This window comes from Fulvivirga sp. (genome assembly GCF_040218215.1).
In the GTDB taxonomy this organism is placed as follows: domain Bacteria; phylum Bacteroidota; class Bacteroidia; order Cytophagales; family Cyclobacteriaceae; genus Fulvivirga.
In genome coordinates, this window is sequence record NZ_JAVJQL010000014.1 from 403,700 (window position 1) to 461,370 (window position 57,671).

The following is a 57,671-nucleotide window of genomic DNA, read 5'->3' on the forward strand; positions in this document are numbered from 1 at the left end:
GCCAATTAGGCTGAACTTCGCAATCTGCGTCAGTAGTAATTATTACATCACCAAATGAGCGCTCAACTCCAAAAGTTATGGCTGCCTTCTTCCCTGACATATTATCGGGAAGCGAGAGTAGTTTGTAGTCAATATGAACCGATTCAAAAACCTTTTCAAAATCATCAGAAGAATGATCATTTATAAAAAGAAATTCAACGGACAAGCCTTTAAAGTTGAGGTTGTTGAAAGATTTAATTAAAGCAAGTAGATTTTGTGATTCATTTCTAAACGGAACTATTACAGCCAATTTTAAATGAGTCAAATTACCAGAGCTCACCGGTTTAATTTGATGCCAAGATATGAGCATAATAATCAACCACAGACAATAGACAGAAAGCGTAATAATTACAAAATAGGTCATGGCTCAACTTTTGAGTTTAATTGAAACACAAAAGGAATTCCTAATAGTGTTGGCATTAGAATATTCACCATCCAAATAAATAAGCTGGCACAGAGTACAGGCAGTATTTCAATCTGATAGTTTTCAAAAAAGTAAATGGCTGAATATTCTCTTATGCCTAAGTCGCTTAAAAAATTGAATGAAGGTAATATAGATTTTGCTAGAAAGACCCACGTCACACCAGCTACATTTAAGCGTAAATCAAATTTTGGGAGGAAAACGAAAAGCACAATCAAAAATTGAAGACTAAACACAAAATACCTGCATGCTGACAGAAGTATTATTTTGCCTACTTCTCCAACTGAATAATCATCAACCATTCTAAAAAACCTGCCAACATTTTTAATGTGTTTTACTCTATTAAATAAAAATACCACCAGAATTGAAGTAACCAGCACCGCCATAAAACCATATGCAACTATCTTCAATCCAAAAAGGTAAAAAACACCGGCCATTCCAAACAATAGGGTTACTACAAGTTGGCTTAACCTGCCTAGCATTATTCCTCCTATTAAAAAGAACCTCTGTCTATGCTTTACGGTCATTATACGCCCTAAATAATCCCCGATTCCATGTGGTGTTGCAAACCCAACAGTAAGGCCACTTAATATTCCTTTGAATGCCTGCCACTTTGATAGGTGTACTATTTTTCCTGCTATAATCTTCCATTTTAGCCCTTCTATAAACCAATTGACGGGCATTAATAAAATAACTAAAAGTAAAAGCCACCTATTTTCAGTGAACCCTTTTATAAAGAGTGCTTTCATTTCCTGAAGTAGATCTTGCTGATCCCTCAGCTTAAAATAAAGCATTATCAATATGATCGAGATGATCAATACTTTTAATAATACTGTTATTTGCTTCACCAGCGATTGGCTTAGTTTTGCCTTCATTTACCTAAATTGCACAAGTGGCCAAAATAGAGAAAAATAACCAAAAGGAGCAGATTATTCTTGGGCTTGATCCGGGAACCAGTGTAATGGGCTACGGTCTCATCACCATAAAGGGACAAAAAATAAGTGTGTTGCAATTTGGGGTTATTCATCTCAGTAAATATTCAGGTCACGAACTTAAGCTTAAAAAGATTTTTGAGCGAGTAATAAGTCTCATTGATGACTATCATCCTGATGAGGTAGCTCTGGAAGCTCCATTTTTTGGAAAGAACGTGCAGTCGATGCTCAAACTGGGTCGTGCCCAAGGCGTAGCCATGGCAGCGGCACTTTCAAGGGAAATTCCTATTACAGAATACGCACCTAAAAAAGTAAAGCAGTCGGTAACCAGCAATGGTAACGCCTCCAAAGAGCAGGTGGCTAACATGTTGATGACCTTATTAAAAATTAAAGAGCTTCCTAAATTACTGGATGCTACAGATGCCTTGGCAGTAGCAGTTTGTCATCATTTTCAAAAAGGAAGTTTGCAGAAGGCTGGGCCAAAAAGCTGGAAGGCTTTTGTTGGCGATAATCCTGGGAGGGTTAAATAGTGAGTTTTAAGTTACTGTACAGGTTAATTAAATCTTTGCTGGTAATATCCCAATTCCAACGTTCCTTCACTGCAGCAGCTCCATTTGCCCCTAGTTGTTTAGATAGCTCCGAATCCTCATAAAGTTTGATTATTTGATCTGCTAATTGCCTTTCATTCTCAGCTTCAAACACGAACCCGCAATTTTCACTATTGACAACATTGGCCTGTGTTGTTGAGTCGCTTACCACTACAGGTTTACCCATAGCCATGTATTGAAAAAGCTTATTGGCGAAGGTGGTATCATGATGAGGGTTCCGTTTTAAAGGAGATAAACAAACATCTGATGCCTCGACATAAGAAGAAAACAATGACACGTCCTGCCAGCCCTCAAAAGAAACATGATTGTCAACTTCTAGCTCTTTGGTCAAAGACATTAATTGATCATCTACAGAGCTATCACCAACCAGTATCAATTTAACATTTGGAATCTTATCTTTCAGTAAAGCAATAGCCTTAATGGCGGTATCTGTTCCACGTCTTAAGCTTGTATCTCCCAGATAAACCAAATTGTAAGTATCCTTAAATCTCTCTATGATGGAATTATCAATTTTATAGTTCAGATAAACTTCTGGTAAAATCGTATTAGGAACAACAGTAATTTGATCGGGTCTTTTCAATCCGCTTTCTGTAACAACTTTTTTAGCTTCTTCAGTAACTAGAATTAACCTATCACTTCTTTTTATTAGCCTATCCTGAACAGCATTCCATTTGTTAGTACTGATCAACCACTTGCCCAGCCCTTCATTCACATGTTTATAATGCCTCATGATTTCTGGCCGATTTTCATGCAGATCCAGAACAACTGGCAAGCCCTTATTTACATCCATCACAGCTTTGGCGATTACCATGTCATGAATATGAATAACATCAGGCTGTATCCCTTCTATAAATTGCCTTATCAATTTCTTTATTCTGATATGGAAAAATGGAAATGTGTATGCCAGCGCGGAAAGCTTATAAGTTAACTTATCTGCTTTATATCTATGAACCTGAATTCCATTAACGATTTCTTTGGATTGTCTGCCTTCATAATCCAAACTAAATAAATGCACTTGATGACCGGCCTTTATGAGACTAATAGCCTCATTCTCTACTCTTGAATCAGGAGGAAAAGCAGTATCCAAAAACATTCCTACTCTCATAAATAAGCGCCTTTAGTTTCTGACATTTTCCTTGATTTCAATATCGTTTTCATCGAGCCCCACATAGTAAACCAGCCAACATTGACAGCTACCATTTTATTCCACTTTCCTGTAAATAGATAATAAACTGTTTCTCGAACCCATTTATCAAAAACGGTTAATAATGCTTTTAAAATAGACAATTTGACATTCGCCATGTGCTTGTAAAAGGATACTTTTTCCTTACCCGTTAAACTCTTAAACTTTAAATTTTCAGTCTGTATGCGGTCATGAATAACTGTGGTTTTTGTGCTCACTTTTATGCCCAAACCAAAATAGTGCAGTCTGTTGACGAAGTCATTATCCTCTCCATAATGTGGAAATAAAGGATTGAATACGCCAACCGTCTCAATAGTATTTCGATTAACAAGCCAGCAAGCAGCGTTTATAAAATCTGTTTTATAAACACCTTCCTTTCTTGAGAGTATTGCCTGATAAGATTCGGTCGAAGTATACCTCTTTATATGATCTTGAAAGCCAAAATCAAGGCTTCCATTTGCGCTCAAATGCACAGGACTCACTATTCCAACATTTTCCTGATCAGTTTCAAAAACATTAACAAGTTCTTGAATCATCCTCTTCTCAACATAAGCATCCTGATTAAGCAACAAAAAGTAGTCTGCCCCCTCTTTAAGGGCTAATCTTATCCCTACATTGTTGGCCTTGCCAAATCCTAAATTCTCTTCTTGTTTTAATAGCTTGACTTTAGAAAATTCGGTCTTTATTATTTCAACAGTATTATCAGTAGAGCAGTTATCTATCACTAGGACATTGACAGGAATAGTACTTTCTAAAACAGTATGAAGGCATTTTCTAATCCACTTAGATCCATTATATGTTACTATTATGACATATACCTTCTTCTGCATGATCAAAATTGGTAGTTAAAAAGTTCGATATCCTTAGCATATACATCTGCTACTAAATCCCTTTTCTTTTGATCATAAAAATCATGGTAATCCCTTTTCGTTACAAGGCTCTTTTTTTCATGAGGTAGTGCGCTATATTCTATGCCAGCTATGCTGCATGCTTTTTTGAAATCAGCCTCCAGATTTTCGAACTTTCCAACAAAGTCAACAAGACAATTGCCTTTATCATCATAAATAAATTCATACTGAGGCATAACATGATCACCCCTGGTATGCTTACTGTCCAGATTTGTCAAATGCTTTTCAAAAACTCCCTTTTTCAAAATATAATCTTCAAAAGAACCTTCAACTTTTCTATCACCCTGCATCCACAAATAATCAGAATAAGCACGGTCCCATGGGTTTCTTACAAAGGCGAATTTGAAGTATTCATTCCACACATTTTCGACAATGAGCTTCTTACTCAAAAGATCAGAGGCCTTGGCGTGCTGCAAATGAAGCTTGTGCTCAGGATCCCACCCCTTTAGATAAAGCCTGTTGCTCCTGTCCCATTTGTGGCTAATTTTATTAATTCCAAAGAATTTCTCAATGCTTGATCCAGCGGTCTTTGGTATATGAATAAATATTATCTTATGCTTGTGGACGATCAAATCTTTGAAATTATTTCATTTGAGGAGGCAAACATATCCATTTTCCAAATAAGTTTGCCCATTAATCAAGTCAATGGGTGTAGTTAGCAAAACCAGTATTAAGTTTTCAATTATTCTATACATAGGTATAGCACTGGGATATGTGAATACTGTACTAATTTTCCCGAATGTCTTGGGCGATGAGGTTTTTGGGTTAACAAGAATATTGTTTACGGCTGCAGGACTAATCGCACAACTATCACAACTTGGCACTGGCAATATTCTGGTCAGATTTCATCCCTATTTAAAAGATGATCAAAAAAATACCACACTTACACTTGGCCTATTATTGTCTTTTGCAGGAGGGTTGATTTCAGCCATTTGTCTTTTCGTTTTCAAAGAACAAATCAATGCTGTTTACTCTGAAAAGGCTAAACTCTTTACTGACTACTATTACCTATTATTACCAGCAGTTATTTCTCTTATTGCCTTTAATCTATTCGATGCATACCTAAGAGTTCTAATAAAGAACTCATTTACTGCCTTCCTTAATTCCATCCTGTTGAGACTCATTTGGTTGGGAATAGTGCTTTTATATGCTTTTGATTTTTATGACACCAACACGTTTATTAATGTCTATGTTGGTGGGCAAATTTTCGTCAGCTCGTTGGCCTTCCTTTATACCCTAAAACAGGGGAAACTAAATTTGGGCCTTCAACTGAACAGCGAAAAAATTAAAACCTTTAAATCAATGTCCAGATTTGGCATTGTTACTATTCTTAGTGGGCTTTCCTTTTTTCTTATCAATCAGGTAGATATTTTGATGGTGGGGAGCTATATAGGCTTGACAGATGTTGCCATTTACTCTATTGCGCTTTATATGAGTTCAGTGATCTTAGTCCCTGCCCAATCAATTTCTAGAACAACTGCCGTGCTCATGGCAGATGCTTTTAAAAATGATAATCATGAAATGATTCATACACTTTATAAGAAGACCGCATTGAATCAAATGCTTTTTGGATCGTTGATTTTTATGCTCATCGCCATCAACTATGAAAGTCTGATGAGTTTTCTTCGCGAAACATATGCGGATAGTTTTATGGTTTTTTTCCTTCTGGGCCTGGCAAAAATTGTAGATACAGCCTTTGGCATCAATGGTGCCGTGCTTATCAGTTCCAAATACTACCGGGTAGATACTTATCTGTCCATCATTTTATTAATATTATCATTGATTTTAAAAGTGATTATGATTCCGAGATTTGGCATTATAGGTGCTGCCGGTTCTACAGCCTTAGCACTTGTTTTATTCAATCTGGCTAAATACAGTTTTCTTAAGGTTAAACTCAACATATCTCCTTTTACCAAAGACTATTTTCTACTTTGTATTATCCTGGTTATTTCATTCATAATTGTATTTTTTATCCCACAGATAGTCAATATTTGGATTGATATGTTTGCCAAAAGTGCTTTATTCTGCCTGATTACCATACCAGTAGTTTATGTACTCAAATTTTCTCCAGAGTTTAATGATATAATTGACAAAGCTTTGGAAATGAGCAGGCAAGTAATCAATAGATAAACCTAGCGATTCACTAATTTCGTAATTAACGAATGCAAACTGTGACAGATTCAAAAATCAAATACATAGATATCCACCATCATAAAGATGAGCGTGGTGATTTGGTTGCTATTGAAGAAAACCATCCTTTGCCATTTCATCCGTTAAGGACTTTCTATTTGATGAATGTACCAAAAGGCCAAAAGAGAGCTGGCCATGCTGTGGACTGTGAGTTGTTTGTTTTTGCACTTAAAGGAAACGCCACTTTGGTTTATACAAACAAAAAAAGAAAGCAAGAAAATTTCGAGCTCAACTGCAACAAGGGGCTACTTATCCCAGCTTATCATTTCATAGAAATCAAAGACTTTTCGAGTGATGCATTAGTGGTAGTTTATGCTTCAAAGAAATTTGATGATACTCAGTATTACCAACTAGATCAACTCTGATTTGGATGCTAATGACACCATACCCTTTTCCAGTCCCTGGTTAAGATTTAATCATTTCGGGGATAAGTTAAATGCGGCTTTTCAAAGAGTTGCTTCTTCCAACAGCTATATCTTAGGAAATGAAGTAGCGCAATTCGAAACGGCCTTTTCTCAATACATAGGCACAAAGTATTGTGTTGGAGTGAACTCAGCTACGGACGGACTTACGCTAAGCTTAATGGCACTAGGCATTAAACCAGGGGATGAAGTGATTACCGCAGGACTTACAGCACCCGCCACAGTAACAGCCATTCTGCAAGCAGGTGCAACACCTGTGGTAGTTGATGTTTTGGATGCTACACTCTGCATTAATCCTGCCGAGATCAGAAAAGCAATCACAAAAAATACAAAGGCCATCATCCCTGTTCACTTGCACGGCTTTGCCTGCGAGATGGACGAAATCATGGCGATTGCCGCTGAATATAACTTATTTGTAATTGAAGACTGCTCTCAAGCGCATGGAGCTAGTTTCAACGAAAAGAAATTAGGTTCTATTGGTGATTGTGGGGTATTTAGTTTTTATCCGACAAAGAACCTCGGATGCATGGGTGACGGTGGGGCCATTACAACTAATAATGTGTCAATAGCTACTCAGCTAAAGGCTCTGAGAAATTATGGCCTGCAAGACAATATTGTTGCTGAAGCCGGGATAAACAGTCGCCTTGATGAAGTTCAGGCTGCTATCTTAAATATGCTTTTACCAGCACTTGATGATTATAATGAGAGCAGAAGAAAATATGCGAATTTATATCACGAAGGCCTTAAAGGTCTCCTGCTTAGACTTCCTCCAATGGATTCAAATGCCGTCTATCATCAGTTTCCTGTCAGGATAGAAAACAGGGATAAGTTTAGAGACCAATTAAAAAAAGAGGGTGTATTAACAGGGATTCATTATAACAAAGCTATCAATCAACATGAAGCATTTAAACCTTACTGTCGGCCACTTCCAGTAGCTAAGAAAGCAGCAGAAGAGCTAGTTTCGTTGCCTATCCAGCCTGAAATATTAGACAGGGATTTTGAAATGATTGTTGATAAAATTAAGTTGGTACTGAGTCAATAACTCTAGATTTGATCGAGCCGATGGCGAAGCTCTTCAGTTAAAGACTTCCTGGTATATTTTCCAATCGCTTTATTATTTCTATTACTCAAATTACCTTTAACAATAGAATTTAAAGCCTTTTTAATACCCTCTTCATCTCCCCAATTTAACACCTGACCAATACCCGTTTCATTAATGATTGCAGCACTATCACCTTCTACTGGTCCGAGCGCAAGTACAAATTTTCCGCTAGCCATATACTCAAACAGTTTTCCGGGAATATGGCCTTGCGCATTATCTGTATTATTCAGCAACAAAAGCAATACATCAGTCTTCTGATATTCTTTCAAAACCTGATCATGCGAAACCGGACTTTTTATTTCAACTACAGTTTTTAAGACATCATCACTTTGCAGCATTCGTAATATTTCAGGAGCTATAGTTCCAAACAGATTGATTTTAAATTTAGTCTCGGGGTTACCAGCCACCATTTCTTTGGCTGATTCCCAGAAATTAATTGGGTTTCGAAATTCATTAATCAACCCAAAATGACTAATCACAAACTCATTATTATAATTTACATCAGTTTCCAGCTTAAAATCTTCGGCATCAAAGCCATTGGTAATTACCTTATATTTTCTCGGATACAATTGCTCAAACTCTTTCGACCACGACTGGCTAACTGTCAACACTTCATCGGCATTGGCAAGCACCTTCCTTTCCAGTCTCTTATGCATATATTTAGCAATAGGAAGCATCTTAAATTGTTTCAGCATATCCCACTTGCTCCAGGGATCGCGAAAATCTGCGAGCCATTTGACTCCCCGTTTTTTCTTCAATCCTAAGCCAATCAAATGAATGCTATGAGGAGGGCCTGTAGTTACTACTACATCAATATTATTATCATCAATAATTCTTGAAAGGAATTTAACAGAAGGCCTTACCCAAAACCTTCTTGGATCAGGTATAAAGAAATTGCCTCTTATAAATAGTGCCAAAGCATTAAAAAAAGACTTCTTTTCTCCTCCATTAATCAACCCCTGCTTAGGCTTCTTGCCTTTATTCACCTTGGCAAACAAAGAATATGGCTCCCATATTGGCAGTTTGATTACCTCAAGCCTTGGGCTAATATCTTTTAGCAGAGATTGATCCTGAATATCAAAATCCGGGTTTTCTGGAGTAAAAATTATAGGTTCCCAACCAAACTCCGGCAAGTACTTCGCGAACTTCAGCCAGCGCTGCACGCCCCCACCTCCACTGGGCGGCCAATAATATGTTATGATTAGAACCTTTTTCATTTACGGAAAAGGCAAATATGGTAAGAGTGAGATCAATACCGATAAAAGCGACTTAAAAATTGTGGGCTAACACCTAAATAATAGACCATCACCATAATAATATTGAGTAATTGCTGTCTTACTATCCCATTTTTCTGAAACCGCCTGGATGAGGTGATTATCTTGGCAGGATACTTACAAAAGTCAGCTTCCAGTTTAATTCTCCTTACCAGGTCAAGATCCTCCATTATTGGAATGTTTTTAAACCCATCGAGCTTTACAAAAAGTGATTTAGGCATGAGTAATCCCTGATCTCCATAAGTAAATACGCTCCAATTTAATTTACTAAAATTTGAATAGAGTCTATATAGCCAATGATGTTGATCAAAAGACAATGTAAATGCACCAGGCTTGCCTACCATTAACATTGAAGGCAATTCATGAATTAGGTCGTCTGATAATTTTGAATCGGCATGGAGAAATAAGAGATATTCAGAAGTGGCCATTTCAGCTCCAGAATTCATCTGCATTGCCCTGCCTCTCACAGTTTCAACCACAATTACCTTATCCTTACCAGTTGCAATTTCTATTGTACTATCAGTGCTTCCTCCATCGACTACTATGATTTCTGCGACAAGATCAATCTCACTCAATTGGTCCAGCAGTGTACCAAGACTCCTCTCTTCATTCAGCACTGGTATAATAGCAGAAATTGTCATTTTACGAATATAGTCTTCTTAAAAGAAAATAAATATCAGTGGCCATACAACCAATCCTTCATAAAAAGTGTCTAACATGTAGAGTGTTCAAAGTCGTACAGCACGATGTACATATTTGATCAATCAGAATATTAAAATCAACCTAAAAAGGCCTTAATCGAACAAATTCTATTTTGGCATTGCTATTGACTATTGGTAGAACGATGAAGTTTTTTAATAAGTCCACCCTCACAATTATCGCAGGCATTATTGTCGCTATTATCATTATTGTTAGTAATAGCCTAATGGCAGTGCCATTATTTATTCATTAACATCAGGTCAACTCCTGATCTTTATGATTTATAATTATGTCTTTTTCTTCCTTATTCAGTTTTAAAATCTTGACGTATCGAGCCGGGGTAGGCCTGTTTAACGACATGACAAATAGAACTATAACAAACGCCACGACAATTACACCTCCTGTAGTTACCCAAAGCGCGGCAGCAAGAAACAAACAGGCTACACTTACTGAAATATAAAGAGGCACGGCAGCATTGTAATATAGCTGAAGCTTTGCTTTCAAAGTGTCTAGCTCTTCTACCTGATTAATCTTCCTCTTCAAAAGGTTGAAGCCCTGAGCCACCAATAAACCACTGATTAGTGCTACTGAATAGTTTATCACATTGGCAGTCATGCCCGGTTCTATCATGCCCTGATACCCTCGGTTTTTAATCTCCAGAAACAAAAGGGCAAAAGGCAAAAGTGGCACTGCCAGGGTTCCATGAAACACCAAACCCAATTTACTTTGGTATTCTTCGAAATTTTTAAAATCTACTTTCATATACAGCGTTCAAAACTAACAAAATACTTCTTTAGGAAACATTATTGGTTATTTTTGTATGATGGTAGAAGTGGAAAATCTCAGTAGAAAAGAGCAAGTCATACGTAAGGCAGCTGCCCTTTTTCAAAAAAATGGGTATTCTGCTACATCCATGAGAGACCTTGCGCAGGCATTGGGCATTGAAGCGGCAAGTCTGTACTCTCACATTAAATCAAAGGAAGAAATTCTTCAAAGCTTATGCTTTGAGATGGCTGCCCAGTTCAGGGCATCTCTAGACAAAGTGGAAAGCTCGGATATCTCCTTCAGCGAAAAGCTTCGTCAGGGTATACTCGGGCATATTGAGGTAATGGCTAAAGACCTGACAGCATCTGCTGTATTCATGAATGAGCACAGGTACCTTAGTCAGCCTTTTTTACGAAATTTTTTATTATTAAGAATTAACTATATCAATAGGTTTAAGAAAATCATTGAGGGCGGAATTAAGTCAGGGGAGTTTAGTAAAATTGACACCAAGCTTGCCGTAATGACCCTCTTTTCTTCATTAAACTGGATGCCCAACTGGTATGATCCTTCCGGATTAATGAACCCTAAGGATACAGGTAATCAATTGGCAGACATGCTAATTGGCGGAATTAAAACCAAATAATAACAATTACTGTTATCACAATAAAACTGATAAACTATGTACGGAGGAGGTAACACTTTTGAATCGATAAAAGCCACTGGACTAGAAAATGAAGATCCTGTAAAATTGGCTGAGTTTGAAGCAAGAATTGAGCGTGGTGAAAAAATTGAGCCACACGACTGGATGCCTCAGCTGTATCGCAAGCAATTGATAAGAATGATTGAGCAACACGCTCACTCAGAAATAATAGGAGCATTACCGGAAGGCACGTGGATAACGAGAGCACCAGGTTTCAAAAGGAAATTGGCTTTAATGGCTAAGGTTCAGGATGAAGTTGGCCATGCACAATTACTATATGGCGCTGCAGAAACTCTGGGAAAACCAAGAGAGCAAATGCTTGATGATTTGGTGAGTGGAAAATCCAAGTACTCCAACATATTCAACTACCCGGCTTTCACATGGGCAGACTCATGCTTTATTTCATGGCTTGTGGATGCAGGTGCTATTGTAAACCAATTAGCAAATGCCAGAGGAAGCTATGGCCCTTACTGCAGAGCTTTGGAGAGAATTTGTGCAGAAGAGTCGTTCCATCTTAAGTATGGACATCACTGCGTGATACATTTAGCAACAGGTACTGAAAAGCAAAGAGAAATGATGCAGGCAGCCATTAACAGATGGTGGCCACCAATGATGCACTTCTTTGGCCCTTCAGATAAGGCCTCAGTTCACAGTGAAATATTGATGCGTTGGAAAGTAAAAATGTCATCTAATGATGAACAAAGAAATCAATTCCTTGATATGTATGTTCCTAAAATTTGGGAACTAGGTTTCACTATTCCTGATCCTAAATTGGGTAAAAATGAAGAAACTGGTAAGTGGGAATACACTGAACCAGATTGGGAAGAATTTAAAAGGGTAATCAACGGTGACGGGCCTTGTAATGCAGAAAGACTAGCTGTAAGAAGAACAGCTGAAGAAAGAGGCAGATGGGTAAGACAAGCGTTATTGGCACCTAAGACTCAATACGTTGCGCCATTGGCATAACGTTGATAGAACTAAGTTCAAACGATTGCAGAACAACAACAAAAATGGCATCTTTGGGATGTCATTTTTTATTAGTACTCCATGAATAAATCACTCGACCCCAGGGTTAACAGATTAAACATTCCTACAGGTGAATTAACACCGAAAGTTCCGCTCGATCAGTTTGGCACTTTTGAGGTTTTTGTGCAGATCAAAGAAGGTAAAGGGTATCGTCATGAAGGTATTGTTCATGCTCCTAACAGAGATATGGCCTTTCTTTTTGCTAAAGAGCAGTTTAGCCGCAGGCTAATGTGCGCAGGCATATTTGTGGTAGAAACAAGAAATGTCTTTGTCACGGCTTTTACTGAAGATAAAGACAATATCTACAACCACATCTCTGACACCTACCCTGAAGATGGTGAAGAGGAACAATATGAAATTTTCCATTTAGAAAAGCGCGGTAAACAGCATGATCACATAGGCTCTGTGCCAGCAAAGAACCATCAGCAGGCTTTGGCACTAGCAAAACCCAATTTTATTGATGGAGATCCAATTTTCAATGTTTGGGTGGTAAAGACTAGTGACATTCTGTTTACCAATGAGGAAGATATGATCATGTGGAATACACTTCCTGAGAAGAAATTTAGAGATGCGTCTGACTACAGGGCAGCAGATAAAATAAAGGAATTTAAAGAAAGACAAGCTTAAATTGAACAGCATCCGATGAGTGAAATAGCTATAAAAGAACTGTTATATAAAATTGCTGATGATCAGCTAATTCTTGGTCATAGAAATTCTGAATGGACTGGTTTTGGCCCATTGTTGGAAGAGGATATTGCCTTTTCTTCAATGGCGCAGGATAAAGTAGGTCAAAGTCAGGCTATGTATCAATTGCTTCATGAACTTGGTGAAGCAGAACCTGACACTGTTGCATTCATGCGCAATTCAGATCAGTTTCATAATTGCCAATTAGCTGAATTGCCCAATGGCGAATATGACTTCAGTTTGATCAGGCATTTCCTTTTTGATTTTGCTTATGCCATCAGGTTTGAAATGCTTTCCAACTCATCTTATGTGCCGCTGGCCAAGCTGTCAAAGAAGATACAGGGCGAACTCAGGTACCACACCATGCACGCCAATACATGGATCAAACAACTTGGATCCGCTACTGAGGAAAGTATCAGCAGATTACAAAACTCTTTAAATGAGGCTATGCCTTATGCTTTAGGAATTTTTGAACCATCACCTTATGAGGCTGAGTTAAAGTCTGAAGGTATTTTTGACGGTGAAGAAGCACTAAAAGAAAAATGGTTGGCGAAAATTACTGAGGTGATTAACCAAACTCAACTTCAGCTGCCTGATATAACTACTTTAGAGCCTAAAATGGGTGGCCGAGCAGGACAGCATACTGAACATCTGCAACCATTGCTAGATGAGATGGCAGAAGTATTTAGAATAGACCCAACAGCCGACTGGTAAAAATATGAACCTCCACAGACCCTAATGTGTTAATGCGATATGTATAGCGAAGCTCAAATATTAGAATGGCTGGAGGAAGTAAAAGATCCCGAAATACCTGTATTGTCACTGGTAGACCTTGGCGTAATCACCAACATTGATATCAACGAGCACCGTGTGGCGGTGACCATGACCCCAACTTTTGTAGGGTGTCCTGCTATAGATTATATGAAGCAGGATGTTATTGAAGTACTCAATAGTTATGGTATTGATAATGTAGATGTGCAGGTGAATTTTGATGAACCATGGAATTCTAATAAAATAACAGATAAAGGCCGTAAAGCATTAAAAGATTTCGGACTAGCTCCACCTCCAAAACACAACCTCATAGTTGATATTGATATTCTGGACAATATTGAATGTCCCAATTGCGGCAGGAATAATAGCGTAATGAAAACGCCTTTCGGTCCGACTGCCTGCCGCTCTATCCACTTTTGTAACAACTGCAAGGAGACTTTCGAACAGTTTAAACCGCTGTAGAAGCTGAGAGCTACAAGCCTTCTTGCAGCTTGTGGCTCATAGCTCACAACTTCTTAATGTCCTTCCTCACAGCTACCTCCAACCTTCATAACACATCCTTAAAATACGAAAATAAGGCATTGCAAACGGTGGAATAAGATTGTGAAATATGCTATTTTTATATCTATGAGTGTATTTAAGAAATTAGGATTCTTTAGTGCGTTTATTTTCCCTGCACTGGTTATCACTGGATATTATTTAGGTGGATGGTGGAATTACATGGCGGTGGCTCATGCCTTTATCATTCTGCCCATCATAGATCAATTGTTTGGCATTGACACCACCAATGTACCTAAAGATAAAGCACCTCTAATTTCTAATGAACTCTATTATCGCTTCATCACCTACATATGGGCGATATTTCAATTCGGCTTTGTAATCTGGGGTTGTTACGCTATTGCCTCTGGCACCTTTACAAGTTGGTCTGAATTAATTGGGTTTACCCTCGGCTTTGCTGTTGTGACTGGCGGTATCGGCATAACGGTGGCCCATGAGCTAGGTCATAAAAAGGACGAGCTAGAGCGGTTTTACAGTAAGCTGTTGTTAATGACTGTTTGTTACATGCACTTTTATATTGAGCATAATCGTGGACACCATGTACAAGTGGCCACTCAGGCCGACCCGGCTACCTCCAGGAAAAATGAAAATTTTTATGCTTTTTGGGTACGGTCTGTATTTATGGGCTATAAGCACTCATGGCATCTGGAAAATGAGAGATTAAGAAGAAAAGGTAAATCCGCATTTAGTTTAGGCAATGACATGATTTGGTTTACCCTGCTTCCCATACTATTTGGTGCAGCGCTTACTGCAATTTTTAGCATGATAGCTGGCACCATACTTTGGTCGGTAGCCATCTTCTTTTTCACTCAGAGTATTTTGGCATTTACACTGCTGGAATTGGTGAATTATGTAGAACACTATGGCATTCAGCGTAAAGAGATAAGTCCTGGCAGATTTGAGCGTGTTACACCAATACATTCGTGGAATTCAAGCCACGTAGTCAGTAACTTTTTCCTTTTTCAGCTGCAACGGCATTCCGATCATCATGCAAATGCCATCAAAAGATACCAGGTATTGGATCATTATGATGAAAGTCCGCAATTGCCCGCAGGTTATTCAACCATGATACTGATTGCACTAGTGCCTCCACTTTGGTTCAGCATGATGAACAGCCGGCTGGAGCAATGGCATGGGGAGAATGAAGTGGTTTTGGGTTAATCTTATGAGATCGACATGGCTAATAGAGTAAGATGGTTCCATGTTATCAATTGGAAAAACATTACTGGAATATTATTCATTCTGCTTATGTTTTTGGGGGCTGCTATCTTTTTCAAACTGCCACAAATAACTCGAAATTATGAGCTAAGCAGACTTAATGGAGAAACAAAAGGTTATTTAACTTCAGTCGAGCCAAATACAATGATGAAACAAGGGCATGAAGGAAATAAGTTAGTCATAGAATCATATGACGTGAGCTATAAATACATTGTTAATGATCAAGCTTTTTCAGGCAAAGAAAAAATTAAAAATACAGGGAAGAATGAATATTATTTAAAACAAGTAGTCAAAAGCGAGTTGAAAATATCAGTAATAATTAAATATGACACTCAAAACCCAAAGATCTCATTATTAAAGCTGGAACCATAATTCGGAAATAAACTAATGAACCCAAAAAACAGTGTATTTATCGCCACCAGCCTTGATGGTTACATAGCCGGTAAAAATGACAGCCTTGCATTCCTTGATACCATTCCTGAGATCAACAAGATTGATACAGGTTATGAAGCATTTACCGCTAACATTGATGCACTGGTTATGGGTCGGGTCACTTTTGAAATTGTAAAAGGTTTTGGCACCGAATGGCCTTATAAAAAACCAGTCTTTGTGCTGAGCAACACCATGAAAGAGGTTCCTACAGAATACAAAGACAAAGTCTTCCCTATTTCTGGTTCTCTAACAGAAGTGCTTAAACAAATTCATGAGCAAGGATACCACAGGCTCTATATTGATGGTGGCAAAACCATTCAAAGCTTTTTGAAGGAAGATTTAATTGATGAAATGATCATTACCACCATTCCTATATTAATTGGTGGAGGTACACCGCTATTTTCTGATCTTACCGAACAGCTGGAATTTGAATGCACAAAATCTATTGTCTTTTTAGATAAAATCGCTCAAAACCACTACAGAAGGGTTAGAAAATAATAAAGAAGAACCGTTGAAAAGCTCTGGGATATTTACATTAAGAAAAATCATAATCCTTCTTCTGTTTTTACAAAATGGAGCCATTGCTCAATTTGCAAAACCTGATACTATTCCGTTTCGAATTGAATCGGGTCTTATGATAGTTAATACAACCATAAATGGTTTCAATGAATGTCAGATGCTCTTCGACACCGGCTCTTCTACAATAATTAAGACTCAGGATGCCAACCGCTTAAAAATAAGGTCAAAGGGTGCTGTTGATTCAATTTCATTGGGTAAAACACAATTTTATAATGTTCCAATTTTAAAAGAGAAGTTCAATGAGAGTAAGAAGGTTAAGACCTTTTTTAGTAATAAAAATGGTGTACTTGGTTCTAACCTGATAAGCCTACATAATTGGATTATTGATTTTAAACTATCTCAATTAGTGATTGATCCAAATGTTGAAATTGATAGCAGCTGGAAAGAAATAGACTTCACAATCGATTCATTTGGTAGAATATGGGTAGAACCAGTTATCACAACTGCTAAATTATTTGCAATGGTTGATACAGGAGCAGCAGGTGGAATCTTATTACTTTCTTCATTTGTTGAAACTTATCAAATTCCTGTATCAAGCAAAAAAATGATCTCCTTTCACGACCTAAATGGCCGACACAAGTGCATAGAATACACCTCAGAAGCATTAAATTTCAAGCTTGGAAATTTGCATCTGAACGATATTGAAATAAAATTTTCATGTATTCACTCAGTTCTAGGACTCGATTTTTTGAGCGAATATTTAGTCTATTTTGACTTTGTATCAAGAAAGATTTATTTAAAAGAGAATTAAAGCCATTGAACTTCGAATCCGGTTAAAAGTATAGTTCATGATGGTTATTTAAATGTTGCCTGCGCTACCAATAAAGAAGATGTTGAGATTACCATGGCGCCTATTTCCAGTTTATATTAAGCACAAACCAAAGCTGGAATTTATTTACACCTACAAATCATGGTGTAGATAAAGCTCCACACTTTACGCATCATTTCCACAAAATATTGACAGGTCCACTCCATAATTGACCTATAAAGATGCATTTCCTTTCGGAACATTCTTTGTTCCTATATAATCAAATTAAAAAAACTTAAAACAATGGAAAGCACTTTAACTAAAAATAGAATTTCGAAAAAGAGATCATTTGTAAAACTAGGTTTCTCCAAGTTGGAGGCAGTTGAAATCGTCAATAGTCTTAATCAACTGTTAGCTGATTATAGTGTCCATTATCAAAAGTTGAGAAACTTTCATTGGAATGTAACAGGCTCCGATTTCTTTGATATTCACGAAAAATTTGAAGAGCAATATAATGTTGCCAAAGTGGCTGTTGATGACATTGCCGAAAGGATAAGGATTTTTGGTCTTCATCCTTTTAGTACCATGCTGGAGTTCATTGAAAATTCGCATCTAAAAGAGGTAGGTAATGATTTTCCTGCTGATAAAATGGTTACGGAAATAATCAATGACTATGAAATTCTTTTGGAACAGATGTTCAATGTGTTGGACATGGCCATTGAACATGGAGACAGCGGTACTGAAGATATGATCAAAGAATTTATCAAATACACAGAGAAAAATCATTGGATGATGAGTTCATTTTTAACCGAAAAATAATAAATAAAAACTGTCCTGAAACTCTCGGGGCTATCACCTAAAAAGATAATGTTATGAAAACTTTAAAATTAATAGCGGCAACATCATTGGGAATAGCCGCGGGAGCGGTAATAGGAGTATTAACGGCACCTAGAAGTGGGAAGAAAACAAGAAAGATGATATCTTCAGAAGTTGACTCACAAGTAAATGCTGTAAAGAAGAGTACAGACAAGCAAATAAAAGAGCTTAAGAAAGATTATAACAAGGCTCTAAAGAAATATTCCCAATCAGGTAAAGAGTTAATCTCCAGAACAAAAGAAGCGGTATCTCTTAATTAACCTTTAGATACCAAAATTCAGATTTTTGAAATCTGATAGCGCAAAGCGAAATCCTCATGGCTAAAAAAGTCATGAGGATTTTTTATTTTCAACTAACGTAAAACTCCGCATGTATTTTCAAAACTATGGACCACTTCCCATACCTTTACTGGTAGGCAGCGCCCAGATGTATAATTATGAAACATTAAATTAGATGAAGCGGAAAATTATATTGGGACTTATCAGTTTCCTAATCATTGGCCTACTGATTCCACAAAACTTCTCGGTTCCGGTAAAAGACGCTTCAAAAGCAGATTTCAACCAAAACTCATTTTGGCATTACCCCTGGGGCAAGTCCGGTACACATAAAGGTGTTGACATCTTTGCAAAAAAAGGTACTGATGTATTAGCTTCAACCTCAGGTATTGTCTTATTTGCTGGCGAAATTGAGATTGGCGGAAAGGTTATAGTTATTTTAGGGCCAAAGTGGAGAATCCATTATTATGCCCATCTTGATAATATTAAGGCCAGCCTAGGGTTTATTAATAGAAACGAAAAAATAGGAACTGTAGGAGATACTGGAAATGCAGTTGGCAAGCAACCGCATCTGCATTATGCTATTGTAACTTTACTCCCCTACTTATGGCAAATAGATACCGCACCTCAAGGATGGAAGAAAATGTTTTATCTGAATCCAATAACTTTGATAAATAAGAGTCTCCTATCTTAAAAATAAAAAGTCTAAACTCTTGTAGTTATCCTACCTCTTCACCTACTAATGCAATGAACTGATATTATATTGCATAATGGCTCAACGTATTGACGAAGCTTTTTTAGAACTCATTAATCAAAACCTGAGGATAGCCCATAAAATCTGCAGGGTCTATTTTGACAACCCTAATGACCGGGATGATGCCTTTCAGGAGATGATGTACCAATTATGGAGGTCGTACCCAAAGTTTAGTGGACGTTCCAAATTCTCTACCTGGATGTATCGTGTCTGTCTTAATACTGCCCTTACCTATCAGGGCAAGGTAAACCGGAATCAAAACCAGAGACTAGAAACATCACATCAAATAGCTGAAGCTACAGATAATGTAATAGAGGAAAACCTTGACGCTATGTACAAGGCAATCGGCACATTATCCCCATTAAATAAGGCTATCACCTTGCTTTATATTGATGAATTGAGCTATGAAGAAATTGCCACTATTACAGGTATAACCAAAGGCAATGTGAGTGTGCGTATCGTTCGGATTAAAAAAGAACTGGAAGAAAAGATTTCAAAAATTTTAAATATTTAAATATGAAAACCTTTGATGATTTTAAACAGCAAATGCACCAAATGGAAAATAAGAATTTGCCCAAAGCAATAGAAGTTGATGGATTGGTACATATCGTAAAAAACCGAGTGAAGAATAATAAAAATAAAGCCATGCAGTATTTCTGGGCCTCATTTGTACTTCAACTAATTGTTTATGCCTTGCTCAGTAATACCATTATTAAGTACTGGTATGACAGTCAGATACTGTCACTAAGCATCTTAGGCCTTGTTCTTTACATTCCATTCACCGTTGTAATCATGGTCAAATTCAAAAAAATGGCCGCGCTTCGTTTGAAAGAAAACAACGATACTTCAATGGAAAGTTACATCAGCAATCATCTTACCTTACTAAAATCATTTTTCAGGTTTAAACGAAACTATGAGTTGATACTGATTCCGCTAAGTTCTATCATAGGTGTGATCATTACTTTTCAGCTTTTTGTTCCGGGTGGAGTCTCTGAGCACCTTCACGGTGCAGGTATAACTTTAGCAATAACACTTGCTTCATGCTATGCAGCTATTAAGAAAGAAAATACCAAAAACTTCAAAATACCGATTGACAATCTCACTCAGTTGAAATCAGAGTTTAATTAACTGCAAGTTTCGGCTCGTTTACTGCAAGCTCGTTGTCATATCGATTCATTTTCAGCTAGTTAGCATTATGAAAAAGATAACAACAATGCTTTTAGTACTACTAGGTTTCAGCGGTTTTGCTCAGCATTATAAATATGCGCCAAGCTCAGAAAACCCTTTTGGTTTACCAAATCCTGAAGCGCCAAAAGAGATAACTGATTACAAAGAAATGATTGGTAAATGTAACTGTAAATCTCTCGCACGTATAGATCAAAACACATGGGCGGACACAGTGGCCATGACGTGGGAGTTTAGGTACATCATGGATGGAATGGCGGTGCAAGATATTACGAACAAAGAGGACGGTGCTCACTCGGGAAGTATCAGGCAGTATAATGCCGACAGTGCCAAATGGTATGTTCATTATTATGCTACATCAGGAGCACCTTCTAAACTGCCAGTATGGGAAGGTAATAGAACTGATGACAAAATAATTTTATACAAAGACCAAAATGCCCCTAATGGCACACCGGGTTATTACCGCATCACATTCTTTAACATTAGTAATAAGGGCTTTGATTGGCTTGGAGAATGGGTGGATAAGAAAGAAACCTTTAGCCATCCTATATGGAAGATATTTTGCAAACGGGGAAAGTGAAAGAAAATTGCGGCCTGTCTGCCGACAAAGGCAGGCTCAAGGCCGGAATCCTATTTGCCTTAGGCTGAAGCTCAATTATAAGTCAATCTATACACTTTACCTGCAAAGTCGTCACTGATCAATAATGAGCCGTCAGCCATCTCCAGCACATCTACTGGTCGGCCACTCACATGTTGATTGCTATCATTCAACCAGCCATCAATGAAAACTTCACCCTTGGTTACTTCATTGTTCTCAACACTCATGCGCATGATCCTATATCCAATCTTTGAAGACCTGTTCCAGCTACCATGCTGCGCCACGAAAATGTCGCCTTTATACTCTTCAGGAAACATGCTGCCTTCGTAGAATTTCATACCCAAAGGAGCTGTATGTGCATTATAATTAAACATCGGTGGAACAAACTCACTGCAGTCTCTTTTGTCACCAAATTCAGGATCAGCTATAGTACCACCATGACAATAGGGGTAACCAAAGTGCTGTCCCTTTTCAGTGATTTTATTCAACTCACAAGGAGGAATATCATCACCCATCATATCTCTACCATTATCCGTAAACCACAACTCACCTGTCTCTGGATTCCAGTCAAAACCTACCGTATTTCTAATACCGCTGGCAACTATTTCCAATCCTGTACCATCAGTGTTAATTCTTGTTATAGAAGCATATATTTCATCACTCTCGCAGATGTTACATGGTGCACCTACAGGCACATAAAGCTTTCCATCAGGGCCAAAGGCAATGTATTTCCAGCCATGATGTCCTTCTGTTGGGTATTCATCATATACTACTTCAAATGCAGGTGGGCTAGCCAGATTAGCTTCTATATTTGTGAATTTCAAAATTCGATTGATTTCAGCCACATAAAGATCACCATCTTTAAAAGCTACGCCATTAGGGCTATTAAGATCTTTGGCCAGCTCATATTTCTCATCGGCTTTACCATCACCATCTGTATCCTTTAGCGCAAAGACACTTCCCAAAGTACGCGTGCCAACAAACACAGTTCCTGAAGGGCTCAATGCCAGTGAACGTGCATTTTCCACTTCAGCAAAATCAGATAGTGTAAAGCCTTCAGGAATATTTAATTCGCCTGCTTCAGTTTCTTCTGCAGCTACCTTTTCAGTCTCAACAGAAGCCTCATCAGAAGAGGATTCATTTTGCTGGCAAGAGAAGAAAAACAAGGCCATGAGTAAATAGGCAGGAATCATATATTTAGATTTCATAATGATGATTTTTTACTTTTAATTGAAATCTAACTTAATTGAAAATTTATTAATAATGAATCATTAATATCTGAGCGGTAATATTATTACACACTAAAATTTTTACTTTTAATTACTCATAAAAGCCTTTTACAAAATGAAATTCCTGCTTACCCTGCTTTCTATTGTAATTATATCTGCTAGCAATCTGCTGGCCCAAGATTTTAAAACGCTTACCTATCTCGACAATGGAGACTACAAGCTAGAGCTGGATCTCTTTTTGCCCAAAGGGGAATCAAAAGGAAAGACACCACTTCTGATCTATGTTCATGGTGGTGGTTTTGCGGGTGGTGCGAGAACAGAAGGACATAAACTTGCCTCCTATCTAAGTGAGAAAAACTTAGCCGTGGCAACTATTAGCTATACCCTTTATATGAAAAACAAAAGTTTTAGCTGCGATGGTGTAACCAGCGAGAAGGTGAAAGCTATACAAATAGCTGGCAACCAAGTTTGGACGGCAACTGCTTATCTGTTAGCCAATAAAGAAAAATATGGCTTTGATGAAAACAATATATTGATTGGAGGAAGTAGCGCTGGAGCAGAAACTGTACTCCATGCAGCCTACTGGGATAGAAAAATAATGGCATTATTTGATCACAAGCTTTCATCCGATTTCAAATACAAGGGCATTATTTCCGCGGCTGGTGCTATTATGGATTTAAACCTTATCACCGCAGCGAATAACATTCCAACCATGGTCTATCATGGTGATAAAGACAAATTAGTGCCGAATGCTACCGCTTCTCATCATTACTGTGAGCCGAATGCTACAGGTTGGTTAATGCTGTTTGGTTCCCGTTCTATAGCAGAGCATATGAGAAAAATTGGCGGTTCTTGCCACTTAACCACTTTTATTGGTGGTGGACATGAACACTCCGGCACTTATATCAAGCAAGATCATGAACCGATTTATGATTTCATAAAAATGGTGCTATCAGGCACTTCATTTAACATTGAAATAACAGAAAAATCTACGTCAAAATGATGGGTGAAACATATCAAAGTGAAGAAATATTTGATAAGCTTGATCTCAAAATAAAACCACTAGCAAAAGGTACTTATGAAGATTGTACTTTCAAGTCATGCAACCTGGAACAGGCAGACCTGGCGCATATCAACTTTACTGATTGTGAATTTATAGAATGCAACCTGAGCATGGCCAATATTTCTGACACCAAGTTCCAAAATATAAAATTTAAAGGCTGCAAGATGCTTGGGTTAAGGTTTGATCATTGCAATAAATTTGGCTTTGAAGTAAACTTTGAAACATGCATCCTCGACCACTCTTCCTTTTTCAACACCAGTGTAATCAGTTCTGTATTTAAGGAATCATCATTAGTAGAGGTGGATTTTACTGATTGCGATTTGACCAATTCAGCTTTCATAAACAGTAATTTGCTCAATGCCGTATTCGAGCGAACTAACCTGTCAAAAGCTGATTTGAGGGACGCAGAGAATTTCAGTATTGACCCTGAATTAAATACCATTAAAAAGGCTAAATTCAGTATTCACGGGGTGGCTGGCTTACTGCATAAATATGATATTCAGATTAGCCTGGAATCCTGATTTGCGATTGTTAAATCACTCCGTTACAAAACCTTACTGACCGTTTGAGGAAAGATAGTATTTAGTAAGCATTGATCTCCATATATTTATTGGATAGTGAATCAATCCTTATCTATTAAATAACCTAACACATGAAAAAACTATTAGCTCTAAACTTTCTTTTGCTGCTTACACTTGCAGTGATAGCTCAAAAGAGGGAAATACCTGTCGATACCATGGTTATTACAAATCATACTTCGACCATTAACGGACAAAAAATCACCTATTCAGCAACCACAGGAACCCAACCTGTATGGGATGAAATGGGTGAACCTACAGCAGCCCTTTTCTACACTTATTACAAAAGAACTGATGTTGGGAATTCTGCCAACAGACCACTGCTTATCTCTTTTAACGGTGGCCCAGGCTCAGCTTCAGTGTGGATGCACGTAGCCTATACAGGCCCTAAAGTATTGAACATTGATGACGAAGGTTATCCCGTACAGCCTTATGGCGTTCATGATAACCCTTATTCTGTATTAGATGTTGCTGATATTGTATTCGTTAATCCGGCTAACACAGGCTATTCAAGAACAATCCCTGCTACGGGAAAGGAAGTAGACAAAGAAAAATTCTTTGGTATCAATGCTGATATTAAATATTTAGCGGAGTGGATCAACACTTTTGTCACCCGTCATGAAAGATGGACTTCTCCTAAATATATCATTGGCGAAAGCTACGGTGGCACAAGGGTATCCGGCTTAGCTCTCGAATTACAAGAAAGACAGTGGATGTACTTGAATGGAGTAATTATGGTCTCTCCTGCGGACTATAAAGTGTTCGATTCTGATGTGCCTGTTTCTTCTGGTCTAAATATGCCATACTACACGGCAGCGGCCTGGTATCATAAAATGTTGCCAAGTGAGCTTCAAAGCAAAGATCTTTTAGAGGTTCTTCCAGAAGCAGAAAAATTTGCATTGGATGAATTGATGCCAGCATTGTCAAGAGGTGGGTTTATTAGTGATGAGGAGAAAGCTCAGGTAGCAAAAAGAATGTCTTATTACACGGGACTGTCTGAGAAGTCAATCCTTCAAAACAACCTGGATGTGCCTACAAGCTTTTTCTGGAAAGATTTATTGAGAGACAAAACTGGCCAAACCATTGGTCGTCTTGACTCAAGATATTTAGGTATAGATAAAGTTGAAAGTGGTAGTAGACCAGACTACAGTGCAGAATTAACCAGCTGGTTACACTCGTTCACACCAGCCATCAACTACTATGTTAGAGAGCATTTGAAATTTAAAACTGACATTAAGTACAACATGTTTGGACCTGTACACCCATGGGATGACAGCAACAACAATGTTAGAGAAGGACTTAGACAGGCAATGGCTGAAAACCCTTATCTAAATGTTTTATTCCAGACAGGCTATTATGATGGTGCTTGTACTTATTTCGCTTCAAAATATACCATGTGGCAAATTGATCCGAGTGGCAAGATGCAAGACCGTTTTAGCTTCAAAGGGTATAGAAGCGGACATATGATGTATTTAAGAAAAGAAGATCTCCAAAAGTCGAATGATGATTTGAGAGAGTTTATTATAAATACAGCAGCTAAAGGTAAGGCTGCTAAGTATTAAACTAGCTGAGTTTCTTTAGTTAGGCTAAAGCCCGTGATTGAAATCATGGGCTTTTTTATGACCTCCACAGGATTCTCACATCTCCCATTCATACCCTGATAATCGTCATTATCAACTTATATCTCTCTTCATAACATTTTCAAGGTCTGTAGCATTTATATGAATGAAATTCACAGTAAAACTTAAACCTAAACATATGAAATACTTCTCCATAATACTTATTGGGCTCTTATGCCTAACCTTCAATGAAGGTTATTCACAAAAAAAGAAGAAAAAGAAAGATGAGTCTTCTGCTGAAGCTAAACCTTCTAAACCAAGTAATGGCATAAAACCTTTCAATCAGGTAATTACCAAAGATGCTAAATCTGATGCCGGATTATTCACCTTTCACAAGGTAGAAGACAAATATTACTTCGAAATCCCAGACAGTCTTCTGGAAAGGGAAATCTTGATCATAAGCAGGATTTCGGGTACTGTAGAAGGTTTTAATTTCGGTGGTGCTGGTATGAAAGCCCGTGGGCAACAGGTTTGGCGATGGCAGAAAAAGGACAATCAATTGCTGTTAAGGGCTGTTTCTTACAACAGTGTAGCTAACGAAAATGAGCCAATTTATCAATCGGTAAAAAACAACAATTTTGAGCCTGTTATTATGACTTTCGATATAAAGGCCATTAAAGATGACTCTTCAAGCTATGTGGTTGACATTGAAGAACTCTTTACAACAGATGTTCCAATGATATCCCCGCTTAGGGACAGTCAGCGCAAAGACTTTCAAATTAAAGGGCTTGACAAAAAGCGTTCATTATTGATGCGGGTTGGAAGTTACCCAATGAACACGGAAATAAGGCACATCCTTACTTACAACGGAGGCAACCTGCCATCCAATGAAGACACGCAGACCCTTTCTATAGAAATGAACCAGTCTATGGTGTTACTTCCTAAAGTACCTATGACGCCCCGATTATACGATGACCGTGTTGGTTTTTTCAGCGTTTCACAGATAGACTATGGCATTGATGCACAGAAGGCCACCACCAGGCAATATATAACAAGATGGAAGCTAGAGCCATCGGACGTTGAGGCCTTCAAAAGAGGTGAGCTGGTAGAGCCCGTTAAACCAATAGTTTATTATATAGACCCTGCCACACCACTAAAGTGGAGAGAATATATTAAAAAGGGTATAGAGGACTGGAAGGTTGCTTTTGAGGCTGCAGGATTCAAAAATGCCATAATGGCCAAAGACGCTCCTACAAAAGAGGAAGACCCAGAATGGAGTCCTGAAGATGTACGTTATTCAGTGGTACGTTATACCGCCAATCCAATACAGAATGCCCAGGGCCCGCATGTTCATGATCCAAGGTCAGGAGAAATTATAGAGAGTGATATCATTTGGTATCATAATGTTATGAACCTTCTAAGAAACTGGTATTTCATACAGACAGCAGCGGTAAATGAAAATGCAAGAAAAGTCAAATTTGATGATGATGTGATGGGCGAATTGATACGATTTGTAGCTGCTCATGAAGTGGGCCATACATTAGGATTTCCGCATAACATGGGTGCCAGCTATTCATATCCGGTTGATTCCCTTAGATCAAAAGCATTTACTGATAAAATGGGCACTGCTCCTTCAATAATGGACTACGCAAGGTTCAATTATGTAGCACAGCCAGGAGATAATGCAGGTCTTTTCCCAGGCATTGGCGTTTATGATAAATGGGCAGTAAAGTGGGGCTACACTCCCATTTTGGATGCCAATACTGCCGATGATGAAAAAGAAACCCTGCATAACTGGATACTTGGCAACAACAATGACCCTATGTACTGGTATGGCAGACAGCAAAGAGATCCGGTAGACCCTCGTGCCCAAACTGAGGATTTGGGAAATGATGCGATGAAAGCCAGTAGCTATGGTATTGCCAACTTGAAGCGAATCATGCCAAATTTGGTTAAATGGACCAATGAGATAGGAAAAGATTATGATGATCTTGAAGAGCTCTATGGCCAGGTTTTAGGTCAATGGAACAGGTATAACGGCCATGTTAAATCAAATATTGGTGGGCTTTATGAGACACATAAGACGTATGATCAGGCTGGAGAGGTATATGAATTTGTGCCTAAAGCCACTCAAAAAGAAGCCATGAACTGGATGCTAAAAGAAACATTTTCTACCCCAACGTGGATGCTGAATGAGGATGTTTTAGGAAGAATTCAGGGTGATGGAACTGTGGAGAATATCAGAGGCCTTCAGGCAAGAGCTCTGAGCCAGGTGCTAAGTGTTGATCGCTTAGGCAGATTAATAGACGCTGAAGCTAAACTAGGCACTAAAACTTATACCCTTTCTGAAATGATGGCTGACCTTAGAACCGGGTTATGGTCTGAATTAAGGTCAGGACAGACCATTGATACCTACAGAAGAAATCTGCAGCGCACTTATTTAGATGAGTTGAATGACTTAATGAACGGAGATCAAAATCAGGGAAGAGGCAGTAATGTAGACTTAGAGCTGTCTGATATCAGGCCTACCGTAAGAGCAGAATTAACAACACTCAGAGGACAAATTAGAACTGCGTTATCAAGGACTTCAGATAAAATGTCGAGATATCATTTAGAAGATAGTCAGGAGCGAATTGATGCTATATTAGATCCGAAATAGAATCAACGAGCAATGCTAAATGAAAAAGTCCTTACAAATGTAAGGACTTTTTTTTGGTTGTGATTTCAAGGTACTCGTTAAACGAGCTCGAGCAGATAAAATCTATATCAATCATATTTGAGCTCTGCTGAAACAAGTAGAGTTTTTTTTATATTAATTATTAACGTACTTAATGAGCCAAATGGATCTAAATGACATATCGGAAATCATAAGGCAGGTTGACATCTTTTATAAAAAGGAAAAGGATGGGAAACTCAATCATACATTGATTAAGGAATTAGTTATTAAAAGAATAAATGATGTAACTAACAATACATCGATTTTACCAGAATCTGATAAATGGCGGTTATTCACCTCTTCAATTTCAGCGAAAGTTGAGTACGAATTTGATAATTTCAACTATTTACAATTCCCATCATTTATATGTGAATTCAGTCAAAAAACAAGTTTCGGGAATTACTTTGAAAACAAGACTTTTACAATTTGCCTATCTCTTTTAGTACCCTATTACACCTATTATTATGGTGTAGGAATACGTGCTCACATAAAAGGTGATCAAGAAAGGCCAGACATGTACCCTTCATTTGGAATTCATAGGTCCAATTCCTTTTCAAAGTCACCCGAATTCAAATTAATCATCGATGAGCAACAAATTATAAATGAATTTGAAAATCACTTTAATGAAATCAAATATGTACCTTATACAGCTCTAGAATGGAACTTGGTAACTGGCCTTTTGCCATATGGTAAAGATTATTTTAAATCAAAAAATGATGAATCTAGTATTTATCAACTAATGTTTGATCCAAATCACAAAGATCAATGGATAAACATTGACCCATTTTGATCTCTGCTAGCGCTCGTTGTAACGAGTGCTTCCAGTCATCCAATCAATCCCTCCACTTAATATTACAGCCCTGACTTGGGATTTGATCTTCGGTAATTGGGTTGCCTTTTAAATAATCATCTAAAGCTCCTCTTAAGTCCTTTCCAGTCAATGGTTTCTCATTTCCTGGACGGCTATCATCTAGCTGTCCACGGTAAATCAGTTTCATACCACTATCAAAAATATAAAAATCTGGTGTGCAAGCAGCATCATAAGCTTTGGCCACTATTTGGGTTTCATCATATAGATAAGGAAATGGATAACCCCATTTTTTTGCTTCTTCACGCATTAGTTCAGGTGAATCTTCGGGGTAATTTTCAACATCGTTGGAAGAAATGGCAATGAACTTCACGCCTTCAGGAATGTAATCCTCAGCCATTTTTACCAGTTCACTTTGCACATGCTTCACATATGGGCAGTGGTTACAGACAAACATTATAACAGTTGCTTTGTCTGACTTAAGATCATTTAAAGAATAGGTGCGTTCTGAGATTACATCTAATAATTGAAACGGTGGAGCCACAGTGCCTAAAGGCATCATGGTTGAAGAAGTCAATGCCATAGCTTTATTTTTAAATGATAAATTTACAAAATCATTAAGGAGCAGAAAAAATAATCCAAATCATAAATGAAGATAGGTCTTATATCAGACACACACGGACATCTGGACGCTAAAGTATTTGAGTACTTTGCAGCTTGTGATGAAATATGGCATGCAGGAGATATTGGCACACTGGAAGTACTGGAAAAGCTAGAGAAGTTTAAACCAACAAGAGCTGTATTTGGTAATATTGATGGGCACACCATAAGAGCTGCAACTGTTGAAGACCTTTGGTTCCAATGTGAAGACCTCACAGTTTGGATAACCCATATTGGTGGCTATCCGCCAAGGTACAATAAGATAACCAAGGCAGTACTAAAAAACAAAGTACCTGATCTTTTTATTTGTGGCCATAGCCATATCCTTAAAATAATGAGAGATAGTAAAAATGGATTATTGCATATCAACCCGGGAGCGGCTGGAGTGCAGGGCTTTCATAAAACAAAAACGCTGGTACGGTTCGATGTTGAAGGTAAGAACATCAAGAACCTACAGGTAATTGAACTTGGAGGAAGGGCATAAAAAATCCTGTCCAGACTAAGCCTGGACAGGATTTATATATTAGTAAAGAATAATTACTTATCCTCAGCTTTCTTTTTTGGAGCGGCCTTTTTCTTTTCAGCTTTAGGTGCAGCTTCCTTCTTCTCCGCTTTAGGGGCTTTGGCTTCCTTTTCAGCTTTAGGAGCTGCTTTTTCAGCTACTTCTGCTTCAGCCTTAGGGGCTTCTTTTTTGGTTTCAGGTTTCTTCGCTGCTTTAGCAAATTCCTCTTTTATAGCCTCAACGTCCACACTTTTGATAACTGGGGTAGCATTCAATCTCTGAATGTTCACCAATCTAACCTTAGCGCGAACTTTATTTCTTTTTCCTTTTCTTTTTAATCTGGTGATTGCCATCTCAGTATATATTTATCAAACAGGCTGCAAATCTAGTAGATAAATTCAAAACATGAAACATTATTTCTAAAATTCTAGGTACTAAATGCAAAATGTGAAAAGTTCGTTTTGCGCCTTTTTTGTAGATTTGCCGCCATGAGTCAAAAACCAAGCTTACCAAAAGGAATGCGCGATTTTGGTCCATTACAAATGGCCCGCAGAAATTATATTCTCGCTACTATAAAAAGTGTATTTCAAAAATTCGGTTTCATGCCTTTGGAAACACCGGCCATGGAGAACCTAACCACACTTACAGGGAAGTATGGTGATGAAGGCGATCAGTTGCTATTTAAGGTTCTTGATAGCGGTGAGTTTAATAAATCGATCATTTCAGAAATAGAAGAGATGACTTCTGAAACCAATGCCATAGGTATCTTCCTAAAAAATATAACGAAATCATACTTAAGCTCTCTAAACATAAATGAACTACTCCATTTAAATACCCTTGGTGAAAAATATAATGTCTTTTTTAGAAGCTCCATCACTGATCCAAGTATTATAAGAAGTAAGAATAAACATTTAATTGAAGACTTCTTGGATGAACACAAATCTGATATTGTAATTAAGATTTGGATATTTTTTCATAATGTTCTTCCTAATCTACACCAATCTCATAATGAGGGAGCGCCATTACAAATTAACTGGGATGATTTTGATCGATATTTTAAAACCTTCTTTTCAAAAGAAATAATTGAAGGGGGTCTTTTTAAAAATTATATAGCATTCAGACAATTAAAAGACAAAAATTCATTACAATCTCACATAACTGCGAAAGGCCTCAAATATGACTTAACAGTTCCTTTTGCCAGATATGTTGTCATGAATCAGAATGACATTACTTTTCCTTTTAAGAGATATCAAATACAGCCAGTATGGCGTGCCGACAGACCGCAAAGAGGGCGATATAGAGAGTTTTATCAATGTGATGCCGATGTTGTTGGAACTGACTCATTAATCTGCGAGGCAGAAATAGTTTTAATGATTACTGAGGTTTTTGAGAAACTCAAATTCACAGATTATTCAATAAAAATCAATCATAGAGCGGTACTTACTGGTATGGCAGAAGCTATCGGGGCAGAAGACAAAACCTCTGATCTTTTTGTAGCAATAGATAAATTAGATAAAATAGGTCTTGATAAGGTTTGCGAAGAATTATTACAACGTGGCCTTAATCAAAGTTCTGTGGATGCACTAAAGCCATTGCTTTCAATTGAAGGTAGCTTTGAGCAGAAGATTGGGCAATTAACCGAACAGTTGAACAGCAGTGAGTCCGGCAGAAAGGGAATTGAAGAACTTCAGCAGATTAATGCCTATCTGGACAGCTTTGGACTTACTGATAAAAACATTGAATTAGACACTACTTTAGCCAGAGGACTCTCCTATTACACTGGCGCTATTTTCGAAGTTAAGGTCAATAATGTATCTATTGGCAGCGTGAGTGGCGGTGGCAGGTATGATAACCTTACTGGCGTTTTCGGACTAACAGGCACTTCAGGGGTTGGTTTCTCATTCGGGATAGATCGTATTTATGATTGTCTGGAGGAATTGAACCTTTTTGAAGAAGTAACCCTAAACTTCACAGAAGTTCTGATTACGCACTTCGATGAGCAAACACAGCGTTATGGTCTATCAATACTCAAGATCCTTAGAGATGCTGGTATTAAAAGTGAAATTTACCCCGATCAGGCAAAGCTAAAAAAACAATTCGGGTATGCTGACAAAAAGGGAATTCCTTATACTATCACCATAGGTTCTGAGGAAATGAATTCAGGACTTTTAAGTTTAAAAAATATGGCTGATGGTCAGCAGGAAAAGCTTGATATTAAACAAATTGTTAAAAAAATCAAAGGTCAGTAATGAACGGAAAAGTGCATGAGATATCAGCGGCTGAATTAACTTTAGAAGGAGCGTTTGAAATAGCGGCAGGACAGTGTAAGCTAAAACTCTCTACTGATGCCGAACAAAGGATCCAGAAATGCAGAGCCTATTTAGATCAAAAGATTGAGACTTCTTCAGAACCTGTTTATGGTGTAAATACTGGTTTCGGAAGTTTATATAATAAAAATATCTCAAAAGCTGACCTTACAAAGCTTCAGGAAAATTTAGTAATGTCGCACGCCTGTGGCACTGGCAACGAGGTGCCAGAAGAAGTGGTGAGGCTAATGTTGCTCCTAAAAATACAATCTCTGGCCTATGGCTATTCAGGGGTTCAGCTTGACACAGTCAATAGATTAGTTGATTTCTTCAATGAAGGAATCTACCCAATAGTTTATGAAATGGGCTCTTTGGGTGCATCTGGTGATCTGGCTCCACTGGCACATCTTTGCCTGCCGTTAATCGGTCATGGAGAGGTAAGCTATAATGGCAAGCGATATTCAGGAAGTGAGCTCAACACTCTCATGGGTTGGGATTCTATAAAGTTCAGGGCCAAAGAAGGGCTTGCATTACTCAATGGAACCCAATTAATGAGCGCTTATGGATTGTATGCCTCAATTCATGCTTCTAAATTATTCAATTGGGCCAATAAGATAGGTGCATTATCCATCGATGCTTTTGATGGCAGAATCGAGCCTTTCAAATCAAAAGTTCATGAAATTCGTCCTCATAAAGGGCAATTACATGTTGCCAATGAAATCAGTACTATTCTTGAAAGCAGCGAGATTATAAAGCAGCCCAAGAAGCATGTTCAGGATCCCTACTCTTTCAGATGCATCCCTCAGGTACATGGTGCTAGTTTTGAAGCCATTAATTATGTACAGCAGGTCTTTAAAGTGGAAATCAATGGTGTTACTGATAACCCCAATGTATTTCCAGATGATGATGAAATCATTTCTGCAGGTAACTTCCACGGGCAGCCATTGGCGCTTGCCCTTGATTTTCTGGCTTTAGCGCTTGCAGAGCTCGGAAGCATCTCAGAAAGAAGAACATACCAGTTAATCTCAGGTAGCCGTGAGCTGCCAAATTACCTAGTGGCCAATCCGGGTATAAACTCTGGACTGATGATTCCTCAATATACCGCTGCCTCTTTGGTGAGCCAGAACAAACAATATTGCACCCCTGCCTCTGCCGATTCCATTGTATCATCTAATGGCCAGGAAGATCATGTAAGTATGGGCGCCAATGCGGCAATAAAAAGTTATAAGGTTATTCAAAATCTGTATGCTATCTTAGGAATTGAATTAATCACTGCTTCTCAGGCCATTAGCTTTAGAAGACCATTAAAAACTTCCGCATTACTGGAGGATTTGATAAGCAATTTTAGGGAAGTAGTGCCGTTTATTGAAGAAGATCGTGTTTTGTATAAAGACATAAATGCTGCTATAGATTTTTTAAAAGTCAATTAAACCACCATTGAACCACTATTTACGATACCTAACAGTTTTTTTAGTGGTAGCCTTACTGCCAATCGATTCATTTGGGCAGTGTGCAGGCTTTCCTTATTCAAGCAATGGTGGCAGATTTAGCGTGAGTCAGGTTAAGGGCTGTGCAGGGTTAACCGTTGAAATCTGTATTACTGAACCTTCATGTGACTGTATTTCATGCACATGCGATATTGCATTTGGTGACGGTGCAGGTGATACCTTCACCCATACCTATACAGAGCCGGGAGATTACAGGCTTCAAGTTATTTTCCCTAACCCTACTCCATCGGATTTTATCGATATAACAATTACCGACAAAGTTGCTCCTGACTTTGATCTATATGCCTGCTCAGGTAATACGGTGCAAGTTGATGTCACCGATAGCCAATATGACACATATCAGATTGATTTTGGTGATGGCACACAGCAAAACGTTCCTATAAACGCTGCCAACACCCAACACACATATACAAACTCAACCAATCGCACTGTTAGTGTTCAGGGTATTGATGTTAATGCGCTAGACAACTGTGCTGTGGCAACAGGATCATTCACCCCAAGGGCAACGCTGCCCCTGGCTTTAATTACACAATTAAACGTTTTGGATGAATCGTCATTAGAACTTAGATATAACCTTGAAGATGATATTTTCTATAGACTTGAGGTACAGCCAAATGGCACTGGTGGTTTTAACTTCATCAAACAGCTGGACAACAATAGTTCGGTAGATACTATAAGGAACCTGAGTTTATCACCAGGTTTTTACTGTTTTAGGATTGCCTCTTTGGACTTATGTACAAATACTTCAACTTACTCCAATACCATCTGTAGTATAGATTTATCATTGACCGTACAGGATGGCTCCAATGATATGCAGTGGACGACCAACTCTCCAACTGGTGATTTTAATATCGCAAGAAAAATAGTCAGCAATACAGGAAGTTCCACTACCAACCCTTTTCAGGTTGTTCAGGCAAATGACAGGTTCTACAGCGACCAAAGTCTTACCTGCAACACGGAGTATTGTTATTTTCTAACCGCTAACTATGGTGGTGGTATATCAAAATCGAATGAGCAATGTGGTGTGGCTACAAGCACCTTAACTCCTAATGCAGTAGACAATATCACAATTTCAGTGAATGATGAAGGAACCATTTCCCTTGAATGGCAAGAGCCAAACGGTGTAGTGGGAGGCAATTATAACATCACAAAAAATGGAAGTCGCATAGCATCTGCAACCACACTTTCATACACAGACTCTATTGCCAATGGCAATGAAACTTCATCATGCTACACCATAGGCATAACTGACGAATGCGATAATTCAAATTCTGATGGTGCTGTTGCTTGTTCTATTTTACTCCAGGGCACCATACAACCAGACAACACTGTTACTTTAGATTGGGATGACTATGAGGGATATTTTAATGGAGTAAATAATTATACTATTCAAAAGTTCTATCAAGGAGCTGCTGCCGGCAGCAATACTTCAGGAGTATCAGAGTTTGCACAAACAGACAATAATAACAACCAACAGATTATATCTTTCAGAGTAATCGCTAATCCCAATGATGGATCTTTATCGTCATCTGTTTCAAATCTCTTTACAGTTATTAAATCCAACAACATTCATTACCCTACGGCCTTCACCCCTGATGGAAATAGTAGAAATGAGACATTTAGTGTAAAAGGCCAATTTATTGTAGACTATTCTTTACAAATTTTCAACAGATGGGGTGAGATGATTTTCACTTCGAATGACCCCGATAACGGTTGGAATGGTGAATACAACTCTAAACCTCAAGCCGAAGGCACTTACATTTTCAATCTTGAAATAACCGATTTGGCAGGTAGGGAGATTAAGAAGAACGGATCTTTCTTGTTGTTAAGAAGATAACTAGTATTATTTAACTTCTTTTATTTCTTTTCTGAATGCATTTCTTCAAGGTTTGAGGTAGTTTTGCAACCCGCTTAAATATTCGATCTATGTTTGATATGATGAAAATGATGGGCAAAATGAAAGAGGTGCAAGCCAAAATCAAAGAAGCCCAGGACAGTTTAGTAAATATCAAAGCCACCGCTGATGCCGGTGGAGGTATGGTAAATGCTACTGTTAATGGTAAAAAAGAGGTGATAAAGATAGATATTGATACTTTATTGTTAAAACCTGAGGACAAAGAAATGCTTCAAGACCTCATTATAGCAGCAATCAATAAAGCCAATGCTGAAGTTGAAGTACTGGCCAAAGAACATATAAAAAAGGCGACTGACGGAATGCTTCCAAATATTCCAGGTCTGGATCTTGGCGGCATGTTTTAATGGATAAAATTGCCGTTGCCATACTCAATTATAATGGTAAGAAACATCTAGAGAACTTTTTACCTTCTGTCATAAAGCACAGTCCAAAAGGCAGTGTTTGGGTTATTGATAATTTATCAACTGATGATTCTTTAAACTTTCTTAAAGCCAACTTCCCTGAAGTTAATCTCATCGTTTTAAAGGAAAATGGCGGTTATAGTCGAGGCTACAACTTAGGCTTGGCGCAAATAAAAGCTGAATACTTTGTACTTCTTAATTCTGATGTTGAGGTAACACCAAATTGGACTGAACCAATTATTGACATGATGGACAGTGATCCATCAATAGCTGCAGTACAACCTAAAATTCTCGACTACAAAAACAAAGAAAAATTCGAATATGCGGGTGCAGGTGGTGGTTTTATCGATACACTAGGCTATCCGTTCTGTAGAGGACGTTTGTTTTTAACACTTGAAGAAGACAATGGCCAATTTGATGATATCCACCGAATATTTTGGGCAACAGGAGCATGTATATTTCTTAGGTCAAGTGCTTTTTATGAACACCAAATGCTTGATGAGGACTTTTTTGCTCACATGGAGGAAATTGACTTATGCTGGCGGCTAAACAATGCAGGGTTAAAGGTAATGTATAATGGTCAGAGTACTGTTTATCATGTCGGAGGCGGTACATTACATAAATCCAACCCAAGAAAAACATACCTCAATTTTAGAAATGGTCTGGCACTGTTATATAAAAATTATAAAACCTGGGAGCTCTTCATTAAATTTCCTATAAGATTGGCCTTAGACATTATAGCAGCGCTCAAATTTATGTTGTTTGACAGCTTTGCTGATGGACTGGCAGTTCTGAGGGCGCATATCCACTTTTTGTTTGATTTACCTGAAAATTATAAGAAAAGGTTGAAAATAAAGGAAAGAGTGGTTGGAGGAGCTGCACCACCTATTTATAATCGCTCAATAGTGTATCACTACTTCGTGCGAGGTGTCAGAAAATATACCGACTTACCACTTTAATAATACCAAACAGAATTATTTCTTCTGCGCAAGTGCTTTCTGATATTGATCACAAAAGCAAGTGCGAGGTAAATTATCACTGGAGACCCGAAAGTTAGGAAGGAAGCGTAGATGAAAAACATCCTGATACTTGTAGTCGCAAGGCCCAATTTTTCACCTAACCTCGTGCAAACACCAAAGGCGTATTTTTCGAAAAAATGCTGTACTTTTTTCATAACTCAATTTAATGCCTTAAATCTACAAAAAGTAACTGAATATACGCTTTAACCTAGTTATCATGTTACTTATCGATAAATATGTGGCTTCACAAATATATACCTCACAATATCACTCCACTTGGTTGATTCTTATTTTTTTTAACTATTATTGCATGAAATATTATATAATAATAATTTTACACCTTATTCAACCAAGACATTAAAATCTAAAATCCAATGAGAAAATTATTCTACGCTATAGCTTTTTTTGGTGTACTGACCTTCTCAGGCTGTGCCCTCAATCAAATGGTGAAGCTTGCGCAGGACCAAAACTTAACGGTTACTCCTAACCCTTTAGAGGTTCACGCTGATACGGTTTCATTTGAAATGTCGGCCAATTTGCCTGTTAAAATGCTTAAAAAAGGGAAAGTATACACCCTTAACACATTTTACAAGTATGGAGATAGTGAATCAGCTTTAGAACCTATGGAATTCAAAGCTGAAGATTATCCTAATGCGGACTCTCAACAACCAAAAGCTTCTAAAACCTACACAATGGCTTACTCTCCAGCTATGAAGAGTGGAAATCTTGAGGTTCAAGGTGTTGCTTCTGATCCTAAGAACGGTAAATCCAAAGAGTCTGCAAGACTTGCAGTTGCTCCTGGTGTAATCACTACTTCTAAATTGGTTCAGCCTGTTTATTTTGCTGCTTATGCAAATCACGGTTACAATAACCAAGAAGAGTTAATACCTACAAAAGTGGATTTCTTCTTCGATCAGGGAAGATCAGTATTGAAGTATTCTGAGCAAACTTCTGCAAGAGGTAAGAAATTTAATGCCTTTGTTGCTGAGAAGAACGTTACAAGAACAGTGACAATCACAGGTACTCACTCTCCTGAAGGTGCTGAAAGAATTAACGATAAGTTAGCTAAAGACAGAGCTACTGCTATTGCTGATTACTACAAAAAACAAATGAAGAAGTATGACTATAAAGGCATGGCTGATTCAATTGAATTTATTACCAAGGACATTGTTCAGGACTGGAAAGCTTTCAAAGATTCTTTAGCATTATATGATGGTATCGACTCTGAAGCTAAGTCTGCTTACTTAGATGTAGTAAACGGTGCTGGATCTTTCGAAGAAAAAGAAGATCAACTACACAAGCTGCCTAACTACAACAAAGTATTAAGAGAACTTTATCCTAAGTTGAGAACTGCAAAGACAGAAATCTTAACAGTTAAAGAAAAGAAAACTGATGCTGAGATTTCAGTTTTATCTAAAGGTATCGCTGGCGGAACTGTATCTGCTGACACGCTTTCTGAAGAAGAGTTATTATACTCTGCTACATTAACTCCTTCTCTTAAAGAAAAAGAAGCTATCTACCTTGCTGCCACTAAAAAGTCTGGAAGCTGGGTTGCTCATAACAACTTAGGTGCTGTTTATGTAGCTATGGCTATGGAAGGTGATGCTTCTGCTGGATCAAAAGCTCAGGCTCAATTAGAAATTGCTGCTAACAAAAACGCTGCACCTGAAGTGCACGCTAACTTAGCTTCTGTTGCTTTAATGAATGGTAACGCTTATAAAGCATATGAGCATTTGGGTAAAGCTTCTGGTGGTTCAAGCGAAATGACTCAAGGTGTTAATGGTGTGAAAGGTGCTGTTGAAATAATGATTGCTAAATACCCATCAGCTGTAAGCTCTGCTTCAGGTGCTGAGAACACAGCAGTTAACTTGTTCAACAAAGGTCTTGCTCAAGTATTGAACAAAGACTACCAAAATGCTATGACTTCTTTCAAAGAAGCTGCTTCTAAAGACAGCAACATGGGTCTTGCTTACTATGGCGCTGCTATTGCTAGCGCAAGATTGGGCAAAGATGCTGACGTTATCGAAAACTTAACTAATGCTGTTAAAGCTACTCCTTCATTGAAAGGTGATGCTTTAGAGGACTTAGAATTTGCTAAATATGCTTCTAACGAAGGTTTCAGAAACGCTCTGAAATAATCCTTAGACAACAACAAAAAAAAACCCTGATGATTGATCGTCAGGGTTTTTTTATTATCTGATTTTAGTAGTACTGGAATTTTGTGATTAAAAGCTCTAGTGCTATTTTTACGCTCCAATTATTTAATCCGATATCAATGAGAGAAATACAGTTTAGAGAAGCACTGGGCGAGGCAATGAGCGAAGAAATGCGCAGGGATGAAAAGGTCTTCCTTATGGGAGAAGAAGTTGCCGAATACAATGGTGCTTACAAAGTAAGCCAGGGTATGCTTGATGAGTTTGGTCCTGAAAGAGTGATAGATACTCCCATTGCCGAACTTGGCTTTGCAGGTGTTGGTGTTGGTGCTGCTATGAACGGCCTCAGACCTATCATAGAGTTCATGACATTCAATTTCTCTCTTGTAGCTATTGACCAGGTGATAAACGCTGCCGCCAAAATGATGTCAATGTCAGGTGGTCAGTTTAGCGTTCCTATTGTATTTAGAGGGCCTACCGGCAATGCTGGTATGTTGAGTTCACAGCACTCTCAAAATTTTGAAAACTGGTTCGCAAATACACCAGGATTGAAAGTTGTCGTTCCTTCTAATCCTTATGATGCCAAAGGACTTTTAAAATCATCAATCCGAGATAATGACCCTACCATATTTATGGAGTCAGAATTGATGTATGGTGACAAAGGAGAAGTGCCTGAAGGTGAATATTTGATTCCTATAGGGGTGGCAGAAGTTAAACGAGAAGGAACTGATGTAACCTTGGTTTCTTTCGGCAAAATGATGAAGACTGTTTATGAAGCCGCTGATGAAGCCGCTAAAGAAGGTATTTCATGCGAAGTGATAGATTTAAGATCAGTAAGGCCTATTGATTATGCAACTGTTGTTAATTCGGTTAAGAAGACCAACAGAATTGTGGTTGTAGAAGAGGCTTGGCCATTGGCAGCTATAAGCTCAGAGATCACTTACCATATCCAAAAATTTGCATTTGATTATCTGGATGCGCCAGTGCACAGAGTAAACAGTATGGATGTACCATTACCATATGCTCCTACTTTGATTGATGCCATCCTTCCAAATGTTAAAAGAACAATGGAAGCTATTAAGTCTGTGATGTATAGATAATTAATAGATAGAAGAAGAATAAAAACAAAGGCCAACTCACTGAGTTGGCCTTTGTTTTTTACATTTTTTTTGCCTTTTACCGCCCAAAAGGGTTAAGAGCTGCCAAGCCTCGTTTCCCTCCTCCCAGCTTATTCATGGTTTTCATCATCTTACGCATGTCGTTAAACTGCTTCAAAAGATTGTTAACCTGCTGAACTGAAGTTCCACTTCCTTTGGCTATGCGTGATCGTCTGCTGCCGTTAATCAAATCTGGCGCTTCGCGCTCCTCAGTTGTCATTGACCTTATGATAGCTTCTATCGGTTTAAATGAATCATCATCTACATCAATATCTTTCAAGGCCTTACCCATCCCAGGGATCATGCCCATCAAATCTTTGATGTTACCCATTTTCTTGATCTGCTCAAGCTGAGATAAAAAGTCATTGAAATCAAATTGATTCTTACGGATCTTTTTATTTAACCTTCTGGCTTCTTCTTCATCAAAAGTCTGCTGAGCACGCTCTACCAAAGAAACAACGTCACCCATGCCCAATATTCTATTGGCCATCCTTTCCGGGTGGAACTTGTCAATGGCCTCCATCTTCTCGCCATGGGAGATGAACTTAATAGGCTTCTCTACTACCCTTCTAATAGAAATGGCAGCACCACCTCTGGTATCACCATCAAGCTTTGTTAAAACAACACCATCAAAATTCAGCTTTTCATTGAAAGCCTTGGCAGTATTTACAGCATCCTGACCAGTCATGGAGTCCACCACAAAAAGTGTCTCCGATGGGTTTAATGCTTCTTTTAATCTGGAGATTTCATTCATCATCTCCTCATCCACCGCCAAACGACCAGCGGTATCGACAATTACTATCTTCTTACCATTCTCTTTGGCGAACTTAATGGCATTATTGGCAATCTTTACAGCATCCTTATTCTCCGGTTCAGCATAAACCTCTACACCAGTCTGCTCACCGAGTACCTTTAGCTGGTCTATCGCTGCAGGACGGTAAATATCACATGCAGTCAATAAAACCTGCTTACCACTCTTCTTAAGCATGTTTGCCAATTTGCCCGAAAAGGTAGTTTTACCAGAACCCTGAAGACCAGAGATCAAAATGACGGCAGGATTACCGGTTATATTAATATCCTCATGACTACCACCCATCAAGGCAGTAAGTTCATCATTTGTGATTTTGGTAAGTAATTGTCCGGGGGAAACTGCCGTTAAAACATCCTGACCTAACGCCTTTTCCTTGATCTCATCAGTTACGTCTTTAGCGACTTTATAGTTAACGTCCGCATCAATTAAAGCTCTTCTAATCTCCTTCATGGTAGTGGCCACATTGACCTCCGTGATGCTACCTTGACCTTTTAGGGTTTTGAACGCCTTCTCTAATTTCGAACTTAAATTATCAAACATACCTTTCCTTTTTTACAGGCTGCAAAATTATGGATTTTTGGGGTGAAATGAATTTAAAATATAAAATTTAAGACCTCCTATATCTAATAAAAGGGAATACTTCACCCGCCTTAAATAAACTTCGGTCGGCTGGCAATTGCAAAAAGCCATCAGCGGAAATTAAATTAGCTAAATCACCAGACCCCTGACCAGCTACTGGTTGTGCCATTAATTTACCAGATACATTCAAGACCCTCACCTGAAGAAAATAAGTGAGATCCTTCTTAAAGGTAAAATCTTCTGATAATGCTGCCATCTCCTGAGGTAGTTGCACACCCAACGAATTAAAGGTCCAAGGCTTAATATACTTCTGAAAGCACATGTAAGTAGACACCGGATTTCCCGGAAGTGCAAAAACAGTTTTATTATCCTGCCTTACCCCAAACCAAAATGGTTTCCCTGGCCGCTGAATCACACCATGAAATTGTTTTTGAAAACCCAGTTGATTTAAAACTTCAGGCACATAGTCCTTCTTCCCTTTTGAAACCCCACCACTCAAAATCAATACATCTACTTCCTCAACAATTGCCTTTAGTCTTGTTAACAACAAATCCCTTTCATCCAGAATATGATGAATATCGGCCTCCACGCCTGACTCTTTCAACGCAGCCTTCAGTACATGACTGTTGGACTGTCTTATCTGATAGTCCTTGGGCATTTCTTCCACAGAAACCAATTCATCACCTGTAGAGATAATGGCCACTTTAGGCACGGATAATACCTTTACAACAGACTTGCCCACTGTTGCCAGAACTCCGATCTCCGCAGTAGAAATCAAACATCCCTTTGAGAGAATTTTTTCATCAATGCTTACATCCGCTCCTTGTGAATGAATGTTCTGATTTTGCTTGATTGTATCGGAAGTAACTTTAACTGCACTACCATCAATATCTAACTCCTCATAGGGTATAACCGCATCAGTGTTCATTGGTAAAATAGACCCTGTCATTACTTCCAGGCAATTTTGAGGGTTCTTCAACGTTTTTTGAACCTCCCCTGCCAACTGAATTCCTTCCTTTTCAAAAGATCTTTGTCCACTCTCCCAGGCAGAAAATTGAATAGCTATTCCATCCATCATCACTCTATTGAATGGAGGGAAATCCCTATCCGCATAAATATCTTCGGCTAATACCCTGCCCAACACCTCAGATAAGGCAACTTCCTCAGTTTTTGGTTTGTACAAGTTCTTGTTAATTATTCCTGACGCTTCTTCAACAGTAATCATTTCGTTAATTTTGATCTATATGAGTGATAACAAATTAACGCATATCGATGGAGAAGGCAACCCAACCATGGTGGATGTTTCCGGTAAAAATGAAACATTAAGGACTGCCGTTGCTAAAAGTGAGGTGCGTGTAAATGACGAAATACTTGGGCTCTTGAAGGATGGGGAGATTAGCACCAAAAAAGGGCCTGTTTTTCATACCAGTATTATAGCTGGTGTAATGGCAGCAAAAAAAACCTCAGAGTTGATCCCTTTTTGCCATCAGCTCAACCTGTCAAACTGTAAGGTACATGTCGAAATCATTAATAAAGTAATTGAGATAACATGCACAGCTACCACTATTGGAAAGACGGGAGTAGAAATGGAAGCACTTACTGGTGCTTCGGTGGCTGCACTGACAGTATATGATATGTGTAAGGCCATGTCTCATGAAATAGTCATTTCCAACACGAGGTTGATTTCTAAAACGGGTGGTAAAAGTGACTACCAGGAAAAATAGTGACCTGATAGGAATAGTCCTCATGGGTGGCAATAGCCAACGCATGGGTAAGGACAAAAGTCAAATTTCATATCATGATATTCCTCAATATCAATATCTCTTTCAGCTACTTTCAAAGTATTGCAGCAAAGTCTATTTGTCTTGTAATGCTCAGCAGCCAACAACAATAGAATCCTCATTTCCTTTAATAAAAGATGTAAATGATAATGCAGGCCCGCTTGAAGGAATAAGGTCTGCCTTTAAAGTTGTCAATAAATCTATACTAACTGTTCCATGTGATATGCCTGGTATAAATGATGAGCTTATTCTTCAGTTGATCAATTCCAGGAATTCGGATTTAGATGCCGTTTATTATAGTGACTCGGATGGCCGTATCAATCCATTGTTTGCTATTTGGGAGTCAAGTTGCATTGAAGAGCTTAATAAATTCAAAGGAGATAGCCCAAGGCAATTCTTAAGACTGGTAAAAACTAAGGTGCTAAAAGCTAGCTCAGAAGCATTGAAGAATATAAATACCCCTGATGAATTAAAATCTTATCAGGATAATCAAGGGTGAGCAGAAACCCAAACCTCGCCATCTTCGAAGACTTCTTTTTTCCAGATAGGAACTGTTTGCTTTAAGGTATCAATAGCGAACCTGCAAGCTTTGAAGGCTGCATCTCTATGAGGTGCAGCAACAGCAATAACCACTGCGGCCTCTCCTATTTCTACCTTTCCTGTTCTATGAACAATGGCCATTTTACTAACATTGAACACTGATTTAGCTTCATCAACAATCTTTTGAAGCTCATTTATGGCCATTTCATAATATGCCTCAAATTCAAGGTGGATCACTTTTTTACCTTTCGTATTATTTCTGACATTGCCAATAAATACATTAAGTCCTCCACAACCAGGATCCATTACCGAATTAATCACCTTGCTGGTGTCAAGTATGCTTTCTGTAATCTCTACCATATCAACCACCACTTACAGGAGGGATTATCGCCACTTCATCAGAAGACTTTATAATCAAATCATCATCTGCATATTCATTGTTAACAGCAATCAACAATGAGTTTAGCCCCTTGAGTTTAGGGTAATCATCAAACAGTTTACTTTTTAGTCCGAGCACACTGGAGTCCTCAAGTGTCACTGAGGTAGTTGAGCCCCCAATGATGTCTTTGGTAACCCCAAACAACAACACATTCAATTCCATAGTCTAAATGTTAAGGTTTAAATTTAAGTAGAATAGCATACAGTTGTAATATATCATTTCCCTTTTAAAGAAAAATATCAACTAAAAAGTCTGCAATTAACTATATTCGTTGTGTATGTTGATAGATAAATTCGGGCGCCAGATTACCTATGCTAGAATTGCAGTCACTGACAGGTGCAATTTAAGGTGCTTCTATTGCATGCCTGAAAACGCCATGCATTTCCTTCCAAGAAAGGACTTGCTTACCTATGAAGAAATGGAAAGGCTGTCTAAAATACTTACAGATGAAGGCGTTACAAAAATAAGAATTACTGGTGGCGAACCATTTGTAAGAAGAGACCTTATTCATTTTTTAACCAACTTAAGAAAAAATACTAAGCTTAATGAGCTACACATCACAACCAATGGGGTGCTTACGGAACAGTACCTTGATCAGCTAAAAAGCATAAATATCAGCTCCATAAACCTTAGTCTTGACACATTGGATGAAGCCAGGTTTTTAGAAATAACAAGAAGGGATGAGTTTACTAATGTGATGAGTACCTTCAATGCTATACTTTACCACAACATCCCGCTAAAAGTCAATATGGTGGCCATGAAGGGAAAGAATGAGGATGATATTGTAGAAATGGCTGAGTTAAGCCTGAGCCACCCAATATCTGTAAGATTTATTGAAGAGATGCCTTTCAATGGTAGTAATGAAGATCACGGATTAATAAGTTACCAGGAAATACTTGATATTTTAAGTTCGAAATTTGGAGAGCTTAGCAAGATTCAAGATCCTGAAAATAGCACGGCATATCATTATAAAATACCTGGAAGCAAAGGCAATTTAGGGATTATTGCTGCCTACACCCGTAGCTTTTGTGGTACCTGCAACAGAATTAGAATTACCCCGGAAGGTATCATGAAAAACTGTCTTTATGATGGTGGCGGACTTAATTTAAGAACACTTTTGAGGGATGGAAGTGGTGACAGAGATATAGCAGCAGCACTGCAGACTGCTATACTCAATAAACATAAAGATGGGCATCTCGCTGAGGCTAATAGAGATAAATCAACCTTTGAATCAATGTCAAGCATAGGTGGATAGTATGGAAAATCCCTTTTTACTCGCTTTATTCTTTTTCTTAATTGCCATTTTTTACTCTTCAGTTGGCTTTGGTGGTGGGTCAAGCTATCTGGCTTTACTGGTGCTTGCTGGTGTGGATTTATTTATTTTACGATCTACAGCACTGATGTGCAATATCATAGTAGTATCAGGAGGGACTTATATTTTTTATCAGGAAGGCTATTTGAATATCAAAAGGTCATTGCCATTGGTATTGGCAAGTGTTCCATTGGCATTTATTGGAGGATATCTGCCATTGTCATCAAAGTTCATCTTCATTACTTTAGGCTTCACATTATTGCTTGCCTCCATCCTACTATGGATTAAGCGTACACACAAAGAACAGCACAGTATTGTTGAGCGCACTGGAGCTGTAGCCGCTGGAGTTGGTGGTATTATCGGCTTAATATCAGGAATGGTGGGTATTGGAGGCGGAATATTTCTGTCCCCTGTTCTGAACCTTATGAACTGGAATAAAGCGAAAAAAATAGCCGCCATTGCAAGTTTTTTTATCCTGGTAAATTCCATTGCCGGACTGGTAGGCCAATGGATGCAGCATCCTCCCTATCTCGACCTCAATTGGTCATGGCCGTTGCTAATTGCAGTATTGCTTGGCGGGCAGATTGGCTCAAGGTTAGCAGTACTTAAATTCTCAAATACCACTGTACAAAGAACTACAGCGGTATTGATACTAATTGCAAGTTTGAAAATCCTTAATGATCATTTGTTTGGGTTTTGATTTTGTGGATCACAAATTCAACTCTTCTGTTAGTTGCCCTGTTTTCCTCTGAGTCATTAGGAACAGTTGGATCTTCTTCGCCTTTTCCTAAATATGTAATTCTGTCTTCTTCTATTCCACTCTTCATTAGATATTGACTCACGGCAGCTGCTCTATTTTCTGATAGTTGCTGATTGTATTCTGCCGAACCTTTATCATCGGTATGGCCAATAATTTCTACGGTAAACGCTTCATTTTGAATCAATAGTAGTACAAGGTCGTTAAGAGTTTCTTTATCAGACTTAGCAAGTGATACTGCATTAAAGCCAAATTTGAAATCAAAGAAAATAGGCTCTTCAAATGGGAACCTGCTCAACTCTCCGGCTTGAGCATTACCTTCGGCATTTTCATTTTCATTCAAATCATCTGTTTCAGTATTTACTTCTGCCACAGACTGAACAGAATCCAGATCTGGCTGAACGTTAAGGTCATCCATTTTCACTACTTGCTTATCTTTAGGTTCGGTCTTGTTATTCTTCTTCAAGCGAGCAAGTGCCTTCTCCTTCCTTTTAGCCTGTTGCTTCTTAAACTTAGCCCTTCTTCGTGCATACTTAGACTTACGAACCTTTTTATTGCTACTCAAAGGTTCAATGTACTTCTTTAAAGTTGCTCCCAGTTCCAAAGCTCCTAAATTTCCAACCTGACTACCCCAAGGAACATCATATGAAAGGCCAAATGCGGTTTTGTTATTTTCAAATTGAAGTCCCGCTACGAAATACCCGGATACGTTAATCCTTGTAATCAGACTAAGCATACCATTTAATTTGTTAGATGGATCAATCTTATAACTTGTTAAACCTCCTAACATAATATTTGCATTACCGGCAGAATTGGTAACTAATACATCAGGGGTAATTCTAAAAGTCATACCATCATAAACGGTGTACTTCATATCCATTACCCAGGTGGGATCCAATTTTGCCGGCTGATCTAAAAGTGCCTCATCAGGCCTATTGATGTCGTACATGGCTACACCAAAACTTGCTAACTCATGATCATCATCATCTTTCTGCACCCACCTAAGCCCGGAATTCCATGAAAAATAGTTATGACTTACCTGATCCAGGAGCTCTCCAGAGCCACCTCCTGTAAATCCACGATCAGGGATAAACTGCGAGCCTGTATTCAGGTTATCAAAAGAAACCTTTCTATTATTCCAGTCGGTTTTGACACCTAAACTAATCAGCTGATTGTTTGAAAGAGCAACTGCAGCAGCGAAGTTGATTCCAAGTTGCGTAGTTCTAAAAATACCGGCAGTACCCGCCCTGTCATCAAGGAGATATACACCTGCGGCTAGTCTTGGTCCAGTTTTCCATCTAATAGGATAATGAGCCGATAAGAAGGTGCTTTGAATGTTAAAATTATCGGCTACTTTTTGATTTCGGTATAATAGTGATGCCTTAGCATAATCAGATGTTGCCCCATTAGTAGGGTTTACTCTAGCTTGGGCAAAATTATATTGCGAAAACTGAAAGTACTGCCCATAAGATATGGTAGCTGTGGCCATTAGCAATGATGTGAGTATAACTATTCTCATCTCATCAAATAGATAACACCGTCTGTTTTACCATTTAACTTTAATTCACTACCATCAGCATTTCTTCCTGTCACTTTCCAGAAGTACAGTCCATTAGGCTGTTTTTGTCCTGAACTTGTACCATCCCAACCCTTTTGCTTAAGATTTTGGAGATTGCTATCCTCAAAGACTTTATTTCCTGATCTGTTGAAAATTTCCAGCCTTACTTCTGTAGCATCCTCCAACCCATAGATCAATAAATTGTCATTATTGCCATCATCATTAGGTGTAAACAAATCTGGAATCCAGCCTTGCTCAATAACAATAACTTGAACAGTACCTTGCGCCACGCAGCCCAGAGAATCTTCTACAGTTAATTGATAAGAAGTTGTAGTTAATGGAGAGGCCATAGGGCTTAAAACCTCATCATCGTCTAATCCTGCTGCGGGAGTCCATTTTACAGTTTCATAGTTGTTGGCGGTAGCGTTGAGCACTACCGATTCACCTTTAAAAATTGTTAATGTGACTGGCATTTTTATGACCGGATTTCCCAATATCAGCTCTAAAGAATCTGCTTGCATACATGTACCCCGGCTAACGTTCAATTTGATCAGACCATTTTCACTTGCAGTGAATTGATAATCAGGGGATTCTGAAACCAGATTTCCATTGAAATACCATTGAACACTATCAAACTGGTCTTCTATAGAGACTATAACCTCATCTCCAATACAAGAGGTGATAAAGTCCTGCTCAAGCAAGTCAGAGGTATCCAGAATTTCAATTTTGTAGGATTTCTGTGCTGAACAGTCAACTTCGCCCTGCTGGCCGGTCATTATTAGATCAGGTTCACTTACTTCATAAATCAAAGTATCAGTAAGTCCTAAGTAACCTTTTAATTCAGAGTAATAGGCCACAGGAGACTCTGTAATTATTTCTATAACCTCATCTTCACAGGCATACTTAGTTTCTGCTACGTTTTCTTCACATATTACGAACTGTCCTACTGCTACTGGTGGTCCCGCCCCATTTCCTAGAAAGTAAAGAGCATTGTCAATGGATTGAATACAATAAAAATAAAGGCCATTGTCAAAATCGCGATTTATACCGATTTCATTTTTAAGACCACTGTTCCCTTTGGAAGAATAAAGTCTATAAAAATTAGAAAGATCAAAGTTTGGCCCAAGATATTTTGCATTGGTAAGGTCATCGCCAATAGCCACATCATAAGTAAGGCTTAAAGAGTCTGTAAAATCATCTGATGCTCCGTCCCACCTGATAATTACTCTGCGCCCATTGACAAAAGCAAAGTGATTAGTCACAACTGAAGGCCCTATATTTTTCTCCTCGGTAATATTATCAAGTATCTTAATTTCTGAAAGCCCACTGCTCGCTACAAGGTCCAGGTCGCCATCATAATCCAAATCATTTACAATCAAATGGTTAAAACTGATATCATAGTCTGATGAATCACTACCCCAAACGCCTTGGGTATTTACAAAAAGATCCAGATACGATGTACTATCACCCTTAAGACCTGCTATCAATATATCTGCTGCACCATCTGTCGTAAAATCATGCATATAAACTTCTAGGCTTATTAGTTCAGGCTGAGGGATTTCAAAAGTAGTGGAGTCTGTAACTGCCCATAAATAATAGTCTGTCTGATTCTTTGTTCCATACATGGCTATGTCATTCACTCCATCACTGTCAACATCACCATGAGATAAGTGTCTGATATCCCCTTCAAAAATCACACTATCCTCATCACTCCATTTATTATCAACCCATGGATGACAGAAGACCTTACCATCATGTGACCTAATTAGATCTGCAAGGCCGTTGTTATTCTTATCAAGAAGCATCCATTCTTTTACATCAAAATCAATGTCCGAATTAAAGTCAACCCAACTGATAGAGTCGCTCCTTTTAACATGCAGTTTCCCCTCCTTATCAGAATAAATTAACTCCTTAAATCCGTCAGAATCTATATCAAGAACATCCATCTTTTGATAAGTAAGGCTGTCAATTAAAACAGGCGAACTAAACTGCAATACGTCTTCTTGATAAGAGACCATTGAAACTGTATCCCCTGACAGCAGTCCATGAAATATAATATCCAGTCGGGTATTGTTATCTAAATCGGCAATATGGAACAATGGGCTTACTATTGAACCTAATTGTAAAGTATCAACATTATCAGCCTCACCTTCTTTAAAAATCATTTGATATTGCCCTCCATTTTGCAGAACCATTAAGAGATCTGTTAAGGCATCATTGTTCAGGTCAAGCGAACGAAATGACATGATTCTGGTTGAATCAAGGTATATGCTATCCTTCACCTCAAATGTTTGAGCATGTAATGCCAAGACTTGCCAGGCAAGACATATAAAGAGTATTATTTTTTTCATGATGTGGTTTAAAGTTTTATTTCACCCTAAAATGTAGTGGGACACTTAACTTACTACTTATCGGTATTTGATTTACCGTGGCAGGCTTCCATGGAGGCATATTTTCAATGAGTCTGATCGCCTCAATATCAAAAGCATCACCAAGGGATTTCTGAATAATTATATTATCAATTTTACCTTCTTCTGTAACAGTAAACCTCACAACTACCGATCCTTCAATAGAATCTGTCAAAGCCTCTACAGGATACTTGAGGTTCAGATCAAAGTATTCATACAGATTCTCAATACCATCAACAGGTTCTGCATCTACATAGGCAAACTGTGATAGTTGGTCATCACCTTGTTTTGCAGTAGCTTTTTCAGATGGCACTGGCTTTTGTGCCGGTTTCTTAATTGTCACGTTACCTTCACTTTCTTTAACAGGTTTCGGAACTTCCGCCTCGCTAACGCTTAGCGTATCCACTGGCATAATCAATTTGCTTTGAGGCACTTCATTTCTGGCTTGCTCCAAAGGTTCATTCAGTTCAGGTTCATTAATTATTGTTGAATCCTTGTTGTCTGTGGAATCATAAAACCAATAAGAGATGCCTATAAGAGCTAGAGCGCCCAGAACATAAACAAACCTTTTGGTTAAAGTTTTTACCACCTGATTGTTCAGGCTTTGCCCTCTGGACTTATCCAGTACTGCATCAAAGTCCATAAAAGATTCTATCTCTTTGTCAGAAACCTTGATATCCTTATTTAAAAATTCAATTTTACGCATCACGATACTTTCATTAATTTTTTCAACTTCTCGACAGCACGGTACAGTTTTACTTTACTATTGCCTTCAGTAATCCCCAGGACATCTGCGATATCCTTAAATGATAAGGATTCAAAAAACCTAAGTTCAATTATCTGCAATTCAACTTCCTTCAGTTTGCTCAGCCCATTTTTCAATGCTTCTTTATGCCCATCATCGAAAATGGCCATTTCTTCTGTTAACACTTCATAATGGGTTTGATCAAGAACAATCACCCTTTTACTTCCCGCTTTTCTAAAATGTTCATTGCACTCATTAAGCGCTATTCTATATAACCATGAATAAATAGAGAGACCTTTGAACTGAAACTTATGAAGACTCTGAAGTACCTTAAAAAAAACATTGGAGACTAAATCTGCAGTGAGATCCTTATCTCCAATGCGACCTAACACTAACCTGAAAATGGGCTTATAGTATTTATTATATAGCGGTTCAAACCTTCTGGGATTGCGCTTGCATTCCTCTATTATCAGCTCTTCCGATTGTTCCAGAATCAATTGTTTAGAATATGTTATAAGTTCGTCCAATTCGTTTTCAACTTAATTTCATCATTATAAATGGACAAAGTGTAAAAAAGAAACATTTGAAGTGACATTATTTTCTGATTATTCACTTTAATTACATTTTTTATTCCATTACATTCTTTTCTTATTTGCATCTACTTACTAACTAAGTGCTATGAAATCCATCAATTTTGTTAAAAATATACTGCCACACATAATTGCTGTTCTTGTATTCCTGATTACCACGGTAGCTTTCTTTAATCCCTTTTTCTTTGACAACAAAACCCTTGAGCAGGGAGATATCAACCAATGGAAGGCCAGTGCTCAGGAGGTAATAGAGTTTAGAGAGCAGACAGGCGAAGAAGCTCTTTGGACTAATTCGATGTTTGGGGGAATGCCGGCCTACTTAATAAGTGTCAACTGGAATGATGGAATTGTTAGTGGTTTCAAAAGTGCTTTATCTCTGTTCCTTCCCCACCCTGTTAAAAATATATTTTTAGCATTAGTCAGCTTTTACATTCTGCTACTTTCATTTAAAGTGAGGCCTTATTTGGCCATAGGTGGAGCATTAGCCTTTGGGTTATCTACGTACATGATCATTGGTTTGGGAGCAGGTCATAACTCAAGAATTGGGGCTGTGGCTTTTATGCCAATGATACTGGCAGGCGTTCATTTGGCTTTTACTAACAAGAAATGGTTAGGCACAGGTGTAACGGCTCTCGCAATGGCCTTGCACTTCAGGGAAAATCACCTTCAAATAACCTATTATCTACTTCTTATTATTCTGATTTATGGATTGGTTCAACTTATTGAAGCCGTTAAAGCTAAAACCTTAGTTGATTTTGGTAAGACCATGGCGCTTTTAATTATTGCTGTGCTCATTGGCTTGGGCACCTTTATAGGTGAGTTCTGGACGACTTATGAATATGGTAAGCATTCTATTAGAGGTAAATCGGAGTTAACACAACAGCAATCGGCTGGTGAAAAAAGTGGCTTAGATAAAGATTATGCTTTTCAGTACAGCAATGACACTTGGGGGCCTATGACATTGCTAATCCCTAATTTTCTTGGAGGAACCTATGGGCATTATTTTGTTCAGGATGAAGACAGTGAAACTTTAAGCGCATTGCAAAATGCAGGCGATCAGCAAGTAGCCAATCAACTCGCCAGATACTCGGCATCTTTTTGGGGTGATAAACCGCCTGCACCATATTATATAGGAGCCATTGTATGTTTCTTTTTTGTGATCGGGTTATTATTCGCTCCTAAGAAATATGTCATTTGGCTAAGTTTGGTTACAGGCCTCGGAATTTTACTGAGTCTGGGAGACAGTTTTAAGTCCCTCAACTATTTCATGTTCGACTATTTCCCTGGCTACAACAAATTCAGGTCGGTGACATTCACAATGGTAATGGCTTTTGTAGCCATGCCGCTATTGGGTTTTATTGGATTGGAAAAACTACTAAGTGCTGAATGGAATAAGGAAGTACAAAAGAAGTTTTTCATTTCTTTGGCTGCTTCAGGAGGGCTGTGTCTGCTAGTGGTAATGCTTGCTGGAATGGCCTCTTTTACAAAAACAGGCGAATCACAGCTGCCGTTATGGTTTTTGAAAGCCCTTCAATCAGATAGAGAAGCTCTCATGCGTGGAGATGCCTTTAGATCATTGATATTCATTCTTTTAGCGGGGGGACTTGTCTGGGCATACCTGAAGCAGAAAGTGTCTGGTGTTATTTTGTCTATCGGGATATCCGTTTTAATTCTTATAGATGTGGTCATGGTAGATAACCGGCACTTCGGCAAGGACAATTATAAAAGATCAGCCGACAGGTCATTCTTCTTACCAACGGAGGCCGATAAAGAAATCTCTAAAGACAAGTCTACTTACCGTGTTTACAACCTTCAGGGCGATGCTATGAGTGAGGCTCGCACTTCATACCACCACAGTTCATTGGGCGGATATCATGGTGCTAAAATGAGAAGGTATCAGGATTTTTATACGAATTGTATCGAAGGCCAGCGCAGCACGATGATCAGCGGCATTCAAAATGGCAATTTAGACTTTAGCTCGTACGATGCCATTAATATGCTCAATGCCAAGTACCTCACTTTCGGGCCTGGTAAAAATGACTTTATAAAAAATGAATATGCACTAGGCAACGCCTGGCTGGTAAATACCATAAAGCTTGTTGACGATGCGGATACTGAACTCCAACAAACTTGTAGTTCTGACTTGGCAGCTACGGCAGTAATTGACCAGAGCAAATTTAAACTTAAAAGCATAACTAGCCTGGACTCTGGTTCTGTAGTACTTACAAACTACGCTCCCAATAAACTCACTTATGAGGCCAGCGTTTACGCAAACAGTTTGGCCGTATTCTCAGAAATCTATTACCCTGGGGGTTGGGTGGCCACCATTGATGGAGCTGAAACAGATATATTGAGAGCCAACTTTATATTAAGAGCATTAGAAATTCCTAAAGGTAAACACACCATCGTGTTTGAGTTCAAACCTAAAGTGTATGCTACTGGCAACACGATCACACTCATATCCTGTATTTTACTACTGATAGTTGTTATTGGTACGGTCGGCTATTCACTCAAATCAGGCCTTTCCTAATTCATTCAGCCTCTGCAATAGCGGAGGATGCGAATAATGTAAGAATACGTAGGCAGGGTGTGGATATAGATTACTAAGATTATCTACTGATAATTTCTTTAAAGCTTCCTGCAAGGCCTTTGGATTGTAGGTTTGTTTTGCATAAGCATCGGCTTCAAATTCATTCTTCCTGCTAAGTATATTGCCTAATATGCTGCTGATCATTGAAATGGGTGAATACAAAATTCCAAAAGCCAATAAATTTAAATGAATAGCCAACTGTTGTCCTCCCAATGCTTGTGATACGGCCTCACTGTATATCATCTGCGACATAATGAATAACATCAGCCCTATTTGCAGAATAGAAATAGCAAAACCATAGATGATATGCTTTTTCTTGAAGTGTCCTACTTCATGAGCAAGTACAGCTACCAGCTCTTCAATAGAATGATTATTTATCAATGTGTCATATAAAACAATCTTCTTGCGCTTACCAATACCGGAGAAAAACGCATTGGCTTTATTAGATCGTTTAGAGCCGTCAATAACATAAATATTGTCAAGTGGGAAGTCAATCTTTTCGCTGTAATCTTCGATGGCTGTTTTTAATTCACCATCCTCAAGAGGTGTTAGTTTGTTAAATAATGGCAGAATCAATGAAGTGTAAAACATATTAACAAACAGAATAAATACACTCGCAATTGCCCAGAAATATAGCCAAAATGACTCTCCAATATTATTAATCAAATAAAGCAAGCTGCCAATCAGTAAACCCCCAACAATGATTGTCAGGACATATCCCTTTAATTTATCTACAATAAATGTCTTTGGAGTGGTTTTGTTAAAGCCAAAACGCTCCTCTATAACAAAGGTGGAGTAGATAGAAAACGGAAGATTCAAAATATCAGACGATAGAAAGAGCACGCCAAAGTAAGTTAGAGATAATGCAATGCCCTCACCAACCATTGGTCTTAGCAACTGATCTAGATAACCGAACCCACCGAAATATAAAATAGCAAATGAACCTGCAAAACTAAATGCAGAAGTCAAAAAACAGAAATTGCTAAGCGTTTTATGATATTCCTGTGCTTTGGCATACTTCTCTTCACTATAAAATGACTTAATATCATCAGGCAGTTCAGATTTTCTTGACTTCAAATTCAGATAATCAAGTAGCTGATTAAGCAAGTAGCTGAAAGTAATAATACCGAGAATCAAATATAGTATCGTTTGTGAAGCCATGTATCTATTTTTAAATCGCAAATCTAATCAATATCAAACAAGGATCTGAATTTCTCTAAAATTAAGAATCGTTCCCATTTTGATACTTATTCCCAAGAGTAGTAAGTGGAAAACGCTGATTTTAATACATTCAAGCATTTTCCATTATTTGGCACCTTGCTTGCAAATGGCTTTGTCACACGAAATGAAGAAGATCATGAAAACGATATCAACCAACATCAATAAACTGATGAAAAATGATTTAATGCTTTGTTACTTTATGTTCACAGTTGGTGTAATAGTTTTGTTCATTGAGCTTTTCTTTTAAATTTTTTGTTTAATCAGCTTTCTTTTCGCAAACGTCAGCTTTTTACCTCAAACACTATTTAGAATCTTTTAAAATAATAATTCAGATTGTTTGATATTGGTTTCGCATGTAACTTTGACTCCGTCTCATTGTTATACATTTAATCATTCGAAATCATATGAGTTGGTTCACAAACGCAATGTCAAGTACAATTGGAAAAAAAGTCCTTATGGCTTTGACAGGATTGTTTCTAATAACCTTTTTGATCGTTCATTTATCGGGAAATTTGCAGCTTTTAGCTGATGATGGTGGCAAGTCATTTAACATCTATGCCAAATTCATGACCACGAACCCTTTTATCAAAACAACCTCTTATTTACTTTACACCACTTTTGTTGTTCACATTGTTTGGGCATTACTGCTTACTGTCATGAATAGGAGTTCAAGACCAGTGAGTTACGCTGTTAATCCTGGTAATGTAAGCAGTTCATGGAGTTCGAGAAATATGGGAATACTGGGGACAGTTATTCTGATCTTCTTGGTTATCCATATGAAAAACTTCTGGTATGAGATGCACTGGGGAGACATACCTACAGCTACTTATGAAGGAGAAGTTTACAATGACCTTTATGCTGTTGTAGATTTTGCTTTTGGCAACATTCTCTATGTCCTTCTTTACACCGTTTCAATGCTTGCTTTAATGTTCCATTTGTATCATGGATTTAAAAGTGCATTTCAGACATTAGGGTTAAATCACCCAAAATATACACCAATGATTAAAACTGTTGGATATGCGATTGCAATAATAATTCCTGCATTATTCGCATGCATTCCAATAATTATGTATTTAAAATAATCGAAATCTAAAGATTTATATAAATGAAGTTAGATTCTAAAATACCTGAAGGCCCGTTATCAGAAAAGTGGTCTAAACATAAATTCAACGTCAAACTGGTTAACCCAGCCAATAAGCGTAAATACGACATTATTGTAGTTGGAACCGGTTTAGCAGGAGCTTCAGCCGCTGCTTCTTTTGGTGAACTTGGCTATAATGTAAAAGCGTTCTGTTTTCAGGACAGCCCCAGAAGAGCGCACAGTATCGCGGCCCAAGGGGGAATTAATGCTGCTAAAAACTATCAGAATGATGGTGATAGTGTATTTCGATTATTCTATGACACTGTCAAAGGTGGTGACTACAGATCAAGGGAAGGCAATGTCCACAGACTTGCAGAAGTAAGTGTAAATATCATTGACCAGTGCGTAGCGCAAGGTGTTCCATTCGCTCGTGAATATGGCGGTCTTTTAGCCAACAGGTCTTTTGGTGGAGCGCAGGTGTCCAGAACCTTCTATGCACGGGGCCAAACAGGACAGCAATTGTTATTGGGCGCCTACAGTGCGCTTAGTAGACAGGTGGCCAATGGCAAAGTAAAACTCCATGCCAGGGAAGAGATGCTTGATCTTGTAATGGTAGATGGCAATGCAAGAGGTATTGTTACAAGAAACCTTATTACCGGAAAAATAGAATCACATAGTGCCCATGCAGTAGTATTGGCTACTGGTGGATATGGTAATGTATTTTACCTTTCTACAAAT

Annotated in this window: 60 protein-coding genes (2 of these 60 running past the window's edge); 39 read left to right on the forward strand and 21 right to left on the reverse strand. The window is 38.2% G+C overall.

Annotation, left to right across the window (positions count from 1 at the left end; translation table 11 throughout):
* Both RIB54_RS10520 and RIB54_RS10525 read right to left on the reverse strand, forming a co-directional pair.
* Window positions 1-403: the 5' portion of a glycosyltransferase gene (locus RIB54_RS10520; RefSeq protein ID WP_350100866.1), read on the reverse strand. Its footprint begins 689 nt before the window's first position; the window shows 403 of its 1,092 coding nt (coding positions 1-403); its start codon is at window positions 401-403; its stop codon lies beyond the left edge, outside the window.
* Complete coding sequence (locus RIB54_RS10525; protein WP_350100867.1) at window positions 400-1,335, reverse strand: lysylphosphatidylglycerol synthase domain-containing protein; 936 nt, start codon at window positions 1,333-1,335, stop codon at window positions 400-402. The genes RIB54_RS10520 and RIB54_RS10525 overlap by 4 nt, the downstream gene beginning before the upstream one ends.
* Before the next feature lie 17 nt (window positions 1,336-1,352).
* Here RIB54_RS10525 and ruvC point away from each other — a divergent pair, with 17 nt between their 5' ends.
* Window positions 1,353-1,922: a crossover junction endodeoxyribonuclease RuvC gene (ruvC, locus tag RIB54_RS10530; RefSeq protein ID WP_350070336.1), complete on the forward strand. Its 570-nt coding sequence runs from the start codon at window positions 1,353-1,355 to the stop codon at window positions 1,920-1,922.
* Here ruvC and RIB54_RS10535 read toward each other — a convergent pair.
* Genes RIB54_RS10535 through RIB54_RS10545 form a run of 3 tightly spaced genes read right to left on the reverse strand, consistent with a single transcriptional unit; the run spans window position 1,915 to window position 4,663 of the window.
* Window positions 1,915-3,105 (reverse strand): glycosyltransferase family 4 protein, encoded by a 1,191-nt coding sequence (locus tag RIB54_RS10535; RefSeq protein ID WP_350100868.1) that lies wholly within the window; start codon window positions 3,103-3,105, stop codon window positions 1,915-1,917. The genes ruvC and RIB54_RS10535 overlap by 8 nt on opposite strands.
* Window positions 3,102-4,013: a glycosyltransferase family 2 protein gene (locus RIB54_RS10540; protein WP_350100870.1), complete on the reverse strand. Its 912-nt coding sequence runs from the start codon at window positions 4,011-4,013 to the stop codon at window positions 3,102-3,104. Before RIB54_RS10540 ends, RIB54_RS10535 begins: the two co-directional genes overlap by 4 nt.
* Window positions 4,014-4,015: 2 nt before the next feature.
* Entirely contained in the window at window positions 4,016-4,663 is a 648-nt protein-coding gene (locus RIB54_RS10545; RefSeq protein WP_350100871.1) for a sulfotransferase family 2 domain-containing protein, read from the reverse strand.
* A 73-nt stretch (window positions 4,664-4,736) separates the two neighbouring features.
* Here RIB54_RS10545 and RIB54_RS10550 point away from each other — a divergent pair, with 73 nt between their 5' ends.
* Genes RIB54_RS10550 through RIB54_RS10560 form a run of 3 tightly spaced genes read left to right on the forward strand, consistent with a single transcriptional unit; the run spans window position 4,737 to window position 7,745 of the window.
* Complete coding sequence (locus RIB54_RS10550) at window positions 4,737-6,221, forward strand: lipopolysaccharide biosynthesis protein (protein ID WP_350100872.1); 1,485 nt, start codon at window positions 4,737-4,739, stop codon at window positions 6,219-6,221.
* Between the two features lie 41 nt (window positions 6,222-6,262).
* Window positions 6,263-6,646, forward strand: a complete 384-nt coding sequence (locus tag RIB54_RS10555) for a sugar 3,4-ketoisomerase (protein WP_350100873.1) — start codon at window positions 6,263-6,265, stop codon at window positions 6,644-6,646.
* A 1-nt stretch (window position 6,647) separates the two neighbouring features.
* Entirely contained in the window at window positions 6,648-7,745 is a 1,098-nt protein-coding gene (locus RIB54_RS10560; protein ID WP_350100874.1) for a DegT/DnrJ/EryC1/StrS family aminotransferase, read from the forward strand.
* Window positions 7,746-7,747: 2 nt separating this feature from the next.
* Here RIB54_RS10560 and RIB54_RS10565 read toward each other — a convergent pair whose 3' ends face one another.
* The 3 genes from RIB54_RS10565 to RIB54_RS10575 all read right to left on the reverse strand — a co-directional run bounded on the left by RIB54_RS10565 (window position 7,748) and on the right by RIB54_RS10575 (window position 10,540).
* Window positions 7,748-9,022: a glycosyltransferase family 4 protein gene (locus RIB54_RS10565; protein ID WP_350100875.1), complete on the reverse strand. Its 1,275-nt coding sequence runs from the start codon at window positions 9,020-9,022 to the stop codon at window positions 7,748-7,750.
* A 32-nt stretch (window positions 9,023-9,054) separates the two neighbouring features.
* The gene (locus tag RIB54_RS10570) at window positions 9,055-9,720 is read right to left on the reverse strand and encodes a TIGR04283 family arsenosugar biosynthesis glycosyltransferase (protein ID WP_350100876.1); all 666 of its coding nucleotides are present in this window, start codon (window positions 9,718-9,720) and stop codon (window positions 9,055-9,057) included.
* Between the two features lie 313 nt (window positions 9,721-10,033).
* A complete protein-coding gene (locus RIB54_RS10575) occupies window positions 10,034-10,540 on the reverse strand; it encodes a hypothetical protein (protein WP_350100877.1) in 507 nt (168 codons plus the stop codon).
* 58 nt (window positions 10,541-10,598) lie between these two features.
* Here RIB54_RS10575 and RIB54_RS10580 point away from each other — a divergent pair, with 58 nt between their 5' ends.
* From RIB54_RS10580 to RIB54_RS10650, 15 genes are all read left to right on the forward strand, one after another.
* Window positions 10,599-11,186 carry a TetR/AcrR family transcriptional regulator gene (locus RIB54_RS10580; protein WP_350070368.1) on the forward strand — a complete coding sequence of 196 codons (588 nt, stop codon included), beginning with the start codon at window positions 10,599-10,601 and terminating at the stop codon, window positions 11,184-11,186.
* A 36-nt stretch (window positions 11,187-11,222) separates the two neighbouring features.
* On the forward strand, window positions 11,223-12,209 hold the full coding sequence (gene paaA, locus RIB54_RS10585) for a 1,2-phenylacetyl-CoA epoxidase subunit PaaA (protein ID WP_350100879.1): 987 nt from the start codon (window positions 11,223-11,225) through the stop codon (window positions 12,207-12,209).
* 81 nt (window positions 12,210-12,290) lie between these two features.
* Window positions 12,291-12,896, forward strand: a complete 606-nt coding sequence (locus tag RIB54_RS10590; RefSeq protein ID WP_350100880.1) for a phenylacetic acid degradation b — start codon at window positions 12,291-12,293, stop codon at window positions 12,894-12,896.
* 15 nt (window positions 12,897-12,911) lie between these two features.
* Entirely contained in the window at window positions 12,912-13,667 is a 756-nt protein-coding gene (paaC, locus tag RIB54_RS10595) for a 1,2-phenylacetyl-CoA epoxidase subunit PaaC (RefSeq protein WP_350100881.1), read from the forward strand.
* 39 nt (window positions 13,668-13,706) lie between these two features.
* The gene (gene paaD, locus RIB54_RS10600) at window positions 13,707-14,186 is read left to right on the forward strand and encodes a 1,2-phenylacetyl-CoA epoxidase subunit PaaD (RefSeq protein WP_350100882.1); all 480 of its coding nucleotides are present in this window, start codon (window positions 13,707-13,709) and stop codon (window positions 14,184-14,186) included.
* A 165-nt stretch (window positions 14,187-14,351) separates the two neighbouring features.
* Window positions 14,352-15,443, forward strand: coding sequence for an alkane 1-monooxygenase (locus tag RIB54_RS10605; protein WP_350100883.1), 1,092 nt, complete (start codon window positions 14,352-14,354; stop codon window positions 15,441-15,443).
* Window positions 15,444-15,458: 15 nt separating this feature from the next.
* A complete protein-coding gene (locus RIB54_RS10610) occupies window positions 15,459-15,872 on the forward strand; it encodes a hypothetical protein (protein WP_350100885.1) in 414 nt (137 codons plus the stop codon).
* 15 nt (window positions 15,873-15,887) lie between these two features.
* The gene (locus tag RIB54_RS10615; protein ID WP_350100886.1) at window positions 15,888-16,430 is read left to right on the forward strand and encodes a dihydrofolate reductase family protein; all 543 of its coding nucleotides are present in this window, start codon (window positions 15,888-15,890) and stop codon (window positions 16,428-16,430) included.
* A 13-nt stretch (window positions 16,431-16,443) separates the two neighbouring features.
* Window positions 16,444-17,262 (forward strand): hypothetical protein, encoded by an 819-nt coding sequence (locus tag RIB54_RS10620; protein WP_350100887.1) that lies wholly within the window; start codon window positions 16,444-16,446, stop codon window positions 17,260-17,262.
* Between the two features lie 300 nt (window positions 17,263-17,562).
* Window positions 17,563-18,078: a Dps family protein gene (locus RIB54_RS10625; protein WP_350100888.1), complete on the forward strand. Its 516-nt coding sequence runs from the start codon at window positions 17,563-17,565 to the stop codon at window positions 18,076-18,078.
* Window positions 18,079-18,131: 53 nt separating this feature from the next.
* Entirely contained in the window at window positions 18,132-18,395 is a 264-nt protein-coding gene (locus RIB54_RS10630) for a YtxH domain-containing protein (RefSeq protein ID WP_350065438.1), read from the forward strand.
* Window positions 18,396-18,588: 193 nt separating this feature from the next.
* On the forward strand, window positions 18,589-19,104 hold the full coding sequence (locus RIB54_RS10635) for a M23 family metallopeptidase (protein WP_350100890.1): 516 nt from the start codon (window positions 18,589-18,591) through the stop codon (window positions 19,102-19,104).
* 76 nt (window positions 19,105-19,180) lie between these two features.
* Window positions 19,181-19,678 carry an RNA polymerase sigma factor gene (locus RIB54_RS10640; RefSeq protein ID WP_350100891.1) on the forward strand — a complete coding sequence of 166 codons (498 nt, stop codon included), beginning with the start codon at window positions 19,181-19,183 and terminating at the stop codon, window positions 19,676-19,678.
* Window positions 19,679-19,680: 2 nt separating this feature from the next.
* Window positions 19,681-20,292 (forward strand): hypothetical protein, encoded by a 612-nt coding sequence (locus RIB54_RS10645; protein WP_350100892.1) that lies wholly within the window; start codon window positions 19,681-19,683, stop codon window positions 20,290-20,292.
* Between the two features lie 67 nt (window positions 20,293-20,359).
* On the forward strand, window positions 20,360-20,929 hold the full coding sequence (locus RIB54_RS10650; RefSeq protein ID WP_350100893.1) for a hypothetical protein: 570 nt from the start codon (window positions 20,360-20,362) through the stop codon (window positions 20,927-20,929).
* 71 nt (window positions 20,930-21,000) lie between these two features.
* Here the strand turns inward: RIB54_RS10650 and RIB54_RS10655 are convergent, their stop codons facing one another.
* Window positions 21,001-22,155 (reverse strand): PQQ-dependent sugar dehydrogenase, encoded by a 1,155-nt coding sequence (locus RIB54_RS10655; protein WP_350068526.1) that lies wholly within the window; start codon window positions 22,153-22,155, stop codon window positions 21,001-21,003.
* A gap of 136 nt (window positions 22,156-22,291) precedes the next feature.
* On the opposite strand from RIB54_RS10655, the gene RIB54_RS10660 reads away from it, so the two are divergent.
* The 5 genes from RIB54_RS10660 to RIB54_RS10680 all read left to right on the forward strand — a co-directional run bounded on the left by RIB54_RS10660 (window position 22,292) and on the right by RIB54_RS10680 (window position 28,882).
* Window positions 22,292-23,179, forward strand: coding sequence for an alpha/beta hydrolase (locus tag RIB54_RS10660; RefSeq protein ID WP_350100894.1), 888 nt, complete (start codon window positions 22,292-22,294; stop codon window positions 23,177-23,179).
* On the forward strand, window positions 23,176-23,760 hold the full coding sequence (locus RIB54_RS10665; protein WP_350100895.1) for a pentapeptide repeat-containing protein: 585 nt from the start codon (window positions 23,176-23,178) through the stop codon (window positions 23,758-23,760). Before RIB54_RS10660 ends, RIB54_RS10665 begins: the two co-directional genes overlap by 4 nt.
* A gap of 131 nt (window positions 23,761-23,891) precedes the next feature.
* The gene (locus tag RIB54_RS10670; protein WP_350100896.1) at window positions 23,892-25,379 is read left to right on the forward strand and encodes a S10 family peptidase; all 1,488 of its coding nucleotides are present in this window, start codon (window positions 23,892-23,894) and stop codon (window positions 25,377-25,379) included.
* A gap of 196 nt (window positions 25,380-25,575) precedes the next feature.
* A complete protein-coding gene (locus RIB54_RS10675; protein ID WP_350065165.1) occupies window positions 25,576-28,035 on the forward strand; it encodes a zinc-dependent metalloprotease in 2,460 nt (819 codons plus the stop codon).
* A 181-nt stretch (window positions 28,036-28,216) separates the two neighbouring features.
* Entirely contained in the window at window positions 28,217-28,882 is a 666-nt protein-coding gene (locus tag RIB54_RS10680; protein ID WP_350065167.1) for a hypothetical protein, read from the forward strand.
* 43 nt (window positions 28,883-28,925) lie between these two features.
* Here RIB54_RS10680 and RIB54_RS10685 read toward each other — a convergent pair whose 3' ends face one another.
* The gene (locus RIB54_RS10685) at window positions 28,926-29,483 is read right to left on the reverse strand and encodes a thioredoxin family protein (RefSeq protein WP_350100897.1); all 558 of its coding nucleotides are present in this window, start codon (window positions 29,481-29,483) and stop codon (window positions 28,926-28,928) included.
* A gap of 66 nt (window positions 29,484-29,549) precedes the next feature.
* Here RIB54_RS10685 and RIB54_RS10690 point away from each other — a divergent pair, with 66 nt between their 5' ends.
* Entirely contained in the window at window positions 29,550-30,044 is a 495-nt protein-coding gene (locus RIB54_RS10690; protein WP_350071773.1) for a metallophosphoesterase family protein, read from the forward strand.
* Window positions 30,045-30,097: 53 nt separating this feature from the next.
* Here RIB54_RS10690 and RIB54_RS10695 read toward each other — a convergent pair whose 3' ends face one another.
* Entirely contained in the window at window positions 30,098-30,415 is a 318-nt protein-coding gene (locus RIB54_RS10695) for a hypothetical protein (RefSeq protein ID WP_350071765.1), read from the reverse strand.
* Between the two features lie 135 nt (window positions 30,416-30,550).
* Between RIB54_RS10695 and hisS the strand changes: the two genes are divergently transcribed.
* The 5 genes from hisS (at window position 30,551) to RIB54_RS10720 (ending at window position 37,151) form a co-directional block, all read left to right on the forward strand.
* The gene (gene hisS / locus RIB54_RS10700) at window positions 30,551-32,311 is read left to right on the forward strand and encodes a histidine--tRNA ligase (protein WP_350100898.1); all 1,761 of its coding nucleotides are present in this window, start codon (window positions 30,551-30,553) and stop codon (window positions 32,309-32,311) included.
* Complete coding sequence (gene hutH / locus RIB54_RS10705; RefSeq protein ID WP_350100899.1) at window positions 32,311-33,798, forward strand: histidine ammonia-lyase; 1,488 nt, start codon at window positions 32,311-32,313, stop codon at window positions 33,796-33,798. The genes hisS and hutH overlap by 1 nt, the downstream gene beginning before the upstream one ends.
* A gap of 43 nt (window positions 33,799-33,841) precedes the next feature.
* Window positions 33,842-35,713 (forward strand): T9SS type B sorting domain-containing protein, encoded by a 1,872-nt coding sequence (locus RIB54_RS10710; RefSeq protein ID WP_350100900.1) that lies wholly within the window; start codon window positions 33,842-33,844, stop codon window positions 35,711-35,713.
* Window positions 35,714-35,802: 89 nt separating this feature from the next.
* Window positions 35,803-36,135: a YbaB/EbfC family nucleoid-associated protein gene (locus tag RIB54_RS10715; protein WP_350100901.1), complete on the forward strand. Its 333-nt coding sequence runs from the start codon at window positions 35,803-35,805 to the stop codon at window positions 36,133-36,135.
* A complete protein-coding gene (locus tag RIB54_RS10720) occupies window positions 36,135-37,151 on the forward strand; it encodes a glycosyltransferase family 2 protein (RefSeq protein WP_350071439.1) in 1,017 nt (338 codons plus the stop codon). Before RIB54_RS10715 ends, RIB54_RS10720 begins: the two co-directional genes overlap by 1 nt.
* Here RIB54_RS10720 and RIB54_RS10725 read toward each other — a convergent pair.
* Complete coding sequence (locus RIB54_RS10725) at window positions 37,148-37,366, reverse strand: PspC domain-containing protein (RefSeq protein ID WP_155185892.1); 219 nt, start codon at window positions 37,364-37,366, stop codon at window positions 37,148-37,150. The two genes, RIB54_RS10720 and RIB54_RS10725, sit on opposite strands and share 4 nt — an antisense overlap.
* A gap of 219 nt (window positions 37,367-37,585) precedes the next feature.
* On the opposite strand from RIB54_RS10725, the gene RIB54_RS10730 reads away from it, so the two are divergent.
* On the forward strand, window positions 37,586-39,349 hold the full coding sequence (locus RIB54_RS10730) for a hypothetical protein (protein WP_350100902.1): 1,764 nt from the start codon (window positions 37,586-37,588) through the stop codon (window positions 39,347-39,349).
* 137 nt (window positions 39,350-39,486) lie between these two features.
* Complete coding sequence (locus tag RIB54_RS10735; protein ID WP_350100903.1) at window positions 39,487-40,464, forward strand: pyruvate dehydrogenase complex E1 component subunit beta; 978 nt, start codon at window positions 39,487-39,489, stop codon at window positions 40,462-40,464.
* Between the two features lie 76 nt (window positions 40,465-40,540).
* Here the strand turns inward: RIB54_RS10735 and ffh are convergent, their stop codons facing one another.
* Complete coding sequence (gene ffh, locus RIB54_RS10740) at window positions 40,541-41,872, reverse strand: signal recognition particle protein (protein ID WP_350100904.1); 1,332 nt, start codon at window positions 41,870-41,872, stop codon at window positions 40,541-40,543.
* 67 nt (window positions 41,873-41,939) lie between these two features.
* Entirely contained in the window at window positions 41,940-43,136 is a 1,197-nt protein-coding gene (locus RIB54_RS10745) for a molybdopterin molybdotransferase MoeA (protein WP_350100906.1), read from the reverse strand.
* A gap of 19 nt (window positions 43,137-43,155) precedes the next feature.
* Here RIB54_RS10745 and moaC point away from each other — a divergent pair, with 19 nt between their 5' ends.
* Together moaC and mobA are read left to right on the forward strand one after the other, a co-directional pair.
* On the forward strand, window positions 43,156-43,635 hold the full coding sequence (gene moaC / locus RIB54_RS10750; protein WP_350100907.1) for a cyclic pyranopterin monophosphate synthase MoaC: 480 nt from the start codon (window positions 43,156-43,158) through the stop codon (window positions 43,633-43,635).
* On the forward strand, window positions 43,616-44,191 hold the full coding sequence (gene mobA, locus RIB54_RS10755) for a molybdenum cofactor guanylyltransferase (protein ID WP_350100908.1): 576 nt from the start codon (window positions 43,616-43,618) through the stop codon (window positions 44,189-44,191). Before moaC ends, mobA begins: the two co-directional genes overlap by 20 nt.
* Here mobA and RIB54_RS10760 read toward each other — a convergent pair.
* A complete protein-coding gene (locus tag RIB54_RS10760) occupies window positions 44,182-44,592 on the reverse strand; it encodes a molybdenum cofactor biosynthesis protein MoaE (protein ID WP_350100909.1) in 411 nt (136 codons plus the stop codon). The genes mobA and RIB54_RS10760 overlap by 10 nt on opposite strands.
* 1 nt (window position 44,593) lies before the next feature.
* A complete protein-coding gene (locus RIB54_RS10765; RefSeq protein WP_350100910.1) occupies window positions 44,594-44,833 on the reverse strand; it encodes a MoaD/ThiS family protein in 240 nt (79 codons plus the stop codon).
* A gap of 115 nt (window positions 44,834-44,948) precedes the next feature.
* Between RIB54_RS10765 and moaA the strand changes: the two genes are divergently transcribed.
* Together moaA and RIB54_RS10775 are read left to right on the forward strand one after the other, a co-directional pair.
* Window positions 44,949-45,926, forward strand: coding sequence for a GTP 3',8-cyclase MoaA (gene moaA / locus RIB54_RS10770; RefSeq protein ID WP_350100911.1), 978 nt, complete (start codon window positions 44,949-44,951; stop codon window positions 45,924-45,926).
* A 1-nt stretch (window position 45,927) separates the two neighbouring features.
* Window positions 45,928-46,683 carry a sulfite exporter TauE/SafE family protein gene (locus RIB54_RS10775; RefSeq protein ID WP_350100912.1) on the forward strand — a complete coding sequence of 252 codons (756 nt, stop codon included), beginning with the start codon at window positions 45,928-45,930 and terminating at the stop codon, window positions 46,681-46,683.
* Here the strand turns inward: RIB54_RS10775 and RIB54_RS10780 are convergent.
* The 4 genes from RIB54_RS10780 to RIB54_RS10795 are packed head-to-tail and all read right to left on the reverse strand — an operon-like array spanning window position 46,658 to window position 51,978.
* Complete coding sequence (locus RIB54_RS10780; protein ID WP_350100913.1) at window positions 46,658-48,259, reverse strand: PorP/SprF family type IX secretion system membrane protein; 1,602 nt, start codon at window positions 48,257-48,259, stop codon at window positions 46,658-46,660. The genes RIB54_RS10775 and RIB54_RS10780 overlap by 26 nt on opposite strands.
* The gene (locus RIB54_RS10785; RefSeq protein WP_350100914.1) at window positions 48,256-50,649 is read right to left on the reverse strand and encodes a T9SS type B sorting domain-containing protein; all 2,394 of its coding nucleotides are present in this window, start codon (window positions 50,647-50,649) and stop codon (window positions 48,256-48,258) included. Before RIB54_RS10785 ends, RIB54_RS10780 begins: the two co-directional genes overlap by 4 nt.
* A 16-nt stretch (window positions 50,650-50,665) precedes the next feature.
* Window positions 50,666-51,412: an energy transducer TonB gene (locus RIB54_RS10790; protein ID WP_350100915.1), complete on the reverse strand. Its 747-nt coding sequence runs from the start codon at window positions 51,410-51,412 to the stop codon at window positions 50,666-50,668.
* Entirely contained in the window at window positions 51,412-51,978 is a 567-nt protein-coding gene (locus RIB54_RS10795) for an RNA polymerase sigma factor (RefSeq protein ID WP_350100916.1), read from the reverse strand. Before RIB54_RS10795 ends, RIB54_RS10790 begins: the two co-directional genes overlap by 1 nt.
* Before the next feature lie 151 nt (window positions 51,979-52,129).
* Between RIB54_RS10795 and RIB54_RS10800 the strand changes: the two genes are divergently transcribed.
* A complete protein-coding gene (locus tag RIB54_RS10800; protein ID WP_350100917.1) occupies window positions 52,130-54,571 on the forward strand; it encodes a YfhO family protein in 2,442 nt (813 codons plus the stop codon).
* Here RIB54_RS10800 and RIB54_RS10805 read toward each other — a convergent pair.
* Window positions 54,557-55,792: a M48 family metallopeptidase gene (locus tag RIB54_RS10805; protein ID WP_350100918.1), complete on the reverse strand. Its 1,236-nt coding sequence runs from the start codon at window positions 55,790-55,792 to the stop codon at window positions 54,557-54,559. The two genes, RIB54_RS10800 and RIB54_RS10805, sit on opposite strands and share 15 nt — an antisense overlap.
* Window positions 55,793-56,277: 485 nt before the next feature.
* On the opposite strand from RIB54_RS10805, the gene RIB54_RS10810 reads away from it, so the two are divergent.
* Window positions 56,278-56,934 carry a succinate dehydrogenase cytochrome b subunit gene (locus RIB54_RS10810; RefSeq protein ID WP_350100920.1) on the forward strand — a complete coding sequence of 219 codons (657 nt, stop codon included), beginning with the start codon at window positions 56,278-56,280 and terminating at the stop codon, window positions 56,932-56,934.
* 23 nt (window positions 56,935-56,957) lie between these two features.
* Window positions 56,958-57,671 carry the start of a fumarate reductase/succinate dehydrogenase flavoprotein subunit gene (locus tag RIB54_RS10815; protein ID WP_350100921.1) on the forward strand. It continues 1,221 nt past the right edge of the window, so the window shows 714 of its 1,935 coding nt (coding positions 1-714); its start codon is at window positions 56,958-56,960; the stop codon falls past the right edge of the window.

Coding starts and splice junctions, on each gene's coding strand:
- RIB54_RS10525 (WP_350100867.1), bottom strand. CDS start 1,335: ATGAAGGCAAAACTAAGCCAATCGCTGGTGAAGCAAATAACAGTATTA.
- RIB54_RS10570 (WP_350100876.1), bottom strand. CDS start 9,720: ATGACAATTTCTGCTATTATACCAGTGCTGAATGAAGAGAGGAGTCTT.
- RIB54_RS10635 (WP_350100890.1), top strand. CDS start 18,589: ATGAAGCGGAAAATTATATTGGGACTTATCAGTTTCCTAATCATTGGC.
- RIB54_RS10630 (WP_350065438.1), top strand. CDS start 18,132: ATGAAAACTTTAAAATTAATAGCGGCAACATCATTGGGAATAGCCGCG.
- RIB54_RS10675 (WP_350065165.1), top strand. CDS start 25,576: ATGAAATACTTCTCCATAATACTTATTGGGCTCTTATGCCTAACCTTC.
- RIB54_RS10565 (WP_350100875.1), bottom strand. CDS start 9,022: ATGAAAAAGGTTCTAATCATAACATATTATTGGCCGCCCAGTGGAGGT.
- RIB54_RS10590 (WP_350100880.1), top strand. CDS start 12,291: ATGAATAAATCACTCGACCCCAGGGTTAACAGATTAAACATTCCTACA.
- RIB54_RS10535 (WP_350100868.1), bottom strand. CDS start 3,105: ATGAGAGTAGGAATGTTTTTGGATACTGCTTTTCCTCCTGATTCAAGA.
- RIB54_RS10625 (WP_350100888.1), top strand. CDS start 17,563: ATGGAAAGCACTTTAACTAAAAATAGAATTTCGAAAAAGAGATCATTT.
- RIB54_RS10715 (WP_350100901.1), top strand. CDS start 35,803: ATGTTTGATATGATGAAAATGATGGGCAAAATGAAAGAGGTGCAAGCC.
- RIB54_RS10550 (WP_350100872.1), top strand. CDS start 4,737: ATGGGTGTAGTTAGCAAAACCAGTATTAAGTTTTCAATTATTCTATAC.
- RIB54_RS10785 (WP_350100914.1), bottom strand. CDS start 50,649: ATGAAAAAAATAATACTCTTTATATGTCTTGCCTGGCAAGTCTTGGCA.
- RIB54_RS10665 (WP_350100895.1), top strand. CDS start 23,176: ATGATGGGTGAAACATATCAAAGTGAAGAAATATTTGATAAGCTTGAT.
- RIB54_RS10655 (WP_350068526.1), bottom strand. CDS start 22,155: ATGAAATCTAAATATATGATTCCTGCCTATTTACTCATGGCCTTGTTT.
- ffh (WP_350100904.1), bottom strand. CDS start 41,872: ATGTTTGATAATTTAAGTTCGAAATTAGAGAAGGCGTTCAAAACCCTA.
- RIB54_RS10690 (WP_350071773.1), top strand. CDS start 29,550: ATGAAGATAGGTCTTATATCAGACACACACGGACATCTGGACGCTAAA.
- hisS (WP_350100898.1), top strand. CDS start 30,551: ATGAGTCAAAAACCAAGCTTACCAAAAGGAATGCGCGATTTTGGTCCA.
- RIB54_RS10765 (WP_350100910.1), bottom strand. CDS start 44,833: ATGGAATTGAATGTGTTGTTGTTTGGGGTTACCAAAGACATCATTGGG.
- RIB54_RS10670 (WP_350100896.1), top strand. CDS start 23,892: ATGAAAAAACTATTAGCTCTAAACTTTCTTTTGCTGCTTACACTTGCA.
- RIB54_RS10725 (WP_155185892.1), bottom strand. CDS start 37,366: ATGAAAAAAGTACAGCATTTTTTCGAAAAATACGCCTTTGGTGTTTGC.
- RIB54_RS10775 (WP_350100912.1), top strand. CDS start 45,928: ATGGAAAATCCCTTTTTACTCGCTTTATTCTTTTTCTTAATTGCCATT.
- paaD (WP_350100882.1), top strand. CDS start 13,707: ATGTATAGCGAAGCTCAAATATTAGAATGGCTGGAGGAAGTAAAAGAT.
- RIB54_RS10720 (WP_350071439.1), top strand. CDS start 36,135: ATGGATAAAATTGCCGTTGCCATACTCAATTATAATGGTAAGAAACAT.
- paaC (WP_350100881.1), top strand. CDS start 12,912: ATGAGTGAAATAGCTATAAAAGAACTGTTATATAAAATTGCTGATGAT.
- RIB54_RS10745 (WP_350100906.1), bottom strand. CDS start 43,136: ATGATTACTGTTGAAGAAGCGTCAGGAATAATTAACAAGAACTTGTAC.
- RIB54_RS10685 (WP_350100897.1), bottom strand. CDS start 29,483: ATGGCATTGACTTCTTCAACCATGATGCCTTTAGGCACTGTGGCTCCA.
- moaA (WP_350100911.1), top strand. CDS start 44,949: ATGTTGATAGATAAATTCGGGCGCCAGATTACCTATGCTAGAATTGCA.
- hutH (WP_350100899.1), top strand. CDS start 32,311: ATGAACGGAAAAGTGCATGAGATATCAGCGGCTGAATTAACTTTAGAA.
- RIB54_RS10730 (WP_350100902.1), top strand. CDS start 37,586: ATGAGAAAATTATTCTACGCTATAGCTTTTTTTGGTGTACTGACCTTC.
- RIB54_RS10735 (WP_350100903.1), top strand. CDS start 39,487: ATGAGAGAAATACAGTTTAGAGAAGCACTGGGCGAGGCAATGAGCGAA.
- RIB54_RS10660 (WP_350100894.1), top strand. CDS start 22,292: ATGAAATTCCTGCTTACCCTGCTTTCTATTGTAATTATATCTGCTAGC.
- RIB54_RS10780 (WP_350100913.1), bottom strand. CDS start 48,259: ATGAGAATAGTTATACTCACATCATTGCTAATGGCCACAGCTACCATA.
- RIB54_RS10540 (WP_350100870.1), bottom strand. CDS start 4,013: ATGCAGAAGAAGGTATATGTCATAATAGTAACATATAATGGATCTAAG.
- RIB54_RS10640 (WP_350100891.1), top strand. CDS start 19,181: ATGGCTCAACGTATTGACGAAGCTTTTTTAGAACTCATTAATCAAAAC.
- RIB54_RS10645 (WP_350100892.1), top strand. CDS start 19,681: ATGAAAACCTTTGATGATTTTAAACAGCAAATGCACCAAATGGAAAAT.
- RIB54_RS10615 (WP_350100886.1), top strand. CDS start 15,888: ATGAACCCAAAAAACAGTGTATTTATCGCCACCAGCCTTGATGGTTAC.
- RIB54_RS10810 (WP_350100920.1), top strand. CDS start 56,278: ATGTCAAGTACAATTGGAAAAAAAGTCCTTATGGCTTTGACAGGATTG.
- RIB54_RS10580 (WP_350070368.1), top strand. CDS start 10,599: ATGATGGTAGAAGTGGAAAATCTCAGTAGAAAAGAGCAAGTCATACGT.
- moaC (WP_350100907.1), top strand. CDS start 43,156: ATGAGTGATAACAAATTAACGCATATCGATGGAGAAGGCAACCCAACC.
- RIB54_RS10575 (WP_350100877.1), bottom strand. CDS start 10,540: ATGAAAGTAGATTTTAAAAATTTCGAAGAATACCAAAGTAAATTGGGT.
- RIB54_RS10610 (WP_350100885.1), top strand. CDS start 15,459: ATGGCTAATAGAGTAAGATGGTTCCATGTTATCAATTGGAAAAACATT.
- RIB54_RS10760 (WP_350100909.1), bottom strand. CDS start 44,592: ATGGTAGAGATTACAGAAAGCATACTTGACACCAGCAAGGTGATTAAT.
- paaA (WP_350100879.1), top strand. CDS start 11,223: ATGTACGGAGGAGGTAACACTTTTGAATCGATAAAAGCCACTGGACTA.
- RIB54_RS10790 (WP_350100915.1), bottom strand. CDS start 51,412: ATGCGTAAAATTGAATTTTTAAATAAGGATATCAAGGTTTCTGACAAA.
- RIB54_RS10605 (WP_350100883.1), top strand. CDS start 14,352: ATGAGTGTATTTAAGAAATTAGGATTCTTTAGTGCGTTTATTTTCCCT.
- RIB54_RS10680 (WP_350065167.1), top strand. CDS start 28,217: ATGGATCTAAATGACATATCGGAAATCATAAGGCAGGTTGACATCTTT.
- RIB54_RS10695 (WP_350071765.1), bottom strand. CDS start 30,415: ATGGCAATCACCAGATTAAAAAGAAAAGGAAAAAGAAATAAAGTTCGC.
- RIB54_RS10805 (WP_350100918.1), bottom strand. CDS start 55,792: ATGGCTTCACAAACGATACTATATTTGATTCTCGGTATTATTACTTTC.
- RIB54_RS10800 (WP_350100917.1), top strand. CDS start 52,130: ATGAAATCCATCAATTTTGTTAAAAATATACTGCCACACATAATTGCT.
- RIB54_RS10650 (WP_350100893.1), top strand. CDS start 20,360: ATGAAAAAGATAACAACAATGCTTTTAGTACTACTAGGTTTCAGCGGT.